The organism is Neglectibacter caecimuris, assembly GCF_034335015.1.
GTDB lineage: Bacteria > Bacillota > Clostridia > Oscillospirales > Acutalibacteraceae > Acutalibacter > Acutalibacter caecimuris_A.
The window spans coordinates 519,045-574,200 of sequence record NZ_JAWXXK010000004.1 but is presented as its reverse complement, the minus strand read 5'-3'; the positions used below and the strand labels follow the sequence as shown (position 1 = coordinate 574,200).

Here is a 55,156-nt window from a genome sequence, read left to right as displayed (position 1 = left end):
CGCCGCGGACAACAGCGGCACATCCAGCACTGCTCCCGTAAGCAGCGGCGAAAAAATCGATCCTACCGCCTGTGAGGATACGATCGATGTTTCCATCGCCATTATGACCGGCTTCACCCAGCCGGACAGCCGCGTGGAGAAAATGCTGGAAGAGAAGTACAATGTAAACATCGACCTGCGCGTTCTGCCCGGCTGGTCCGACGGCCAGTCCACCATTAACCTCTGGATGGCCGGTGATGACACCCCCAACATCATGTGGTGGTGGAGCATGGACAACGATTTCATCAAGTGGCGCGACGCCGGTAAGCTGGTGGATGTTTCCGAGTACATGAACAAGTACACCAATATCCGCGATTACTACAACAAGATGGATCCCAAAACTCTGTTCTTTGCTACAGAGGAGGACGGCGCGATCTATCGTATTCCCGGCGATGTTTCCGAGCCCTCCTGCGAGGTCACCTGGATCCGTCAGGACTGGCTGGATAACCTGAACCTGAAGGCTCCCACCAACTTTGAAGAGCTGGCTGAAGTCATGCGCGCCTTCACCGAGGACGATCCCGACGGCAACGGCCAGAAGGATACCTACGGTCTGGGCGGCGACGGTTATGATTTCCGTTCCTTCTGGCCCTGGATCCAGGGATATGATTTCACCCACTATGACCGCTGGGTAGTGGACGACAACGGCAAGGTTGGCTATGGCCCCGCTCAGGAGAACACCAAGGAGTGGATCGGTATCGTAGCCGATCTGTATAAGAAGGGTTATATCACGCCCAATATCACACAGGATACCGACCGTGATTCTGAAATGGCCAACGGCGGCTTCGGCATCACCTATAGCTGGTGCGCCTGGATGAATCCCACTTCCGGCGCCATGAAGAGCTTCTACCAGTCCAATCCTGACGCCAAGTGGGTGCCCATTGACATGGTTACCGGCCCCAACGGCAATCCTCAGGAAGATCCTGCTACTTCCAATGCTTGGGCATTCTTTGGCCTGACCAACACCTGCGGCGACAACGCGGAGCGCATTTACGCCATGTATGACGATATGTGCAGCCTGGAGAACTATGTTGAGCGCCGCTATGGCGTTGAGGGCGAGGATTACAACATCGTTGACGGTGTTTATGAGGGCATTATCACTCCCGAAGGCCAGGAGAACAACGACCAGAACATTGGTCTGAACCTGTTCAACAACCTGTTCAACCGGAAGGACGAGGGTCTCATCGATAACACCCCCGAAACCCGCGCCCTGTTTGAGAAGTCCGGCGCTGCCAGCCGCGATATGGCTAATCATCTGGTAGAGTGGAGAAATCCCGCCGACCTGACCGAATGGATGAACGTCAACACCGATATCGAGGACGAGAAGAACCGTTATCTGTGGGGCGTGATCGCCGGCACCGAGTCTGTAGATACCTGGGATACCTACGTAGCTACTCTGAACGGGCTTGGTCTGGAAGAGGCTACCGCGCAGGCTCAGGAGGTTTACGACGCTCAGAACGCTTTGCTGGAAAACTACATGAACAACAAGGTAAACCAGCAGTAAGCCTTGGAACGTTCCAAAATAAAGTAAGCTGAAAAGGCGGAGGAGGGAGCTTTCCTTCCTCCGCTCTTTTTTTGCTTTTCCAAAGCTGACTTTCTCTTACTATTGCATGAAGGAGCTATCTACTATGAAGACCGTAGATTTGTCCGGGGTCTGGAAGCTCCGGGCGGAATTTTTAGACATTGGCCCGGAACGGGTGCGGGAGGTCATGGAGCGTCCCGACGGCCCCTTCACCGTATATCACGAAAAGCTGCCCAATGCCTTTCCTTCCAAAACGGGATTTTTAACCGCTAATGTGCCCTGCGATGTGATCACGCCCCTTGTGGAAAACGGCGTTTTGGAAGAGCCTTTCTTAAAAACGAACACGAAAAACTGTCTGTGGATCAGGGATTTGTCCTGGTGGTTCCTTCGGGAATTCGAGGTATCAGAGGAGCTGCTGCAGGAGGACATTGTCCGCCTGTACATTGAAATGCTGGATTTCAAGGCCGATATCATCTTAAACGGCCGCCCGGCAGGCCGTCACACCAACGCCTTTTGTCCCTTTCAAGAGGACGTAAAGCGTTTTCTGCGGCCGGGAAAAAATACGCTGGTGATCCGTCTGACCTCCGGTATGGAGGAGCATTATCCCAAGGACAGTATTTCCTTCTACTGTGCCAGTGAAAACGCCATCTGTGACCAGCGGGTGTATACCCGTAAGCCTCAGTTTACCTATGGCTGGGATTGGTGCCAGCCGGTGCCTACCTGCGGGATCGGCCGGGCCATTCGCCTGGAGGCCTTTTCCGGCGCCCGGGTAGCGTTTTCCCGTGTGGATACCCTGTCCGCCACGGAAGACAGGGCCTGTGTGAAATTCGTATTTGAGCTGGAAAAAAGCAATATGTGCGCGTCTTCCGATACCCAGCTGGAATATGAGCTTTTGGACGGAAACGAAACGGTTTTCCGGGGGAAGCGACAGCTTTTGCTTACGGGGGGCTTGAATTTTGCGGAGGAAACCGTTACCCTGGAAAAGCCCCGTCTTTGGTGGCCCAACGGTTACGGCGATCCCCATCTTTATACTCTGCGGGCCCGGTGCGTTACCGGCGGTACAGTCAACGAGGCTCCGGAAAAGCAGGTGGGGCTCCGCACGGTGGAAATCGATCATTCGCCCCTGCCGGACGGCACGCGGAATTTCTTTTTCAAAATAAACGGCGTGCGGGTCTTTTGTAAGGGCGGCAACTGGGTGCCTACCGATTCGGTGTACCTCCGTACGCCGGAAGATTCTTACCGCACACTGGTAGAGGAGGCTGCCGAGGCAGGCTTTACCATGCTGCGCATGTGGGGCGGCGGTACCTATGAGCCCGATTGCTTCTATGAGTTCTGCTCGGAAAAGGGCATTTTGCTCATGCACGATTTCATGTATGCCTGCGGTTTTTATCCCGACCTGGATCCCGCTTTTCTCTATGAAGCGCAGCGGGAGGCGGAATTCCAGACAAAGCGGCTGGCCCATTATCCCTGTATGGCGGTGTGGACAGGAAATAACGAGATCGCGGAATCCTATACCGACTGGTTTCCGCCGCCCGTTGCCCCGGATCGCTTTTATGGGGAAAGGATCTTCAATTATATCCAGCCTGAAGCAGTGCACCGCAACAGCCCGCTGATCCCCTATATGCCTTCCTCGCCTTATTTTGGAGATCCCAGGGCCAATCAGGTGGACGACGGCGACGTTCACGCCTGGACTTACCTGGGCCGGGATCCCAACACAAAATTCAAGTTCCAGTACGAGCTGGAGGCCTTTGACCGTATGCCTGCCCGCTTTTCCAGTGAATACGGCTTTTTCGGCGCGCAGATGGAAAGCACCGTGCGCCGGTATCACGATGGGGAAGAGCCGGTGCGCGGCGGAGAGATCTGGAAGCATCATGGGGAATTTGACCGGAAGCGCGAGCCCATTGACGGCGCCATCGACCGGCATTTAACAGAGTTTTCCCAGCTTGACACAGCCGGATATCTGCTGTACAGCGGCATTATGCAGGGCTGCCTGTATGCCGAAATGGCGGAAGCCATGCGGCAGAAGCCCTATGGCGCGGGAGACCTGATCTGGATGTATAACGACTGCTGGCCTGAAACCGGCTGGACGGTCATCGATTATTACCTGACCCGGAAGGTCTCCTTCTATTTCCTGAAACGGGCCTTTGCTCCCCGTAAGCTGATCGTGCGGGCGGCGGAGGGCGGCGCATTGGTCACGGTCATCAACGAAACGCCGGAGGCTGTTTCCCTGGAGCTTTCCTATGGCTATCAAAGCTTTGACGGCGCGGTTTCCCGCAAGCTGAAAAAAACGCTGGAGGCTCCGGCCCATTCCTGGCAGCAGCTCACCCTTGAAATGGAGGACGATCTGAAGCAGGGCTTTTTCTTTGCTTCCGCCGTAGAGCAGGGCTTTGAAACCGCCGACAGCCTGCGGGCCTATTATCGGGAATACAGCTTCCCCAAGCCGGAGCTCAGGCTTGAGAGGGTGGAACAGTCCGGAGAAGATCTGCTGGTCACCGTTTCCTCCGGCTGCTATACGCCGGTGGCTTATTTGAAAACATCTGACGACCGGGTGCGGTACAGCGACAACTATTTTAAGCTTTATCCCGGCGAGAAAAAGACGGTTCGCGTGAAAAACTGTACGGAAGCTCCCACGCTGCATGCAGCGGAGATGCAGCCGAAGCAGAAAGGTAAGGAGGATCTTGTATGAGTAACAGCTATCCTTTTCAAAACCCGGCGCGCTCTCCCCGGGAGCGTGCGGAGGATCTGGTATCCCGCTTGACCCGGGAGGAAAAGATCGGCATGGTCACCTCCCATCTGGACGCCGTTCCCCGCCTGGGGATCCCGGCCACCCATATCGGCGTGGAGATCGCCCGAGGGCTGGTGCAGCGGGATCAGCGCCGGGAAACCACCATTCTGCCCCAGCCCTGGGGCATGGCCGCCATGTTTGACCCGGAGCTGATGGAAAAGCTGGGCGATATGGCGGGGGACGAGGTGCGGATCAGCAATCAGATGGACCCGCCCAGCTCGCTTTCCCTGTTTGGTCCCACGGTGGACATGGAGCGCGACCCCCGCTGGGGGCGCAACGAAGAGGCCTATGGGGAGGATCCCTGCCTGACAGGCCATATGACCGCAGCCTATACCAGGGGCCTGGCGGGCAGCGACCCCCGCTATCTCAAATGCGCGCCGCTTCTGAAGCATTTCTATGCCAATAACTACGAGGACGAGCGTCAGACCACCAACGCCAATATTTCTCCCCGGCTGAAGCGGGAGTATTATCTGAAGGCCTTTGAACCCGCCATTCGCCAGGGCGGGGCGGTAGGCCTGATGACGGCCTACAATCTGATCAACGGCGTAGAGGGCGTCAACAATCCCGACGTTTCCGAGATCTGCAAAAAAGAATGGGGCATGACCTTCGCCGTTAGCGACGGGGGAGACTTCGGCCAGAATGTGGCGGCCCATCGCAGCTATGAAGATCACGCCGCTTCCATCGCCTCTATCCTGGGAACAGGCGCCGATACCATGCTGGACAGCCGAGATATGGTGGATCCCGCTGTGGAAGAGGCCCTGGAGCGGGGCCTGCTAAAGGAGGAAAGCCTGGATAAGGCCATAGCCGATTTGTTTACCCTGCGCTTTATGCTGGGAGATTTTGATCCGGAGGAAAATCCGTATACCGGAATGGATCAAAGCAGGCTGGCCTGCTCCGATCATAAAAAGCTGGCGGTACAGGCGGCGGAGGAATCCATGATCCTTCTGGAAAACAAGGGCCTGCTGCCTCTTACGGACGATGGCAAATGCACCGTGGCTGTCGTAGGCCCCCTCGCCAATGAGAATTACACCTGCTGGTACTGCGGCTACGCGGAGCATCAAACCCCGGTGGTAGAGGGCTTCCGGCAGAGATTGGGCGAAGGCCGCGTGCTGTTTGACGAGGGCCTTGACCGCATTGTGCTGAAATCTGAAAAGACCGGAAAATATGTGCGCCTGGGCGAAAATGGAGAGCTGATCGCCGACGCCGCCAACGCCGGCTCCGCCGAAGTGTTTGAGCGCAATGACTGGGATTACGGTTCCTGGACGCTGCGTTCCTTCCGAACGGGAAAATATGTTACAGAGGGCGGCGGCTTTGCCGCCATGCAGGTTTCCGGAGGCGAGCCTGATAAAATGGCATTTGACCCCGCCATGACTTGCACGGCGGAGCAGGCCTTCGGCTGGTTTGTCATGGAGCATGTAAAGGCCCGTGAGGAAAACGGCAGCTGGTTCCTTTCCACCTGGCAGGATCGAAGTATCGCCGTGAAGGAGAACGGCTCTGTAATAGCCGCGGTGTTGTCCGGCGACGATCCCGCCGCGCGCTTCCAGCTCGAAGTGGTTTCCTGCGGCGCGGAGCGTGTCAGAAAGCTTTCGGAGCAGGCGGATCACGTGATCGTCTGCGGCGGTAACCATCCGCTGATCAATGCTAGAGAGGAATATGACCGCCCTGATATCGATCTTCCCCGTTCCCAGGGCAGGCTGCTTTCCGCGGCTTGGGAGGGAAACAGAAGCACGGTGCTTTATTTGATCACCGGATATCCCTTCTCCATTACGGAAGAGCGGGAGCAGGCGGGGGCCGTGCTGTGCTCTACCCATTTGGGGCCGTCTCTCGGGCATGTGGCGGCCAAAACCGTCTTCGGTGAAAATAACCCGGCAGGGCGCACCCCTTCCACCTGGTATCGCTCTGTCAGAGATTTGCCGGCCATTGACGATTACGATATTGCGAAAAACAAGGTCACTTACCTCTACTTTGAGGGCGAGCCCCTGTATCCCTTTGGCTACGGCCTGAGTTATACCCGTTTTGCCTATTCCGATTTTCAGGTGTCCGCCAGGAGCTTTGGCCCTGAAGATACGGTCACCGCCACAGTCACCGTAAAAAACGAAGGAGATTATGACGGCGATGAGGTAGTGCAGCTTTACGCCGTGCCGCCGCAGTCACGTGCCTATCCCAGGCCGCGCAGTATGCTGCGGGCGTTCCGGCGGGTTTCCCTGAAGAAGGGGGAAAGCAAAACGGTTTCCCTTTCCTTCCCGGTGGAGGAGCTTTCCTTCTGGTGTACGGAGGAAAACAGCTTTGTCGTGGCAAAGGGAGACTACGCGCTGTGTGTGGGCGCCTCCAGCGGAGACCTTCGCTGCCGTGAAACGGTTTTTGTAGACGGCAAAGAAGCCGATACCAGAGACGGCGGCCGCTGGATCAGCGCGATCGATACCCAGAACTACCGCCGCGCGCAGTTCCTTACCGATAAGAGAGACGGAAAAGAATATCTGGAAGCGGCGGATTTCCGCAGCTATGCCGTGTACACAGGCTTGGATATTTCCGGCTGCAACGCCTTTGAAGCGGAGCTTTCCTCACCCGCCGGCGATGTGGAGCTGATTTTGGCGGATAACGCCACCGGGAAGATCCTGGGCCGCTGCGGCGGCCGGGGAACCGGCGGCCTGACCCGGTTTGCGGCCTTCTCTTGCGATATCGTTCCCCAAAGCGAGATCCTTGATCTGCGGATCTGCTTTACCAAGCAGACCTCCCTGAAGAAATTCCATTTCTATCAGAAATAGTATTGCTATAAAAAAAGAAGCGGCTGCTGCAAAACGTCAAATTTTGCAGCAGCTGCTTTGCTTTTTGGATACTGAATGCCAGATGCTGGATCCTAGACAGCGGTAGCGCTGCTGTGCAGCGCATGATAAAGAAAAGGACAGGATAGAATGGAAAATTATAGTTTAGCGAACTAGTTGTTAATCGTAAGATGTTAGTTGTTACTCCAAAACAAATTCTCTCCTCTGTCATTCTGAGCCGCAGGCGAAGAATCTAGTCCTTCATACTTTTGAAAAAAGACCAAAGTATGACAATTTGGAGATCTTTTCCCTTTCTAACAACTAACTACTCGCGACTAACAACTTATATACTAAATTCCAGTTTGTCAGGTGTTGGCTACAGGAGACTTTTTTCTTTCTGATTGCTAACTGCTCATTTCTTCATTTAACAGAATTCTTTTACGTGTTCTGTCAAATCAGGCCGCGCAGCTTTTCCGCAATTTCTCGGGCGGCAAGCTCATGGGCCGCCTTTCCCGGGTGAGACCTGGCTCCGCGATGCTCTACCGCGTCGGTAAGCTCCCAATAAGCCGCCTTAGGATCTCCGGTTTCCTGAATGTATTCCCGCACCGCCTCTGCGATCATGGGGGAAAGCTCCCCGCCCAGCATACCATATACCCACACAAGCTGTGCGTTGGGGTTTTTCTCCCGCAAAAGGGAAAGAAAGCTCTTTACCGCTGTTTGGAAGCGCTCCCGATCCTCCGGCACAAAGCCTCCCTTTTCATCCCTGTGCTGCTGAAAGCTTTCTCCTGTCACGGGATCTGCCCAGGCGGGGGAGGAAAGGGCGCCGCAGTCGTTGGTGCCAAGGTTTACGATCACGGCGTCAGGCTGCCAGGCGGAAAAATCGTGAGGCAGTTGAGCGCCTAAAGCCTGGTTGCGCTCCCCGGAAAGCAGACCGCAGATCTGGCTGTAAAAAGCGGGCAGGGCACAGCGGGGATTGTTGTCCCAGCTGGAAACTACGCCCCAGCCGCTTTGGGAAAGGATTCGTACCTCGGCGTTTAACAGCTCGCCCGTCAGTACCGCGTAATTGTTTTTTGCGGAAAAAAGCATGGCCACCCAATCTTCCTCAGAAACAGCGCCGATGGCCCCCTCGCCGGAGGTAATGCTGTCACCGATGAATTCCAGCTTTTTTTCTTTTTCCGGGACCGGCAGGAACTCGCCGTCCGTTTTCAAGGCATGGATCTGCAGCAGATGCCGGGGATCCTCCGACATGGCCTGCATATCCTTGTACAGCCGAACCTGCTTCACCGCCAGGGGATTTCTGTTCCGAAACAAGCAGACCCAGCGCTTTCCCTGCTCCACCATCTGCCTGCCGACCCACGCCCCGTTTACCTCCAGGCTGATCCAGGGCTCCTGCTGCTCAAAATCTCCCTCCAACAGCGCCCAAAGCTCACTGCCCGTGGCCCGTACCTCAAACCCCGAAGCTGTCCAAAACAGCGTCAGGGGAGAAAGGCTTCCGTTTGTTCTGCCATGTACCTTCAAATGTTTGATCTCCGTCAGTGAAAATTCCCGCAGCATGCTTCACACTCCTGATTTTTTGCGATTTGATGTGGAAAAGGGAACTATCTTCTCTTAATTCTAATATACGCTTGATCTCATGGAAAGGCAAGGGGGAATTGGAATGGAAATAAGCGTAAAGACAGTCGGCTCTGCGCCTTGGCAGAGCCGACTGTCTTAAAAGGCCGAAAGCTTTTGCGTGGCTGAAAAAATCTCAGCACGCGAAAGATCCTTGGTTCTTCCTTTCAGAGGCGGGATTTACAGAATAAAAGCGGAAATATTGGCGCAAATTTTTTTGATATCCACCTGTGATTTGAAATCGAATTGCAGGCGGGCGCCGTTGCTGAACGCCAGCACAAGCTCGCTGTCGATATCCAGCACACCGGCGGTTTCTATGCCGTAATACTGTACTTTGGAATAGGGATAGGAAAAATAAGAGATCTTTTTTCCCGTGATCCCTTGAACGTTTACCACAAATACGCGTTTGTTCGTAAAAATGACCTGATCCCTGATGGTTAAAAAAGACTGTACAACCTCCTCACCGGACACAAAGAACCCAAATACCTCAGGCCGAACCGAAGCGGCAGGAATTTCTTTCAAATTCATCAAGTTCGCATCGAGAAGGATCCCACTGGAAATGTTTGCCACGAAAAGCACCTTCTTAAATAGTTATATCTGCTATAATAAAAAATATTTTATCATATTACTTGAAAAATGTCAACTTTTCAGGCATATGACGGAAACGAAAAGCCCGGAACCGTTTTGCGGCGGAAACTCCGCAACCCTGAGTCCTCTGAACAGCCGGGGAACAGCAGAAAAACGCCCCGGCAGTCCCGCCGCAAAACAGATGTTCCAACGCGGGCCGTCTGCTGAAAACATGGAAAAACCCCAGCGGCACGACTTGCTGACCACTAGGCCTGTGAATACGCGATAAAACAGATGCCGCCAGTTCGCGGGCAAAAAAGTTCGCGCACTCAGTAACGCCAAGTGCGCGAATTGGGTGCAGCGTCACGCTGCTGTGAATACACGATAAAACAGATGCCGCCAGTTCGCGGGCAAAAAAGTTCGCGCACTCAGTAACGCCAAGTGCGCGAATTGGGTGCAGCGTCACGCTGCTGTGAATACGCGATAAAACAGATGCCGCCAGTTCGCGGGCAAAAAAGTTCGCGCACTCAGTAGCGCCAAGTGCGCGAATTGGGTGCAGTGTCACGCTGCTGTGAATACACGATAAAACAGATGCCGCCAGTTCGCGGGCAAAAAAGTTCGCGTACTCGGTAATGCCAAGTGCGCGAATTGGGTGCAGCGTCACGCTGCTGTGAATATACGATAAAACAGATGCCGCCAGTTCGCGGGCAAAAAAAGTTCGCGCACTCAGTAACGCCAAGTGCGCGAATTGGGTGCAGCGTCACGCTGCTGGTGCCGGTGGCCGGACTCGAACCGGCACGGTATCGCTACCGGTGGATTTTGAGTCCACTACGTCTGCCAATTCCATCACACCGGCAAGTGTATGGGGGATAGCAGTAGTTATTATATCGCAGCGCAAAGAAAAAATCAAGTTTTTTCTTTGCGGCAGTGAAAAACTGAAGAGAGTAACATTAAAAGCAGAGAAAACCAGAGTGTTTTCTACTGCTTATTTTTTTATCTCGAAGGACGGCGGAAGGAGGGTAAAAGATGGACAAATACACGTATTTGACGTTCGATCAGCGCCGCGAGATCGAAAAGCTGCATAACGCGGACGTTCGAGTGGAAGAGATCGCCGCGCGGATCGGGCGCAGCGTCGCGGCTGTCTATGAAGAGTTGAAGCGCGGGTACACGGGAGAGCGGAACGCGAACAAGCGGAAAATTTACAGCGCCGACCGCGCGCAGACGGTTTTTCAAGACAATATCGCGAAGCGCGGAAACCGTCGATCCGCCGCCGCGAAATAATCCGCAGGAAGGAGAGCTATTCAACATGAAGCACGTGGCGGCTTGTTCCTTCGGAAAAGACAGTATCGCGACGGTAATTCTTGCACGGGAGCATAACGAGCCGCTGGACGAAGTGATCTATTGTGAAGTAATGTTCGATGAAGAAATAAGCGGCGAAGTGCCAGAGCATAGGCAATTTATATACGAAGTAGCAAAACCGCTATTTGAAAGCTGGGGGATCAAAGTTACGATACTTCGTTCCGAAAAAACGTACATATCAAACTTTATGCACGTAATAAAGAAAGGCAAACAGGCGGGAAAAATTCGGGCGTTTCCTCTTTGTGGACGATGCACAATTCAACGCGACTGCAAATTGCCGCCGATTGAAAGGTACAAGCGAGAGCTTGGCGACGACGTTATTCAATATTTAGGGATAGCGAAGGACGAACAAGAACGCCTTTTACGGCTGGAGGGGAAACAGAAAATTTCGTTGCTTGAAAAATACGGGATTGAAGAAAGCGAAACTTTCGATATATGCCGCGAATACGGGCTTTTGTCGCCGATATATGAATTCACAGATCGCGGTGGCTGCTGGTTTTGTCCGAATGCAAGGAAAAGAGAATTGCGGCACTTATTCGACCATCACAAAGACTTATGGCAGAAAATGCTGGAGCTTCAAGCCTTGCCGAATAAGGTTACAGAAAGGTTCGACAGAAAAAGGACGTTTGCGGAAATTGATGAAGAATTCAGAGCAGACGACGCACAAATAACCATTTTCGATCTTATGGAATGAAAGGAGCTATTCAACATGGCAGAAATACGGTACAAAATTCGCTTTTGGAATTGGGACAACGAAAACGAATGCTATTCAGTCAATACGGAAGTTTTCACAGACCGCAACGCGGCGGAACGGCGCTTCGACGGTTGCGACGTAACGGCAGCAATTCCGTTCATTCAGCTTCTTAAAGAGAAAGTCGCGAACGGGTGCATAATCGACGAAGCAACAATCAAAGAGCGGGAGCGGCAGGAAGCGACCGTCTTTGAAGCAATCACGAAGGACAAGCCAACGCTGGCGGGCTTCCTTCGTTCCCTTCCGGTTCTCGAAGCGCCGTGGGACGACGCTTTTCATAAACAGTATTGCGCAGAGTGCGCCGCCGATAATTGCGACGTTTGCCCGAACGAAGCATTCCGCAGCAATCCGGAATGGTGGCTTTCGCTTAAAGCGGCGGGCGCGAAATTATGACAGGGACAAGCCGCCGCCCGCTCCACCGGAAAGCGGTTCGGCGGCTGACCGTATCCGCCGTTATAGCGGTTCTGACAATAGCGGCTTTGCTTTCCTTCCTTATGCCGTGGAGCGGGACAGAGGAAAAGCCGCCTTCGGCAGCAGGGCAAGCAGACGCGCCGCCAGCTTCGCGCGTTCCGGCGCTTGTGCTGATTGAAGAGGACAAGCCCGCATACATACCGGACGCGGCAGAGGTTGAAGCCCTTGCGAAAATGCTTTACGGCGAAGCGCGGGGCGTTGTGTCGGACACCGAAAAGGCGGCTTGCGTGTGGTGCGTACTGAACCGCGTTGACGATCCGCGCTTCCCCGATACCGTGCTGGAGGTTGTCGCCGCGCCGTATCAGTTCGCCGGATATTCGGCGGATTATCCGGTTCTTCCGGAATTAGAGCGGATCGCGGCGGACGTGCTGACACGGTATCACGAAGAGAAAAGCGGCGGGGAAAACGTCGGGCGCGTCCTTCCGGCTGAATACTGCTTCTTCACGGGCGACGGCGAACGAAACTATTTCACGGCGGAATGGCAAGGCGCGGAAACATGGGGCTGGACGCTTTCAAGCCCTTATGACGATTGAAGGGAGCGGGACACGATGAAGCAGAGCAACGGCTGGCAATTTCCGAAGCCGCTTGAAATTATCAAGTGCAGAGAGGGCAACAAAGAATTTATGAAGGAACGCCGCGCCCGCCGCCCGTTCGGGCGAACGGTTCTAATTTGCGAATATCCGATCGAAGCGGAAGCAGCGGCAGAGCCGGACGGGAACATGATTACATGGCGGCTGGCAAAGCGCGCCGCGCGGGATTTCTTGCGCGTTTCCTTTATGCCTTCGGCGATCGTACAGGCTATCACGCGGGACGGGAAAACGACGGTTCGCGTTTACGGCAAATATTAACCACGGAAAGGGGCTGTTCAACAATGTTCAGAAAAAAGAAGGTTTGCAGCGTGTGCGGATACCGCTTCACGCCGACAAAAGAAGAGGTTTACACGGCGGAAGAGCCGCGCGCATTCGTCGAAGCGCTGACAACGCCACCGACGCGCTTTTCGGCGACGGATTGCCCACGTTGCGGTTGTCAAATCCCGCTGGCGGTTCGTGTTCCCCGCGTGACCGTTCCGGACTTGATCGAGCGGGACGGCGAAGAGGAAAGCGAGGTGGCGGAAGATGAAGATAAAGAACATTGCGGCGATCTGCAAGAAGAATAAAGCGATCGTCCTATTCGAGAAGCACAGCGAAAGCGGCGACACGGTTATTAAGTACATAGGCGACGGCGGCGCAGCTTATCCCGTCGCAGGGCTTCCGCCGCTGGATACTGAAAGCGTTTTAACGATCTTCGACGTTCCGGAAAAAGACCGCGACAAATATATCGTGCGAACGATGGGCATTCCGGAAGGAATAAATTTCGAGGATACCGACGCAGACGAAAAGCCGATCGAGGGCGCAGCGCTTTCAATCGTGTATTCCGGAAAGATTTTGAAGCCGTTGCAGACGCGGCGCGGGCTGGTATTCATCGAAAGCCGCTATCTTTCGCCCGTTTCGGACGTTCTCGAAGTGCTGGAGCTTTACGAACGGATCACGACAGGCGGAACGCCGTACATCGTCGCGAAAGCGGGCTTGCTTCTGCAAGCGGTGATAATGCCGTTCGACGTTATCAATCAGCAGTTTGTGGAGAGCTTGCAGAGGTTGACGGAGCAATGCGCCGTTTCCCTTTCCTTGCGGCAGCAGGAAGCGGAGTGGGCAGCAGCGGAAGAGCCGGAACAATATTCTTTGAACGTCGATCCGGAAACGGGCGAAGTCGTCGGCGACGGAGAGGGGGCGGAAAAATGAACGCGGCGCTTCTATCTTCAAAAAATATGTGCTGGTGTACGCCGCAAGACTTCTTCGACAAGCTGAACGCGGAATTCGCCTTCGTACTTGACGCGGCGGCGACCGACAAAACGGCAAAATGCGGCTTATACTACACGCCGGAAACGGACGGGCTTTCGCAAAGCTGGGATCGCGGCGGCGCGGTTTTCTGCAATCCACCTTACGGACGCGAAATCGGAAAGTGGGTTCAAAAGGCGCACGAAGAAGCAATCGCGGGGGGGGGTATCCCATTGTACTACTTATCCCCGCGCGGACGGATACAAGCTATTTCCACGATCACATATACGGAAAAGCGGAAATCCGCTTCGTTCGCGGGCGGCTTCGCTTCACGGACGAAGAAGGCAACGCCGCCGATCCCGCGCCCTTCCCTTCGATGGTTGTTATCTATAACGCGGAGCGGGTGAAAGCATGAAATATGTATGTACGCTGGGCTATGATCCAGAAAAGGCGGCGAAATGCAATCCGTCCGAATGCCCGTCTTGCGGCTGGGAAGCAGCAGAAGCCGAACGCCGCAGGAATTACAGACGCAAGCACGGCTTGACGCTATGCGCGGACGGCTTGCGGCGGCTGATTATCAAGGAGGAAGCAGCGATGGCGGATCGTTACAGGGTATGCCCGCATTGCGGCGCGCATTTAGACTTCGGAGAAAAGTGCGATTGCGAAGCGGCAGCAGATAGCAGCGGAAACGCTGAACCAAAAACGAAAGAGAGGGCGAAAAGCAATGATCGGAATTAACGAGCTTGCAAAGGAAATTCACGAAAACGCCGTTGAACACGGCTGGTGGGACGAAAAGCGCGGCTTCCCCGAAGTTTTAGCGCTGATCCATTCGGAGGTATCCAAAGCGCTGGAGGAATACAGAAACGGGCGCGGCGCGGCGGAGGTTTACGCGGGAAGCGGCGGGAAGCCCGAAGGTATCCCGATCGAGCTTGCAGACGTGATTATCCGCATTCTTGATTATTGCGGGTATGCGGGGATCGACATTGAAGCCGCGATCCGGCAGAAGCACGAATACAATAAAAGCCGTCCTTACAGGCACGGCGGGAAGAAGTGTTGACGATGGAAGCAGGACGGGGAGAAACAAAGCACGTCGAGCGGGACAAGCCGAAAATACCGGAATTGCAGCCTTGCCGATATTGCGGCGGGAAAGCCGAAATCGTAAAGAAGCGGTTTACATACTTCGACTTTGCCCAGCGTCCGCTGATCTTGTGCCGCGAATGCGGGCTTACGACACGGGAATTTGAAACGGTGGAAGAAGCCGTTTCATACTGGAATAACAGAAAGGAGCTTTTCAACATGACAGAGAACAAACACGGGATCACACCGAAAACAGAATTCACGATGGGCGGGATCGCTTGGACGGTTATTCAGACGGGCGAAAGCTGGGTGAAGTGCATTGCTTCGGAGTGCGTCGAGGAACGCGCCTTCGACGAAGGCAACAAAAACGACTTCGCCGCTTCTTCTCTTCGCGCCTATCTGAACGGGGAATTTCTGCAAAGGCTGATCGACGCAGGCGCGCCGGAAGCAATGTTCAAAGAATTTGTTTCCGATCTGGCCGCCGACGATGGCTTGAAGCAGTACGGGACGGACAGCGCACGGATCGGGCTTATCACGTGCGACGAATACCGTGCCTTACGCGAGAATATCCCGCCGCTTCCGGATAGCTGGTGGTGGACGGCTACACCGGACAGCCCGATAAATCATTTCGTCCGCTACGTCCACTCGGACGGCACGTTGCACTACAACAGCGCTTGCAACGGGAGCTACGGCGTTCGCCCGCTTTGTGTTCTTCAATCTGAAATCTTGAAATCTTATATTGACGGCGGAGCAAAGCAGCGCGCCGAAGCCGTCGATATGATGAAGCACATTGCAGCGGCTTGGAACGTGAAGCCGGAAGAGGTTTTCGGGAAGGACGGTGCAGGGAATGACAATGTTTGAATTCATGGCAAACGCCTTCTATATGCTTTGCGGCGTTGTGTGTATCGCGCTGGCGGTGCTGATCGTGTTTTCCGTTGTGAACGGCATTATAAAAGAACGCGGGAAAGGAAAGAGAAATGGCAGAAATCAGAATTGACGAAGAATTGCTTTTGCGCGCCGGACTTGGGATCGGGTACGCCTTCGCGCCGTTCTTTCGGGGGCTTCTGCAAGGCGTGGAGGATTACGAAGTCGAGAGCGCAGCGCGGGAAATTCAAGAGGAAAACGACGCGATCGCAGAAATGCGGAAAAAGGAACACCGACAGAAAACCGAAATTTCCGATTGCAGGAAATGCTGGTGCGATCAATGCGCGCGGCTGGAGGAATGCACACAATCCCGCGAAGGCGCAGAGCCGGACGGGATACGCCCGTTCCCCTGTATCGGTTGCGGGGACGGTATGCGCTTCAAGCCTTGCGAAGAAGCGAAATGCGAAAACTTCATGCAGAGCTTGACGCAGAACAATGGATAAATGAAAAAAGAAGCGTCCGGCGCTTCGAGCCGGACGCTTCTCCCCTTTACGTTGCCGCAAAGGAGCTATTCAACATAGTTATTTTAGCATAAAAGCGGCTTCAAGTCAAGGAAGGACGGCGCGATTATGCGGAGAGTTAAAAAAAGGACGTTTTCGGGCGTTGTGTGTGAACAGGAAGTTTTCACAATTTCCGATCGCGTACAGGATATACGCAAGGCAGAGCCGCGACAACGGTTCAAGACACCGGAAGAGAGGGAGCAGCACCGGATCAACATTTCAAGGAAAAAACACGCCCGTTATTTCAACGAAAATTTCAGCCCGCGATCCTTATATAGTACGCTGACGTTCGACGTTGAACACGAATGCCACGAATACAGGGACGTAAAGAGGATACGCGATCTATTCGTCCGGCGTTTGAAATACGCCTATCCGGACGCGGTGATCTTTATATATGTAGGGCGCGGCAAGAGTACACACCGATTTCACATTCACATGGTATCGGACGGCATACCGGAAGATTTCACCGAAAAGAAGTGGGAATTCGGCAGCGTCCTTCGGATTGAGCATTTACGGGAACACAATTATTACAACGGGATCGACCACGGGCAGGATTACACAGGGCTTGCAAATTACCTTTTCGACCATTGGACACCGGAACAGGGCGGACACAGATGGAAGCAGACGCGCAACGCGAAGAAGCCGGACGCGGAAAAGCCGACAGAGGTTAAACGCAATTATTCGGAAGCGAAGCCGCCGCGCCCGCCGAAGGGATACATATTCGTGGAAGCAAAAAGCACGAAATACGGGTATCAGTATTTCAAATATGTATTAGAGCCGCCGAAGCGAAAGCGGACAAAGCCGAAAAAAGCTGATTTCACGGATCAGCATTAAAAAGCCTTGTAAATGTGTAAAGTTTGGGAACGAAGCCCGAAGAGAAGAAGCAGACTTCCGGAACAGATCAAAAAAATATCAATTCTTCTTTCTATGAGCGCCACGCGAAAGTAAAAGGGGGGTTCGCAAGGGGGGAAAGAGGAACGCGGGCGCAAATGTTCTTCTTTCCCCCCTTGCAAGATTAGGTATAAAGCAAAGTGAAAGGCGGTGATCGCGGTTGCTTGAATTGAACAGGCTTTACAACATGGATTGCATGAAAGGCATGGCAGAATTTCCGGACGGCTTCTTCGACCTTGCGATCGTTGATCCGCCTTACGGTATCGGGGTGGACGGGCAGCGGGAACGGATATGCACGAACACAAAGCACAATCGGAAAGAGCATATCCGGAAAAGCTGGGACAGGGCTATTCCGCCGCCCGAATACTTCCGCGAATTGGAACGGGTATCGAAGGCGCAAATTATTTGGGGCGGAAATTACTTCGTGCCGTATCTGACACAAGGGCATAAAGGCTGGCTGATATGGGACAAGGGGCAAAGAGGGCTTACAATGTCCGATTGTGAGCTTGCATATACCAGCTTTGACACGCCGACGCGGATTTTCACTTTGAACCGCGTTGCATTGCAGCAGGAAGGGACGATCCATCCGACGCAAAAGCCCGTGAAGCTGTATTCGTGGGTTCTTTCCCTGTTTGCCCGAAAGGGAATGCGGATACTTGACACACACGCCGGAAGCGCAAGTTCCCTTGTCGCCTGTTATCAGCACGGCGGGCTGGATTATGTCGGCTTTGAGATCGACGCAGACTATTTCAAGGCAGCGAACAAGCGGCTTGAAGAGGAACGCGCGCAAATCCGGCTTTTTGAGCTATTGGAGCAGCAGGAACAGGCAGCGCAAAGAACGCTTTTTGACGATTGAAGGGAGGATTTACAGGAATGAAAGAAACGGTATATCTTGCGGGGAAGATTACGGGCGATCCGTTTTACCGCATGAAATTTTACGACGCGGCGCGCAAGTTGGAGGAACACGGCTTCGCGGTTGTCAATCCGGCGATGTTGCCTTCGGAGGGGTTCAGCTATGAAGCGTATATCCGCATTTCGTCCGCAATGCTTGACGAATGCGCGGCGGCTTGCTTCCTTCCGGACTGGATCGACAGCAAGGGCGCGCAATATGAGTTCGGGAGGGCGACGGCAGCGGGAAAGCGCGTGTTCTTCTTCGAGGAATGGGAGGTGGCGCAGAATGCGGAACAGTAGACTTCCAGTTCCTACGGAAGCGCAGGAACAAATAACGCTGATGAATTGGGCGGCGCTGCAAAGCGGAAAATATCCGGAATTGAAATTGCTTTACCATGTCCCGAACGGCGGCAGCAGGAACAAGGCGGAAGCGGGACGGCTTCGGGCGGAGGGCGTAAAAGCGGGCGTTCCCGATCTATGCTTGCCCGTGCCGCGCGGAGGGTATCACGGGCTTTACATAGAGCTAAAGCGGCAGCGCGGAGGGCGCGCAAGCGATAATCAAGTCGAGTGGCTGGACGCGCTTTCAAAGCAGGGCTATCAAGTCGCCTTGTGCCGTGGATGGGAAACGGCGGCGGAAATGATCTTGAAATACTTGCAGGGAGGTAAAGAACATGGCTAAAAAGACGGCGGAGCTTTCAGCGGAATTGCGGGAAGCGATTTTTGAAGCCGCCCGCGCGGGTGCGCTTGAAGCATACGCAGCGAATACGGGCGATTTCGTAAACTACTTCAAGGCGACCGAAACGCTTTTGTATAACTACAAGAAGCTGGCGGCGCTTGTCGCGGACGAAGAAGCGTATTGCGAAGTGGAGTATCACGCGGGGCGGAAAACCTTTTCGGCGAGTTCGCAGCCGAAAGGCTACTATCAGCAGAAAACCGAAGAAGATATTGTCGAGGAAATGCAGGAAGAAAAGCGGCGGCAATATCGGGAAACGAAGTACGGCTTCGAGAAATTGAAGCGGGCTGTTTCGCTGTTCGAGGGGCAAAAAGAATTCGTCGTGATCCGGTTGTACTATTTCGGGGAGGATATAAACGGCGATCCCCGCGAGGGCGGCAAGACAGCAACGTGGGAAGAGGTTGTCGCAGAGCTTGAAGAAGCGGGCATTCTCAAAGAGATAAAGACGGCGCGCCGCTGGCGGAACAAGATTGTAAACGATATGTCCGTTTGCATATTCGGGATCGCGGCGGCGGTGAGCGCCGGAACATACCGGAAGCGGGACACAGACAAATGACCAAAAGGCGACCAAAAGCCGCCCTTGTGCATACCCTCTTTGGGAGGTATAATATTTACGATGAATTTTTGCGAAACGAAATAGCGCAGACTTAAAGCCTTTTGCGGGGACGATCCGCAGAAGGCTTTTTCTTTTGCGCGGAAAGGGGGCGCAGCATGAAGCCGTGGGCAGAACGGTTTTACAACAGCGAAACGTGGCGGGCTTGCCGCGACGGGTTCTTGAAGTCGAAGGGCTACTTGTGCGAACGCTGTTCAACGCCCGCCGATCCGGTTGTCGCGAAGATCGCACATCACAAAACCTACTTGACGAAGCAGAACATAAACGATCCGGCAATCGCGCTTTCGTGGGACAATCTCGAAGCGCTTTGTCAAGATTGCCACAACAAGGAACACCACCGGAACAACGATCGGCGGCGTTACGCTTTCGACGAAGAAGGAAACCTTGTATCCCCCCCTATTCGCCGAAAGTTTAGGGAGGGTTCGACACCGAGGGCGGGAGGTTAAATTTACTCCGCAGGCGCGCGCATAACGGGTGTACGCATTGTGGGGGGTGTAGTGATCCGGAAAGGGGGCGATATTTATGGCGACAAAGAAGGACTTGACGAAAGAACAGAAAATCAAGCGGGAGATCACGCGGTTAAAGCGGGTTTTCAAAGACTTGGACAAAAACAAGTTGCAGACCGTCGAAAGCCTTATCCGGAACGCCGCGTTTATGGCGGTGAGCCTTGAAGAGTTGCAGGAAATCATAAACGAAGAGGGATACACCGTCGAATACCAAAACGGGGCAAATCAGAGCGGGACAAAGCAAAGCGACGCGGTGAAAACGCATATCGCAATGACGAAAAATCACGCCGCCATTATCAAGCAGCTTTGCGATCTTGTACCGCCCGAAAAGAAGAAAGAAAGCCGATTACAGGCATTAAGGGACGAATAAAAATGCCGTTTTCAAACTACATTTACGAATATTTCGACGGGATTTCTTCGGGGAAAATTGTTGTCGGCAAGTGGGTTCGGCTTTTGTATGAATACATCGTGCAGGGGCTTCAAGACGGGCTTTTCACCTTCGACGCGAAGAAGGCAAACAAAGCGATCCGGTTTATCGAAAACTTTTGCCACCATTGCGAGGGGCGCACAGACCTTTTGAAGCTGGAGCTATGGCAGAAAGCCGCCGTTTCAATCATGTTCGGGATCGTCGAGCCGGACGGAACGCGCGTCTTTCGCGAAGTCTTTATTGTGATCGGGCGAAAGAACGGCAAAACGCTTTTTGCGTCCGCCGTGATTGCGTACATGGCATATCTTGATGGCGAATACGGCGCGAAAATATATTGCCTTGCGCCGAAGCTGGAACAAGCAAACATCGTGTACGACAATTTCTTTCAGATGATAAAAAAAGAACCGGAGCTTTCCGAGCTATCGCAAAAGCGCCGTTCCGATATTTACGTCGAAGAGAGCAACACGGCAATAAAGCCGCTGGCGTTTAACGCGAAGAAATCAGACGGCTTCAATCCGCATTTAGTCGTAAACGATGAAGTCGCGTCGTGGCGCGGCGACGGCGGATTGAAACAGTATGAAGTTATGAAATCCGCGCTGGGCGCGCGCCGCCAGCCGATGATCCTTTCTATCAGCACGGCGGGCTATGAAAACGACGGTATCTTCGATGAATTGATGAAGCGTTCAACGGCGTTTTTGAAGGGCGGCAGCAAGGAACGCCGCCTTCTTCCCCTTCTCTACATGATCGACGACGTGGAGAAATGGAACGACCTTGAAGAGCTTAAAAAGGCAAATCCGAACATGGGCGTTTCGGTATCGCCGGAATTCTTCAAAGAAGAAATCGCCGTCGCAGAAATGAGCCTTTCAAAGCGGGCGGAATTTCTGACGAAGTATTGCAACATCAAGCAGAATTCTTCAATCGCTTGGCTTGATTATAGCGTCGTGGACGGCGCAGGAATTCACGCGAAGCTGGAGGAATTCAAAGACAGCTACGCGGTGGGAGGAATAGACCTTTCGCAAACAACGGACTTGACAGCGGCTTCAATCGTGATCGAGCGGGACGGCGTTTTGTACGCTTTCGCAAAATTCTTTATGCCAGCGAACAGGCTTGAAACCGCGCAAGCGATCGACGGCGTACCGTATGACATATTCGCGAAGCAAGGTATCTTGAAGCTGTCCGGCGAAAACCACGTCGATTATCGGGACGTTTTCGAGTGGTTCACGGAGCTTCGCGACAAGTACGGAATTTATATCTTGAAGATCGGATACGACCGTTATAGCGCGCAATATCTGATCGACGACTTGAAAGCGGCGGGCTTCCAAACGGACGACGTGTGGCAGGGTGAAAACCTTGCGCCCGTGATCCGCGAGTTTGAAGGGATTATCAAAGACGGAAACTTCAAGATCGCCGACAACAATTTGTTGAAGGCGCATTTCTTGAACGTCGCCTTAAAGCACAACATGGAAACACGGAAATTCCGTCCGGTAAAGATCGAGCAGCGGGCGCGGATCGACGGCTTCGTTTCCGTGATCGACGCGCTGACCGTGCGACAGAAATATTATAACGAAATAGGCGAAATGCTACAAAATGCGGGGTGATAACAATGGGAGTATTTGAAACGATCTTCAAAAGACCGAAAGCCGACCTAAAGGCGGAAGGATACTTCAAAATGCTAAACGGGTACACGCCCGTTTTCACGAATGCGCCGGAAAGCCTTTACGAAATGGAGCTTACGCGGGCGGCGATCCATTCCTTCGCTTCCTTCGCGTCAAAGCTGAAACCGGAAATCAGCGGCGCAGCGAAAAAGAACCTTGAACGGACTTTGCAATTCAAGCCAAATCCGTTTATGGATACATCGAAGTTCATATACCGGATCGCGACGATCCTTTCGGTAAACAACACTTGCTTTATTGTGCCGATCGAAGGCGACTTCGGGGAATTGATCGGGTATTATCCCCTTCTTCCGCAGCGGTGCGAAGTGGTAGAGTTTGGCGGCGCGCCGTTTTTGCGTTACACCTTCGCAAGCGGGCAGAAGGCGGCAATCGAATTCGAGCGCGTCGGCGTAATGACAAACTTTCAGTACAAGGACGACTTTTTCGGCGAGAGCAATGCCGCGCTTCGTCCGACCATGCAGCTAATCCACACGCAAAATCAAGGGATTATAAACGGCGTGAAGAATTCGGCTTCGGTTCGCTTCCTTGCGAAAGTCGCGAATATGTTAAAGCCGGAGGATATAACGAAAGAACGAAAGCGCTTTACGGCGGATAACCTTTCGGCGGACAATCAATCCGGCATGGTGATTTATGACGCGAAGTTCGCGGACGTGAAGCCGATCGAAAGCAAGCCGTTCACCGTGAACGCGGCGCAGATGGCGCAGATCAACGAAAATGTTTTTAACTACTTCGGGACGAACGCGGGCATTCTGCAAAACCGATATACGGAGGACGAATGGAACGCTTACTATGAAGGCAAGATCGAGCCGTTCGCGATCCAGCTTTCCCTTGTATTGTCGAACATGACGTTCAGCGATCGGGAATTGTCCTTCGGGAATGCGATCACGTTTACCGCGAACAGGCTTCAATACGCTTCAAACGCGACGAAGCTAAATATCAGTACACAGCTTTTTGACCGTGGCTTGTTAAACCGAAACGGCGTTATGGATATTTGGAACATGGCGCACGTTGAAGGCGGCGACAAGTATTATATTCGCAAAGAGTACACGGAAGTTTCAGAATTGGGAAAGGAGGTTGTACCAAATGCCGATGGTGAAGGATCGGGAATACCGAACGATGATCCAGCCGCTACTGATCCCGCAGGGGACGAAAGAAAAACGGATTGACACGGACTTTTACGTGGAAGGCTACGCCACGACGTTCGACAAGCCGTATTTGCTTTATGAGTACGACGGGCAAAAATACTTCGAGCGGATCGACAGAAACGCGCTTGTGGGCGCGGATATGTCCGACGTGATTATGCAGTACGATCACGCGGGGAAGGTGCTTGCCCGCCTTTCCAACAAGACGCTGGGCGTGGAAGTGACCGAAAGCGGGCTTTTCGTGTTTGCGGACTTGTCAAAATCCCGCGCCGCGCAGGATATGTTCGAGGAAATCAAAAACGAGCTTGTAACGAAAATGTCGTGGGCGTTCCGCGTGACGGAAGATAGCTACGATAGGGACACGCGGACGCGGACGATCCTAAAGGTTGCGAAGGTTTACGACGTTTCGGCGGTATCCATTCCGGCAAACGCCGATACCGATATTTCGGCGCGTTCCTACTTCGACGGAGTGATCGAGCGGGAGCAGCAGGAGCGGCTGGAGCGCCGGAAACAAATCCTAAAAATCAAACTTATGATGGAGGTTTAACACAATGAGAATTAAAGAAATCGAAGCCCGCCTTGCGGCTATCAAGCAGGAGATCGAAACACGCGGCGCGGAAATGACCGCCGCCGAGATCGACGCGCTGGAGCAGGAAACCACGCAGCTTACCGAAGAGCGCGCCGGACTGATTGCCGCCGCCGAGAAGCGCAACGGCATTCTGGACAATATCGCGAAGGGCGCGGGCGTTGTTTCCCGTTCCTTCGAGCAGAGAGGGCAGCAGGAAGAGAAGCCGGACGATCCCTTCGGTACGCCGGAATACCGTTCCGCGTGGTTGAAGCAGCTTCGCCGCCTTCCGCTGACCGAAGCGGAGAACCGCGCCTTCATGGAAGCGCGCGCGTATGCGAACGCCAGCGGCACGGGCGCGGAGATTATCCCCACGCAGACCGCGAACGAGATTATCAGCAAGGTAAAGACACTTGCGCCCATGCTGAACGAAGTTACCCTTCTTCACGTCAAAGGCGCGGTGAAGTTTGCCGTCGAGGGCGCGAACAACGCCGCCGCGATCCACACAGAAAACGCGGCTATCACGCCCGCCGCCGACACGCTGACCACCGTTCAGCTTTCCGGCTATGAGATCATCAAGCTGGTTCAGATTTCCGACACCGTTATGACAATGAGCATTGCGGCGTTTGAAAGCTGGATCGTCGATATGCTGGCGGAAGCGATCGCCCGCAAAGTCGAAGATTTACTTATCAACGGAACGGGCAGTTCCCAGCCGACAGGCATTGACAAGGCGAACACGTGGGGCGCGACGAACAGCGTTACCGTGACAAAAGCGGGAAGCCTTACCGCCGCGAATGTGCAAGCGCTGATCGGGCTGCTTCCTTCCGGATATGACCGGAACGGCAAGTTCGTTATGAGCAAGAAAACCTTGTTTACGGACTTTATGCCGTTGCAGGACAACAGCAAGAACCACATTGTAACCGTGCAGAACAACGCATACTTCGTTTACGGGTATCCGGTGCTTCTGTCCGATTACGTCGCGGATCACGAAGCCTTCTTGGGCGATTACAAGAAGGTTTGCGCGAACCTTGCCGAGAACATCGGAGTAAAATCCGCCTATGACATCGACACGAACAGCTACAAATACAGCGGTATCGCGATCTTTGATTGCGTCCCCGCAATCGGCGAAGCTATCGTGAAACTGGTAAAGGCGACCGCATAACGGGAGGGATCGAACAATGCTTGACAAGGTAAAGCTGGCGTTGCGTATCAGCGGAAGCGCCTTCGATGAAGAAGTAACCGACTTGATAAACGCCGCGATCGCCGATCTTCGCCTTGTCGGTATCAGCGTTCCGGAAGTAGAGAGATCGCCCAGCGAAAAGCTGGGCGATCCTCTTCTTGAACGCGCGATCGTGCTTTATGCAAAGGCGGAATTCGGCTGGAACAATGACGCGGAACGCTACCGCAAAGCATACGACTATTTGAAATGCGCGTTGTCTTTGTCCGGCGATCACATCGAAAGCGAGGGCGGAAAATGAGGTGGTGCGAACAAATAACCTTGATCGCGCTTGCCGATCCTTCGCCGCGCACGAATGAACACGGCTTCCCCGCTGACCGCGAAGAAACCGCGACAACGGTTTTCGCCGACAAAAAATCCGTGGGCTTTTCGGAGTTCTACAAGGCGCAGCAAGCAGGATATACGACGGAATTAAAATTCGACGTGTATTCTTTCGAGTACGCCGGACAGCAGATCGTGGAATATCCCGTTTCGAGCGGGAAACGGTATCGCGTCTTGCGGACGTACACGCCGCCGAACGGGGAGTTTACGGAATTAACGCTGGTTGACCTTCCGGAAGCGGAGGGCAGCAGCGGAGCGGAAGAAGGCGGCGGCGATGGCTAAATTCACCGTGGCGGGGCTTGACGACGTACAGGAAGCAATGCTTCGCAGGGACAAGGCGACGATGGAAGCCGTGCCGGAAATGCTGAAAGCGGGCGGCGAGGTTATCAAAAGCGCGTTTCAAGAGGAAACAGCAAAGCTAAACAGCACGGGGCGCGGCACGGGCGCGCTTACCGCGTCGATCAAGGTATCGGCAGTAAAGGAGCGGGACGGCGGAAAATTCGTTGAGATCGCGCCTACCGGAACGGATCGGCACGGAGTACGCAACGCCGAAAAGGGCTTTGTGCTGAATTACGGGCGTTCTAATATGCCCGCGCGCCCGTGGTTCACGGCAGCGAATGCGAAAGCGGCGGACAAGGCAACGGAAGAAATGCGCCGCGTATGGGAGGAAAAACAAAATGGACGTTGACAGCTTGCTTCACAGCACATTAAAGGGGCTGGGCGTTCCCGTCGAACGCTTGAAATACGGCGGAAGGGTGGCTTCCTATATCACATATCAGCTTGCCGCAGAACGCGACGACTTCTTCGCAGACGATGAAGAGGGCGCGACGGAATACACGTATCAAGTACACATTTTTTCAAAGAAAGATTACTTCCCGCTTGTCAAAGCCTTAAAAAAGGCGCTGAAAGCAGCGGGCTTCTACGGGGTGCAGATCGGCGCGGAAGTATTCGAGCGGGACACGGGATATTATCACATTCCCGTGGAAATCAAATTTATGGAGGTATGAGAATATGGCAACAATCGGATTGCGCGATCTTTACCGCGCGCCCATTACGACCGGAAGCGACGGCAAAGAAACCTACGGAACGCCCGTCAAGATGGCGAAGGCGATTTCGGCGGAGCTTACCGTGGAAGCCGCCGAAGCGATCCTTTACGCCGACGACGGCGCGGACGAAGTTGTTAAAGAATTCGTGAAGGGAGAAATCAAGCTGGGCGTGAACGATCTGCTTCCGGCTGACCTTGCGGCGCTTTTGGGGCAGACGCAGGACAGCGACAACGTGGTTTACGCTTCCGGCGACGACGAAGCGCCGTACTTCGCAATCGGCTTCCGCGCAAGGAAGGCGGGCGGAACGTATAAATACATTTGGCTTTACAAAGTCAAATTTTCCGTTCCGGACGAAACCTACAACACGAAGGGCGACGGGATCGAATTTTCCACGCCGGAAATCGTCGGGCAGTTCGTCAAGCGCGACGACGGCTTGTGGAAGGCGGAACACGTTTCCGAGCCGTCGAACGACGTTGCAAAGGCTTGGTTTACGGCAGTACGTGAACCGAACACGAACGCGGCATAACAAAACGGAATACAGAAAGGGGGCAAAGGCGGGAAGCAGAACGGGGCTTCCCGCCTTATTACTTTATGAGCGCAATTAAAGACGGGCGTTTCCCAATTATGCTGGACAAGGAAAGACACCTTCTTTTCAGCTTGAACGCGATCGACGAAATGCAAGACAAATTCGACGGCTTTGATCGCCTTGACGAAGTGCTTTCCGGACGGGACAGCATTAAAAATCTTCGCTGGCTTCTGACCGTGCTTTTGAACGAGGGCGCGGAAGAGGGCGAACCGGAGCTTACCGAAAAACAGGTGGGCAAGATGATCCATACAGGCAATTTCGCCGAAGTGAAGGACGCGATCTTCAAGGCGTTTTCGATGGGCAACAACGGAACGGAAGAGCCGCCCGCCCGCGACGATGAAGAGGACGGCGACGACGAAGAGGACACCGAAGAGGGAAAAAACACACAGGCGGGCGGGGTTTAATCGACCTTGCCCGCCTTCTTTATATCGGCGTAACGCTTTTACGGTGGAGCGAAGCCGAAGTATGGCGAATGACACCGTACAAAATTTTAACGATTTTCAGAATTCACCGTGAATTCAATCCGGATCGGTTCAAGCCCGATCCGAAAGAAGTTGATATTGACGACGTGTTGGGAGGGTTGTAAATGGCTAAAGAAGAGCAGATCAAAACGTCAATCGACTTGACAGGCGAAAAAGAATATCGCGCAGCTTGCAGCAGCATAAATACTTCCCTTCGCGAAATCAATTCAGAAATGAAGCTGGCGACGGCAGAGTTTGCAAACAACGCCAGCAGTTCGGAAGCGCTGACGCGAAAACAAGAGGTTTTGCAAAAGCAGCTTGCGGAACAGGCGAAGAAGGCAGAAGCGGCGGAAGCCGCCCTTCGCAAAATGCGGGAAGCGGGCATTGATCCCACCGATCCGGCGTATCAGAAAATGCAAACGAACCTAAACAACACGAAGGCGGAAATGGCGAAAACCGAACAGCAGATCAACAGCACGTCGAAAGAGCTTAAACAATCGAAAGTCGATTGGGAGAGCGTCGGCAATGTTGTGGGCAAAGTCGGAAAAGCCTTCGGAACGGCGCTTGCGGCGCTGGGTACGGCGGCGGTGGGTGCAGCTTCCGCCCTTGCGGGGCTGACCGTTTCCGCGTCGAATTACGCCGACGACATTTTGACAACATCGGCGAATACGCACATTGCAACGGACGATCTTCAAAAATATTCCTATGCCCTTAATTTCATTGACGGCGACTTGAACACGCTGACCGGAACAATGAAGAAGAATACACAGATTATGAGCAAAGCCCGCGACGGGAACAAAACCTACACGGCGGCTTATGAAAAGCTGGGTATCTCTATCACGGACACAAACGGGGAGCTTCGCAACGGGCAAGAAGTGTATTGGGAAGTGATCGACGCGCTGGGGAAGGTTGAGAACGAAACGGAGCGCGACGCGCTGGCAATGCAGCTTTTAGGCAAGAGCGGGACGGAGCTAAACACGATCATTGACGCGGGTTCGGAAGCCTTCAAAGACTTGGGCAACGAAGCCGAAGCGATGGGCTATGTTATGAGCGACGAAGCCGTTTCCGCGCTGGGTTCGTTTAACGATAAATTGCAGCAGCTTAAAGCAGGAATGACCGGATTAAAGAATTCGGCGGCTTTGATCGCCCTTCCCTTCCTTGACGATTTGGCAAGCAAGGGCGTTCCGATCCTTGCGGAATTCTCGAAGGGCATACAGGAAGCGAACGGCGACGTATCGAAGATGGGCGACGTTATCGGGCAGGGGCTGGCGGACGTTGTAAATCTGATCGTCGAGAAGTTGCCGGAGTTCGTCGAAATGGGCGTAACGCTTGTTTCTTCGCTGATCGAAGGCATTGTGCAGAACGCGCCGACGATCGCTTCGGCGGCGGTGCAGATCGTCGAAACGCTTGTAAACGGGATTGCGACGCTTCTTCCCATGCTGATTGAAGGCGCGGCGCAGTTGATCGTGGGGCTTGCGACGGGGCTGGGGCAATCCTTGCCGACGCTTATTCCGACGATTGTGGAAGTTGTCTTGCAGATCGTTCAAACGCTGATAGACAATATCCCCATGCTGATCGACGCGGCGTTGCAGCTTATCACAGGGCTGGCGCAGGGCGTAATAAACGCGATCCCCGTTCTTGTCGCAGCGCTTCCGCAGCTAATAACCAGCCTGATCGACGGTTTGCTTTCCGCGATCCCGCAAATCATTCAAGCCGGAATTGATCTGCTTGTTTCCCTTGTCGCAGCACTTCCGGAAATCATAACGGCGATCGTCGAAGCAATCCCGCAAATCATAAACGGGATCGTAACGGCGCTTATGGAGAATATACCGCTTATCATTCAAGCGGGCATTGATCTTCTTGTCGCGCTGATACAGGCTTTGCCGGAAATTATCGTTACGATCGTACAGGCGATCCCGCAGATAATCAGCGGGATTGTAAACGCGCTGATCGGGAACATCGACCAAATTATCATGGCGGGCGTTCAGCTATTCGTGGCGCTGATCGAGAATTTGCCGACGATCATTATTGAAATCGTGAAGGCAGTTCCGCAGATTGTTTCCGGTATCGTGCAAGCCTTCGCGTCGCTGGGCGGTGAGCTTATCAACGCGGGCGCAAATCTGCTTCACGGATTGTGGGAAGGCATTTCAAGCGCGGCTTCGTGGCTTTGGGACAAGGTAACGGGCTGGGCTTCTTCCCTTGTTGACGGTATCAAGGGCTTTTTCGGCATACATTCCCCGTCAACGGTTTTCGCCGAAATCGGCACGAACATGGGCGAAGGAGTGGGCGTGGGCTTCGGTGAGAGCATGGACGGCGTTTCGTCGGATATGACCGCCGCAATGGGCGGAGCGGGACAGCTTACCGCAGCCGAAGCGGTGCGTTCGGTAAACGACGGCATTATCGCGAATATTGAAGGGCTTTCCGGCGCGGTGAACGCCATTGTCGAGCGGGTTATAACGGGGCTGACCGCACAGGCGCAAAAGCTAAATCAAGCCGGACAGGACTTCGACAAGAATATCGCGTCCGGAATGATTGCGGCGATCCCGCAGATTACTTCAAAAATCCCGCAGATCGTGCAAAGTATCATTACGGCATTTACGGCGCAACATCAAAAATTTATATCCGAAGGCGAAAACTTCGACAAGAAGATCGCCGAAGGCATGGTGAAGGGCATTCCGCAGATCACGGGCAAAGTATCGCAGATCGTGCAGCCTGTTATTACGGCGCTTCGTTCTTTTATATCCGACTTCACAGCAGCGGGCGAAGATATGGTGCGCGGTATCTGGACGGGCTTTCAAAATATGTCCGGCTGGCTTGAAAGCCGCGTCCGTTCTATGATGAGAAGCATTGTGGCGGCGGTTCAATCCGAAATGCAGATCAATTCCCCGTCGAAGGTTTTTGCGGGGATCGGCGAATTCATGGCAATGGGGCTGGGTGAGGGCTTCGCCGCAGAAATGCGGAACGTCGAAAGCACGATCCGCCGCGAAACCGCGAACGCCGTTCCGGAGCGGGACACCGGAGCGGGACAGAGAACCGACCGCAGGGCAGCGCCGACCGTCGAGGTGGTACAAAACATCTATGCGAACGAAACGAGCTACGCAAAGCAGCAGCGGGAAGCGGCGCGGCAGTTTAGGCAGATCGCGCGGGAGGTTATGGCATGAGAATTCACGAAAAATTGACCTATACGAACGAGCGCGGGGAAAGCGTCGAGTTTTCCCCCGCTTCTTTATATCACGTAAACTTCAAGGACGTAAAAGGGCTTTCCGACGTGCGGAACGCGATTTACAGTACAAACAGCATGGGGCAGGACGGCGACACTTACTTGGGCTATCGGATCGAAGCCCGCGATATTGACATCGTGGGGCATATCAAAGAGCGGGACAAACAAGCGGCGCAGACCTTGCGCCGGAATATGAACAGGATACTAAATCCGCAGTACGAAGCGACGTTGACGTATGAGTTCGGCGACCTTAAACGGGTTATCGGGTGCAAAATAAACGACGCGCCGATCTTCACGCGGAAGCCGATTTTCGAGCAATTCGCCGTCAATCTGTCTTGCCTTAATCCATTTTGGCGGGAAGAAGCGGAAACGCGCGAGGATATAGCAACGTGGATCGGCGGCTTTGAATTCCCCGTTCCGGACGGGTTAGAGCTTGCGGAAGGCTGGGAAATCGGCTATCGCCAGCCGTCGCTGATCGTAAACGTGTTCAATTCCGGCGACGTGAAAAGCGGTATCCGGATCGAGTTCCGCGCGCTGGGCGTGGTGAAAAATCCGGTTCTTCTGAATGTTGACACGCAGGAATTTATAAAGCTGAACATTTCGCTTGTAGCGGGCGACGTTTTAACCGTTTCCACCGGATACGGTGAAAAAGCGGTGAAGCTGAAACGCGGCGGCGTAACGACAGACGCTTTCCGTTATCTCGACGTTGACAGTTCATACTTGCAGATCGCCGTGGGCGACAATCTCTTCCGGTATTCGGCGGATACGAACGCGGAAAATCTCGAAGTATCCATCTATCACAATAACTTGTATTTGGGGGTGTAGCATGGAATTATACGTCTATAATCGGACAATGACGCTTCAAGGGATCGTCGAAAAAATATCTTCGCTGATCTGGACGCGGCGCTATTGGAGTTGCGGCGAATTCAAATTGCTTGTCCCCTTCACCGAAGAACACGCCGCCTTACTTGTGAAGAACAATATCATCATCAAGCGCGGCGGCAAGGAAGCGGCAGAAATCAAGTATATTCACATTACGAAGAATTCGCAGGGGCTGGAGGAAATCGAGGTTCAAGGCAAATTCCTTCTTTCGTGGATCGGAAAGCGCATTTTGACAAATCAGATCATCACGAAGGACACGACGCAAAACATTTTGTATGCGATCGTGCGGCAGACTTGCACAGCGGCGGGCAGCAGCCGGAATATACCGAATTTCAGCATTGCCACAAACGACGCGGACACAGGAAGCGGGCAGATCGACTATACTTCCGAAGCGTTCATCAACGCGCAGCTTGCAGCAGAAACGGCGGCGAAGGCGGCAAAGCTGGGAATGCGCGTCGTTACCGATCCGCGCACGGGCAAGCATACGTTTTCAGTTTACAAGGGGCGCGACCTTACGGCGGACAACGCCGCAGGAAACGCGCCTTGTATCTTTTCGCAGGAATTCGACAACATCGTGGAACAGGAATACACGAACAGCGTTGAAAACCTTAAAACGACGGCTTACGTCGGCGGAGAGGAAAAAGAAGGCATTGCGCGAAAGGTTGTGGAAGTCGGCGGCGCAGCAGCAGGGCTGGAGCGTGAAGAGGTATTCATAAACGCCACCGACATTGTGCAGGAATACGAAAACGAAAGCAAAGTGAAAATCACGCTGACCGACGCGCAGTATTTGGCGCTTCTTTCGGCGCGCGGCGCGTCGGAGCTTGAACAATACGCCGAAACGCTGGCGTTCGGCTCAAAGATCAACACGAACGCAAATCTTCAATACGGCGTTGATTACGACTTGGGGGATCGTGTTACCTGTATCAATAAGCGCTGGGGGGTTCGCATTGACGTTCGGATAACGGAAATCGCGGAAACCTACGAAACCAGCGGCGAAGAAATAGATATTACCTTCGGCGAGAGTTTGCCCGCGCTATTGACGCAAATTCGGCAGATCACAAAGTAAAGGGGGCTTCACAGCATGGAAAAATCAAGTTTTTTCAATAGCGTTTCGCACGATCGGACGTACAAAGCGGAAGATTGGGCGGAATACTTCGCTTCGTTCATCGGGAACGGAATTTTCCCCGTCCCTTCGACGGGGCTTCAAGTTGTAGCCGGAAGCGGTATGAACGTAACTGTCCGAGCGGGCAAAGCGTGGATCAACGGTTATTTCTATCAGAACACGGGCGATCTTACCGTACAGCTTGCGACGGCGGACGGGCAGTTGAACCGGATTGATCGTATTGTCGTTCAATGGAATTTGACAAACCGGACAATCACGACGAAAGTTAAATCTTCGGGGTTCAGCGCTTCCCCGTCCGCGCCAGCGGTGCAGCGGGACGCGGACATTTTCGAGCTTGTGCTGGCGGACGTATTTGTGGCGGCGGGCGTTACCGCAATCACGCAAAGCAGGATCACGGATCAGCGGCTGAATACTTCGCTTTGCGGGGTTGTCGCCGCCGTCGTGGATCAGATCGACACGGCAGCTTTCAACGCGCAGCTTCAAGCGTGGTTCGCGGAGTATGAAAGCCTTTCCGAAGAACAGTACAATTCCCTTGCGTCGTATATGGCTTCCTTGAAGCTGCAAGGAAACGTACAGTACGACGCATTCGAGCAGCACATGGCGGATTTTGAAACACAGGCGGAAGCAGACTTCAACACGTGGTTTGACGGACTGCAAGCCGTGCTTGACGAAAACGCCGTCACGAACCTAACAAACATCACGAACGCGCTTGACGCGCGCGTGGACTTACTCGAAGCCGTGCTTTTCAACGATATTACCGAAAATCCGTTTTTGATCCTGTTTGCCGATCTTGACGGTATCACGGCGACGGGCGTATGGAACGCCGCGTTACAGCGGATCGAATGTTGACGCGGTACGCTTGCACGGCGGCGGAATTGTCGTGCATTATCGGGAATATCTTTGCGGAGCTTTCCCCGCCGTGCGAAGAATGCGGCGCGGAGCGGGTAACGATCACGGGAACAACGGTAACAGGCAACGCGGCGACGCTGACTATTACCGACGCGGGCTTCGATTTTGAAGGGTGCGCCGCTGATACCGACGCGATCGCGGAAATGCGGAAAGGACGGTGCATTTATGCAAAGACCGGAGCGGGAACGCAAAGAGCCGTCCGAATTCAATGTGATTGTGAAGGCGAAAGACCTTGTAAAGCACACTTTCACGATAACGAATTCGACAGAACGCTTCCCGAAGAAATACCGCTTCACGCTTGTAAACAGGATACAGGATAAAGCGGTTCAAATTTACGAATGCGTGATCGAAGCGAACGAATTAGACCTTCGCGACGCGCAGGAATTCAGAGAGCGGCAGAAGCTGCAAGCAAAGGCGCTGACCTATTGCAAGGAGCTTCTATTTTTCATAGAGCTTTCGCAGGAAATGGGCTTTATATCAATGAACAGTTGCGAATATTGGAGCAAATTTGTTCTTGACGTGAAGTACATGACGACCGCGTGGAAGAAGCGGGACAAAACGAGGGCTTGAAAACCGTTTCGGGGTACATCTTGTTACGCCTAATTCGTCGAACGCCTACAACGTCCGCAACGTCAACACGGACGGCACGTTGAACAACAACAACGCTTACAACGGGAACAACGGCGTTCGCCCGCTTCGATGGATAACGCGATCGAGTAGCCGAAAGGCGAAAGCAGAATACCATCATCAAAGGAAGGTGTATCCCGTCGCCGCTATCCACGGCGGGGACAAATACAGGATCGCCGATACCGGAGCATACCGCGAAAGCGGCTGGCAAAGGTTACGAAACAGCGAGGATATTTTTATTATGACAGAGTTTGAAAAGATATACAGTTTTGAAAGCCTGTACAATGCCTACCGAAAGGCGCGGCAGGGCAAGAGGTGGAAGGGAGCGGCGGCAAAGTTTGAAGTAAACCTTCTTGAAGCGCTGAACCTATTAAGCTATCAGCTACGAACAAAACGCTATACCATGTCCCCGTACAACACGTTCGAGGTTTACGAGCCGAAGAAGCGCGTCGTTATGTCGAACAGCTACAAGGATAAAGTGGTTCAACACGCGCTTTGCGACAATGTGCTTGAACCGATCTTGACGCGATCGTTCATACGCGACAATTACGCTTCACAGGTGGGGAAAGGTACGCACGACGGGCTGGGGCGGCTTCAAGAGTTCTTGCGGAGGTTTTACCGGAAGAACGGTGTTGACGGCTGGATTTTGAAGGGCGATATATCAAAATACTTCTATTCGATCCGGCACGACGTTTTGAAAACCTTAATCCGCGAGAAGATAACCGATCCGGACGTTTTGTGGCTTGTCGATCTTATCATCGACAGCACGGAAGGAAACGTCGGAATACCGATCGGAAATCAGACTTCACAGCTTTTCGCCCTTCTCTACCTTGACGGGCTGGATCATTTCGTCAAAGAAAAGCTGGGTATCAAGTATTACGGGCGCTATATGGACGACTTCTTCTTGATCCATGAGGATAAAGAATACTTGCGGCATTGCCGGAAGGAAATTGAAGCGTTCGTCGCAGCGCGCGGGCTTTCGCTGAATGCGAAAACGAACATCTACCCATTGAAGAACGGCATTGATTTTCTTGGCTTTCACACGTACTTGACGGACACGGGAAAAGTGATCCGGAAAGTGCGCCGCCGCAGCAAAAATAACATGAAGCGGAAGTTGAAGAAGTTTGCCGGACTGAAAGCGGCGGGAAAGATCGACCAGCAGACGATCGAACAATCCTATCAAAGCTGGAGGGGACACGCTTCAAAGGGGAATTGCTATCACTTGATCCGGAGAACAGACCAGTATTATAAAAGCCTGTTCGGGATCGAGGAAAAAGGCGACGCAGCGCCGCCGATCTTGCCTTGCGGCGAAATACCGTGCAGGGAATGCCCGTACTACCACGAAAGCTATTTTTGCGGGTACATATCGGAGTATTGCGACGTATTCGGCAGTTTTGAAAATCTCTAAAAACCGAAGGAGGAAAAGAAATGTCAAAAGCATTAAGCAGCTTGTCGGTGGGCGACAAGATCGAAGTTCCGGTTCTGTCCGCGTATCAATCGCGGTTCGGGGCGAAGATCGTTTTCAAGGTTGCCGACAAGAACCACAGCGGCTACCCTTCCGGATCGGTAACGCTGATCGCTGAAAAGATCATTCAGCTAATGGCTTCGGACGCGAAAGAGCCGAGCAACAGCGACAGTAACCGGAAGAATTACGGCAATAACAGGCACATTTATTCAAACATCTTGCAATGGCTGAACAGCAATGCGGCAGCGGGAAAGTGGTACAGCGCGAAGCACAGCGCCGATCAAGCGCCGACGACAAAATCGACGCACGTTTCCTATAATCCATACACGTCGTGGGCTGGCTTCCTTGCTATGCTTGATCCGAAGTTCGTTGCGGAGCTTTTAACCACAACGCTGACCGTCGTTAAATCATCGACGGACGGCGGCAGTTACGAAACCTTCAACGCGAAAATGTTTCTTGCGTCCACCACCGAAGTGGGGCTTGCAAACGAAAACAGTATCGCCGAAGGTTCGCGGCTGGCGCTGTTCAGCAATGACGCTTCCCGCGTCGCCTATCCTACGGCGGAATGTGTGAGCAATGCGGACGGCTACACAAACAGCAGCTTCGCAACATCGAAGGGCTGGTATTGGTGGCTTAGAACGCCTAATTCGTCGAACGCCTGCCTCGTCCGCATTGTCAACACGTCCGGCGCGTTGTACTACAACTACGCCAACAGCGGGAACATCGGCGTTCGCCCGCTTTGTAATCTCAAATCTTCTATCTTGGTATCTGATACCACGAACAGCGCGGGAAATTATACAATAATCTACAATGCCGCGCCCACAGCGCCGCCCAGCATTACCGCGCCCGCAACGGCGTTCAGCGGGCAGAACATCAACATTTCTTGCGCGGCGGCGACCGATCCGGACGGCGACGCGCTGACGTACATTTTCGAGCGTTCCTACAACGGCGGATCATGGACAGCGGTTCAAACGTCCGCGTCGCGGAGCTTCACGGAAGCAGTACCGAAAACGTGGAATACGTTAAAATACCGCGTCCGCGCGAAAGACAGCTACGGCAATTATTCCGCGTACACCACCAGCGGCGATATTGCCGTAATTCACAATCAGCCGCCCGCGATTTCCGGCAGCAATGCAAATCTTGGGACGAAGCGCGCGGGCTTCACGCATTCTTACAGCGTCACCGATCCGGATAATGACGTTGTGAACGTCGTTGAAAAGGTGGACAACAAAACGATCGCGACGAAGAACAACGTCACGCTGGGCGCGACGCAGGGGGCAGCAGTTACAGGAAACGACTTCACGGCGCTTTCAAACGGGGCGCATACGCTGACAATCACGGCAGCAGACAGCGCCGGAAACAGCGCCACGCGGACACTGACGTTCACGAAGTCGATTTCCGGCTTTGTGATCGTGCTTTCCGAACCGTTACAGGCGGACACGCAGCCGACGCGCTGCAACGTGAGCGTAAACAGGGAAATCCCCGCTGGCGGCGAATTCAAAGTCGAGGTTTGCAACAATCCTTTTGACGTTACGCCCGTTTGGGAGGATTGCACGAACGCCGTTATACAGGGCGTGGCGCACGTGTTCACAAATAAAACGAATACTTCGGCACAATGCGGCTTGAATATCCGCGTAACCGTGCAGCGCGGCGACGCGCTGACTTCGTGCTGGGTATCGGGGATTGGGGGTTCGTTTGAATGATTATCACAGGAAAGAACGGCAATACACAGATGAAAAGGGACGTTCAGCAATTAAGGACAGCGGAAGAAAAATCCGCCGCCCTTCTTGCTTTGTCCTTCAAGGCGCAGATCGTGCAGGATCGCGCAGCAGGAACGAAGATCATTGACGACGGCATGATCCTTCAATCGGCGGAGCTTATCGAATACGACAGCTTCAAGGACAATCACGCATACAACACGATCGGCGAAATCTTCAAGTACGGCGACCGTTATTTCGAGGTTGTCGCGCCGCATACATCGAACGCGGCAGCGTATCCCGTCGAAACGACCTTCGCTTATTACAGGCTGGTGGAGCTTGCAGCTTCCGGCACGATTGACGATCCGATCCCCTATCCGGAAACGACGGGGATCGTCGTAAACGTCGCTTCAGGCTTGTATTACAGTTACAAAGGCGGCGTGTATCTTGCAAAAGCAGATATGCCCGATTGCGTATATCCGCCCGACACGCCAACTTTGTGGCAATGGGAAAAAGTCGAAGGGAGGTAAAACCGCATGAACGAAACATTTATGACCGTGCTTTCGATTGTATCCGCCGTTTGCGCCATCGTGTTCGGGTATCTTGCTTTCGTCCGGAACAGGGACAAGGATAAGGAAGGCGACGCGAAGGCGGACGCGACCGTTTTAACGGAAATCGGCTATATCAAGGGCGGGATCGACGATATTAAAGCCGAACAGCGGGAGCAGCGAAAGACGAATACGGAATTCGTTTCCCGTCTGACCGCCGTGGAGGAAAGCGCGAAACAGGCACACAAACGAATTGACCGGATCGAAGAGGTACAGGAGCGGGAGCGGCACGAATGAGCCGTTCCCGCTTCGCATTTCAAGGGAGGTTTTCAAAATGAGCAATAGCAATCTTGTTTCATACACAAAGATTTCGCCGAATAAATCAAGCCCGCGAAATCACGCGATCGACACAATTACAATTCATTGCGTCGTCGGGCAATGTTCCGTCGAAACGCTGGGAAACATCTTCGCGCCGACTTCGCGGGAAGCGTCCAGCAATTACGGGATCGGGAACGACGGGCGGATCGGAATGTACGTCGAAGAAAAGGATCGTTCGTGGTGCAGTTCAAACGCCGCGAACGATAACAGGGCAATCACGATCGAAGTTGCCAGCGACACAAAACACCCTTACTCCGTCAATGAAAAGGCATACGCCGTGCTTCTTGATCTTGTGACCGATATTTGCAAGCGGAACGGGATCAAAAAGCTGGTATGGAGCGAAAACAAAAGCGACCGCGTGAACCACAAAAACGGTTGCAACATGACCGTTCACAGGGACTACGCGAACAAATCTTGCCCCGGCGATTACCTGTATAACCGCCACGGGGAGATCGCGGCAGAGGTAAACAGGCGGCTGGGCGCAGCAGAGCCGCCGAAGCCGGATACAGCGCCAACCGGAACGCTTTACAAGGTGCAGATCGGCGCATTCTCAAAGAAGGCGAACGCGGCGGCGCTTGAAAAGAAAGTCAAAGCGGCGGGCTTCGATACCTTCGTCACGAAGGAAGGGACGCTTTACAAGGTGCAAGTGGGCGCGTTCAGCGTCAAGGCGAACGCCGAAGCAATACAAAAGAAGCTATCAGCCGCGGGATATTCCGACGCATTTATCACGGCTTCGAGCGGGACGGCAGCAAAGCCCAGCGCGCCCGCAGCGGCGAAGATCACAGAGGGAAGCCGCGTCCGCTTGAAGCAGGGCGCGCCCACCTACACGGGCGGAAGCCTTGCTTCCTACGTGTACGACCGCGTACACGTTGTAAAGGAAATCAGCGGCAAGCGCGCCGTTATTACCTTCGGAAACATCGTCGTGGCGGCGGTGAACGTGGACGATCTGACGCTTGCATAATAACACGCTGATTACACGCATAATCACACGCGCGCGATCCGTCGCGCCTTCCGTGTGAATATCCGTGCGATTGAAAGAGGGTACACAAACAAACACAGAACAGGAAAGCGAGGTTTTCAACATGACTTTTGACATTACCACCATTATTGAAGCGCTGGCGGCGCTGATTGCCGCCGTCATTTCGGCTTTTGTGATCCCGTGGATCAAAAGCAAAACTTCCGTCGCGCAGTTTGAGAAAATCAAATTGTGGGCGGAAGCCGCCGTCGAAGCCGCCGAACAGATTTACACCGGAAGCGGCAGGGGCGAAGAGAAGAAGCGCTTTGTTATTGAGTTTTTGGCAAACAAGGGCTTCAAGATCGACGCGGACAGCTTGGACAAGCTGATCGAAGCCGCCGTTTTCAATCTTCCGTCGTACATCGGCATTCTTGACACGACCACGCCGGAAGCAGACTGACAACACCGATCGCGCCGCCTTGCGCTTTTCCTCTTTCAGCAAGGCAGCTTGACGGCGGCGGGCATTCCACCCGCTGATATGAGAAATCCCCCGCAGGGCTTCGCGCCTTGCGGGGGATTTTTTTGTTTGGTTCAGTTTTTCCGAAAGCGAATTGTTATTTCCGCGCCGTAAATATCTTCTTTTCCGCAATGTGCTTCGATATGCGTTACACCGTCGCAGCGTTCGTAATTGTCCGCAATGAATTGCGTATGTTCGGCGGGGACGTATCCGGCTTTTTCGCCGTTGAGCATAACGGCAAAAGCGGGCTTCCCTTCCCATTCTTCGCGAACAAGGGTTACTTCCGCTTCGTCGTGATCGAAGGGCGCGTCCTTCCAGTACAGGCGGCGCAGGATTGTTTGTCGGCTTTTCCGCCCGTCCTTAAATGTAACGCCCGCAATGTTCATTTTGAGGAATTCAAACGGAAGTTCCGGTTCGACTGCTGGCGTACTCTTTACAGAAGCGCCGCGAACGGCGGGGGCTTCAACGTGCTTTTCCGTCGAAGCGGCGGGCGCGCTGTCCTTCGCCTTCTTGTTTTTGACGAAACCGAAGGCGGCAAGAGCGGCAGCGATCACAATACCGGACACACCCGCGCCGACGTTCCCTTCGGCAAACATCGGGAAAGCAGAAACAAGGAACAGCGCCGCGACGCTCCACATTACAATAACGGGCTTTTTCATTTTGTACCGTCCTTTCAAGGCAGAAAAATTTAACGCGCAAGCGCCGTTCTGACCTTTAACACAATTATAGCCGATCGGCGGGGTAAAATCAAGAATAAAGCGGAATATTAACACACCGTTCAGAAATCTTCCGCATGAAAGGGGGCGGCGGCAAAGTGAAGATATACGATTATGACGGGAAGAAGAACATTTCCGGCGACCGCATACGGCAAGCGCGCGTTGTCCAGCGTATGCGGCAAGAGGATTTAGCCGCGAAGCTGCAAATTGCGGGCGTGAACATGGAGCGGGACAGCATTTCAAGAATTGAGATCGGAACGCGCTTCGTTTCTGACTTTGAATTGAAAGTGTTTGCGAAGGTGCTGGGCGTTTCGGTGCTTTGGCTTTTGGATATGGAGGAATGAAAAAGCGGCGGGGTTGTCCCGCCGCAAATTTTTTTGATTTTTTCCGGTTTTTTCTCGAAAAGGGCTTGACATTATACGGCAAATGCAGTATAATATAATCACAGGCAAGGGGAAGCCGAGTAAACGAAGAAAGGAGAACACACCACCGGAAAGGGGGTGCAAGAATGACCGAAGAGCAAATAAAAGAATTGCTTGAACTTCTCAAAAAGGCTTTAGAGAGTGAAACGGTGGAGCGTATCACAATCAGCATTAAGCCGAACAAGAAGAACAAGCAATCCTAACAGTTAGACGGCGGGTTTCCCCACCCGTTGTCTTTATTATAACCGATAAAACAAGAATTTGTCAAGGGGGCGGGCGCAAATGGAAATCAGCGTAAAAGTGGCGTACAGGAACGAAAAGCTACAAGCGGCACGAAAAGCGGCGGGAATGTCACAATCACAGCTTGCAAACGCGGCGGGAATTTCCGTCCGCATTCTGCAAGACTACGAACGCGGCGGGCGCGATCTGAACGGCGCGAAACTGGCAACAATGCTTAAACTATGTAACGCGCTGGGCTGTTCATTGCGGGACATTATAACCGATCCGGATACAATCGAACAGTTAGACGCATACGAAAATAAACATTGATTTCACGGAGGGCGGCAGGATATGCCGCCCTTTTTCTTTTTGGTATAGGAGGAACGACAATGCATAAACACTTGACGTGGACAGACCGCCTAAAAATAGAAAAGGCGCTGAAACAGGGCTTGAAGCCCTTGCAGATCGCCGATCGGCTGCACGTGTGCAACACGACCATTTACAGGGAATTGAAGCGGGGCGAATATATGCACTTGAATTCCGACTTAACCACCGAAAAGAGGTATTCGCCGGAGATTGCCCAGCAGAAATACGACGAACAGTTGAAAGCGAAAGGCGGCGACCTAAAAATCGGCGACGATCACGAATTGGCGGCGTTCATCGAAAAGAAGATCGCCGACGAAGGCTATTCCCCCGCCGCCGTCGTGGGAGAAATCAAGCGGCTGGGGCTGACCTTCCGAACAGAGATCAGCGAAAAGACGATTTACAATTATATCGACAAGGGCGTTTTCCTTCGGCTGGAGCGGGCAAACCTTCCGCAGAAGGGCAAGCGCAAGCGGAAGTATGACAAGGTGAAATCGAAGCCCGCCCGCGCGCCGAAGGGCGAAAGCATAGAGAACCGCCCGCAGGAAATAAACGATCGGGAAACCTTCGGACATTGGGAAATGGATTGCGTCGAAGGAAAGAAGAAAACGAAGGAAGCCTTGCTTGTGCTTTCGGAGCGGTTGACGCGGCAGGAAATTATAATCAAAATGCCGGACAAGACCGCCGCCAGCGTCGTAAAGGCGTTGAACAGGCTTGAACGGAAGTACGGGCGGCGCTTCCCGCAGGTATTCAAAAGCATTACCGTGGACAACGGTTCAGAATTTGCCGATTGCGCCGGAATAGAAAAATCAATCTTCGGCAGGGGCAAGCGGCAGCGCACGACGGTTTATTATTGCCATCCGTATAGCGCATACGAACGCGGCACGAACGAAAATATAAACAAAATGATCCGGCGCTTCCTTCCAAAAGGAACGGACTTCCGGCAAGTATCCGTTGAGTACGTCGAACGGGTTGAAGCGTGGATCAATAACTATCCCCGCGAAATTTTGGGCTTTGAAACGTCTGGTGCGCTGTTTGAAAAATACCTTGCGGAAGCGGCTTGACTTACCTTCAAAAAATTTTTCTGATTTTTTCTGCATTTACTCTTGACTTTTTCAGCGGCAGTGAAAAACCTCCTTGGCCGGGAATTTTTCAGCTGGGGCGGTTTTAAATCAGCGGGGAAGAACCGTAAAACGCAGGAACAGTGCTACAAAAGCCTTGTGTTATTGATCACCAGTTCAAATTGCAGTCCCAGAGTCTGGGCGGCTTTGCGGCAGAGCACCATGCGGTCCAGAAAGATCTCAAAGTACTCCATCACAGGGCATATCTCTGTGGCGATCGTAATATTAAATAGACAGACCTTCTTTTCCGGGTCGATCTTCAGACTGGTATGCTCCACGGCGTAATTGACGCGGTCGTGAATATCGGCGGTCAAAACAGCGTTTTTGCGCACTCTGGTGCGCCGCACATCGCTTTTATCTGAAAGGATCAGCGCCGCCGCCACAGGGTTGACCGGATAGGCGGTCTTTTCATCGTGGTGCCCAATGGCGGAGCAGACCAGGGCGATTTCCTCTGGCGGCATGGAAAGTTTATTCAATAGGGTAAAGGCCATCAAGGCGCCGCTGTGGGCGTGATCCGCCCGGTTTACGGTGTTGCCGATATCGTGAAGATAGCCCGCAATTGCCGCCAGCTCACAGGTGCGCGCCGGATACTGGAGAGCGGAAAGAATGTCTCTGGCATAATTGCTGCTGCGCTTGGCATGGGCCAGGCCATGCTCTGTAAAGCCGATGGCCTCCAGGCAGTTGTTTCCCTGCTCAATGTAGCAGCGAACCTCCTGATTGGAAAAAATGTCCTCCGGGGTAATGTGCGAATATTCCGCCATGGAACTGCCCTCCTGTTTCTTTATTGAGATCATTCTGCGGTCAGCATGCGGTACATGGCTTCCAGGCAGATCTTAGCGTGAAGCTTAAACTGCTCCAAATCGATGCGCTCGTTTACATCGTGAGCGTGGCTGTCCTCTTCGCTGGCAAATCCGGGGCCGAAGGCCACGCCCTTCCCGTGCATCTGCCGGGCATAGGTGCCGCCGCCCATGGAATAGATGCTGCATTCCTCGCCGGTAATATCCTTGTAAGCGCCGGAAAGCAGGGTGACCAGCGGGCTTTCCTTTGGCAGATATAAGGGAGCGGCATCGGAAAGCAGGGTGTAGGTAAGTCCATAGGCTTCCGCCGCCTTTTGAATGGGCTCGGAAACCGCGTCACCTTTCTTGGTGGCAGGGTAGCGAATATCCACCACCAGGCTGCACTCCTGAGGATCCGCGTGCAAAAGCCCCAGATTGAAGGTCAAAGGGCCGCTGGGCTCATCGCTCATAGCCACTCCCAGCAAGCTGCCGTCATAGGTAAGTCCGATTTTTTCGTGAACAAACCGGAAGAAGGAGCCCAACCGGTCTTCGCCGAATACCTCCGCCAAAAGCTCTACCAGATAGGAGGCGGCGTTGCGGCCGTTTTCGGGGCCCGCGGCGTGAGCTGCCTTTCCCTTTGCCAAAAGGGAAGCCCCATCCCCGGTGCGGGTGATCACGAATTCGGCAGGGGAATTCTCCGCCGCCTTCCGCAGTGCTTCGTATTCTTCCTGAGAGCAGAAAATTTCGCAGACAGCCTTGGCGGGAACGGCGTTGCTCACCGTGCCGGAGGCAAAGCTTTTGATAAGATCGGAATCATTTTTGCTGGAAATTTTCAAGTTGATAATGCCTTTTTCACAGTGGCAGATGCCATAACCGGAATCGGGGGTAAAGCCCATGTCGGGCAGCTGCTCCTGTTCAAAATAGTGGGGGATATCGGCCATGCCCACTTCCTCGCCGGAGCCGAAGATCACCCGGAGCTTCCGGTTTCCCTTGACTCCTGCGTCCTTTAAAGCCCGCAGGCAGTGCAGGGCTACAATGGCCGCGCCCTTATCGTCGGATACGCCTCGCCCGAAAGCACGGTATCCATCGATCACCAGGGTAAAGGGGTCGGTATCCCAGCCCTCTCCGGCGGGTACCACGTCCACATGTGCCATGACAACGGCGTTTCCCTCTCCTTCGCCGTATTCGGCATGGGCGGCATAGTAGTCCGCGTTTTTCGTTTTCAGGCCATAGCCCTTAGCCATTTCCAGTACCGTGTCGATGGCCTTCGCACAGGCATCGCCGAAGGGGTGTCCGTTTTCCGCCTTGCCCGCCACAGAGGGAACGGCGATCAGCGTTCCCAGATCCTTCAAGATATCGTCCCAATAGTCCAGAATTTTTTCTCCAAACAGCATAAGCTGCGCCTCCGTTTCAAAAAAGACTCTGAAAGTATACTATTCTTTTTCCCCTGCAAAGTCAAGGAAAAGCAGGGGAGGAAAGCGGGGATTTTTATGTTAAACGCCATCTGGTTCGGTATGATTTTGTCAAGTGTTGTCTGTGCGCTGGCCACCGGCAGGATCGGCGACCTTTCCACCGCCATTATGAACGGGGCAAAGGACGCGGTAGAGCTTTCCATATTTCTTTTGGGAAGCATGTGCGCCTGGCTGGGTTTTTTGAAGATCGCTGAAAAAAGCGGGCTGACAGAGCTTTTGGCCTCCGCCTTTTCTCCGGTGATCGACAGGCTTTTTCCGGAATACCGGGAGGACCGGGAGATCAAAGGGAAGATGTGCATGAATTTTTCAGCAAATTTTCTGGGCCTGGGAAACGCCGCTACGCCCCTTGGCTTGGCGGCGGTCAGCGCCATGGCGAAGAAAAACAAAGGAACCGCCCCTACCAAGGGAATGATCCTGTTTGTGGTGTTCAACACAGCTTCCATTCAGCTTTTGCCGGTGAACATGGCGGCCATGCGCAGCTCCTGCGGCAGCGCCGAGCCCTTTGCCGTTTTGCCGGAGATCTGGATCACCTCCTTTGCCGCGCTGGTTACCTGCGTACTGTGCTGCAAGCTGGCGGAGCGGGGAAGCCTGAGGGGCTCCTGAAAACCGGCCTTAAGGTGATAGACCTGAATTTTGCGGTGTTGCCTTAAGTTTCACAAAGAAGAAAGGCGGGAAAAACCATGGGGCAGATCGGGGCGGCGGCAATGCCGCTGATCGTCGGCGGGATCGTGCTGTTTGGCTTTTTGAAAAACGTAGAGGTGTTCGATACCTTTTTAGAGGGGGCAAAGGAGGGGATCAGTGCTTCTATGCGTATCCTTCCCACCTTGATCGGCCTGATCGTGGCGGTGTCCATGGTACGGGCCTCCGGGCTGCTGGAGCTTCTCTGTTCTCTGGCGGAGCCCTTGGCGGAAGCGGTGGGCATTTCCCCGGAAATTTTACCGCTTGCTCTGCTGCGGCCTGTTTCCGGCAGCGGCTCCTCCGCCTATACGCTTTCCCTTTTACAGCAGTTCGGCCCGGAGAGCGAAACGGGAAAGATCGCCTCTGTGCTGGCATCTTCCACAGAGACGACCTTTTATGCCATTGCCGTATATTTTGGGGCCTGCGGATATAAAAGGCTGCGGTATACCGTTCCTGCCGCCCTGCTGGGGGATTGCGCCGCCCTGGTGTTTGCCGTGCTCACGGTAAAGCTGCTTGGCTAAAGCTCCAACCGGTAGCTTGCACCGGTTTCTGTCTTTTTCGTTTCCCGAAAGCCGCAGGAGAGAAACAGCCTTTGAGAGGCGGTATTGTAGCTGTAGATATTCTGTACGCTGAGATGATCCCAATGAAGTGATCTGGCCCGCGCGATCAGTGCCTGAAGCACCGACTTTCCGATGCCCCGCCCTCTGACGGCGGAAGAGCCCAGGGCGATGGGCAGATCCTCCTGCCATATGGTCACGTCTCCGATAGGGACAAACCCGGTTCCCTGATCCTCCTCGATCCAGTACAGCTCCCCATGAGCGTCGAGATAAGCATACATTACCTTGAGATTTTCCAGAGTATAGGGCTTGGTACCCTCGCCCTCGGACATGCGAAGAACCACCGGGTCCTGGTACCAGGGCAGGGCAAAGTCGAAAACGCCGTCATACCTTTTCAGCCGCAGGGTAGGGGAAATCTCAATAAATTCCGGTTGTTCTATCGCTTCGATCGGCATAAGCGCCCTCCTTTATAAAACCGTAAGATTTCATGGTTTGCATTATACTACAAACCGTGATAGAATAGCAACGGCAAGAGCCATTGCTGTTTTGGAAGAGAAAATCGCAATAACGGCAAGAACCGCCGCTGCTTTTGAAAAATCTGCGAAACAGCTTGATATTATACAGATGGAGCGATGCGCTTTGACGGAATATGAAACGATAGGGGAAGGCTCCTCTTCCGCAATGGAGCCGCAAAAGAAAAAACGGAAAATTCCCTGGGGAATGCTTTATATTTTAGCCACCATGATCGCCCTTGTGGCGTTTGGGATCTGTAACCGGGAATTCGGAAATGTATTTCGCACCATAGCGAACCTGACTCCCGGTTTCCTTGCTCTGGCAGTACTGGTCACAGTGGTCTATTTCCTGTTTGAAGGCGGGATCATTTGCCTTCTGATGCGCAGCCAGAAGATCCCGATGAAAATGGGAAGCGCCATGAAGATCGGCCTTCTTGGCATCTATTATTCCTATATCACCCCCAGTTCTACCGGAGGCCAGCCCATGCAGGCCGCGTACCTCCGCCGGGATAAGATCCCCGTGGGGGTTTCCACCGCTGTATTGATCGTAAAATTTTTCTGCTTTCAGTGCGCTTTTTTCCTTTGCTCACTTTTGAGCTTCTTCTTTATGTATGGAAAGCTGAGCCTGGAAAACCCCGGCATTATCCCGCTGATCATTCTGGGCCTGGCCATAAACGGCGGCTCTATTATCTTTTTCCCCTGTCTCTTTATCAGGCCAGTGCTGCACGGTATCTGCCGTTTTGCCAAATGGCTGGTGAGAAAGCTCAGGTTTTTGCAGGGGCATTTTCACCTGCTGGAGTCCATCGATAAATTTGAAGCGGATTTCGGCAGCTACCGGGAAACCTTTCGGAAAAATAAGCGCAGTGTCCTGTGGGGAATTTTGCTTTCCATTCCGCAATTCATTTTGCAGATGAGCGTGATCTATTTCGTGTTTCGCGCCTTTGGCTATCACACCATCAGCTATTGGGAGGTTTTTGCCGTACAGAGCCTTTTGCAGGTGTCTGTGTCCTTTATGCCCATGCCCGGCGCCTCTGGCGCCCAGGAGCTTGGATTTTCCGCCTTTTTCCGAAACTATTTTGTCAAGGATGACCTGTATTCCGCCGTCATGGTCTGGCGGTTTTTTACCTACTACCTGGTGGTGATCGCCGGCGCGCTGCTGGTAGTGGCGGACCAGTTCTTTTACGGCAGAAAAAAGAAAAGAGAAACCGCGGAGCAGAGCAATGCGGCAGAAGAATGAGGAATTGGCAATGAATAATGAGCAATTATTTTAAGATCAGGAGCCCAGTCTGCTAAATTGGAATTTAGCGGTTATCTGCACACCATCCTCTTGTCATTCTGAGCGAAGCGAAGAATCTCATCCTTCGCCCTTTTCCCGGAATCAAGGGCGAGATTCTTCGTCACTTCGTTCCTCAGAATGACAATAGTGATAGCGGAATCAGGACGCTAAACTATAATTTACCACTCTACCCCTGCCCTTCCTTGCTAATTGCTCATTATATGCCCTTGCTTTTATTGCGCTGCGAAGCAGTGCCACCACCGTCTAGTATCCAGCATCCAGCATCTAGTATCTAAAAAACCGAAGCTGCTGCAAAACCGCTAAGTTTTACAACAGCTTCTCTTTCTTTTACCTGGCGCTGTTTTTCAACGGCTGATATCCGCTCCCAGCTCGTCGATCTTTTCTCTCAGCTTCAAAAAATCCTCAAAGGCGGCGGGCTTTTGGGCGGGATTGCGCAGCAGCGCGGCAGGGTGCAGAGTTGGCATCATCAGCACGCCGCCCTTTTCGAAGAAAATGCCGTGCTCCTTAGTGATCTTCAGATCTGGCTTGATCATTTTCATGCCGGCAACACGCCCCAAACACACAATGATCTTCGGGCGCAGCAGCGCAAACTGATTCCGCAGCCAGCCAATGCAGGCGTCCTGCTCCTCCGGCAGCGGATCCCGGTTTTTCGGCGGACGGCATTTCACGATATTGGCAATGTAGATATTGGTTTTCCGGTCCAGATCCACGGCGGTGAGAAACTTATCCAAAAGCTGGCCGCCCCGGCCCACAAAGGGCTCTCCCTGCAGATCTTCATTTTCTCCGGGCCCTTCGCCTACAAACAGCACCTTGGCTTTTGGGTTTCCCACGCCGAACACTACGTTGTGCCGTGTTTCGCACAGCCCGCATTTGCGGCATTGCAGGCAGCTTTCCCGAAGCGCTTCCCAGTTATCGATCATTTTGCTCCCTCCCATAGCCTTCTGAAATCCAGTATAGCAAATTCCTTTGAGAAACACAAGGAAAGGCAGTTGAAATTTTTCCCGTTCGGTAGTAGAATAAAAATGCAAAAGCCGAAGAATTTTGAAGGAGGAATACACAATGAAGGTTATGGTAGAAACTTCCGCTCATCATGTCCACGTTTCCAATGAGGATTTGGAAACCCTGTTCGGCAAGGGCGCCGCTCTTACCAATAAGAAGGATCTTTCTCAGCCCGGCCAGTATGCCTGCGCGGAAAAGGTGGAGGTAGTAGGTCCCAAGGGCTCCATGTCCATGTCGATCCTGGGGCCCACCCGGAAAGAGACCCAGGTGGAAATTTCCCTTACTGATGCTCGCAAGCTGGGCGTGACCGCGCCGATCCGGGAATCCGGCGATCTGGAGGGAACTCCCGGCTGCACGCTGAAGGGGCCTGCCGGAGAAGTGGTTCTGGAAAAAGGTGTGATCGCGGCGAAGCGTCATATCCACTTTAATCCCGAAGAGGCAAAGGAAGCTGGTGTTACCGATAAGCAGATCGTTTCCGTAAAGGTGGAATACAACGGCCGCAGCCTGGTTTACGGCGATGTGGTATGCCGCGTCAGCCCCGCCTACGCGTTAGCCATGCATGTGGACACCGATGAATCCAATGCGGCCGCGCTGCCTGGAACCGTAGACGGCGAGATCCTTCTGTGACCGGCTTTTCCGGCCGCGGCGTAAAACGCTGCGTGGGATTATTATATTGATTTTGTAAAGGAGCGCTGTCTGCCAAGTGTATTTCCTCTTCGGCAGGCGGCGTTTTTATATGAGCGGCAGCTTCGATTAACAAGAATTTCTGAAAGAAGAGGAGGAACCGCAAAATGGAACACTTTGGTTTTTCTATGCTGTGGTATTGGGGAGCCTATCTGATCGTAACGCTGATCGGAATACTGCACACAGTTTTTAACATCACGGTGCTGCATATGAAATCTATGAAAGAAGGCCCGGGTATGGGCGAGGGGTACGAAAAGACAAAGCCCTGGCACCCCCTGTATAATCTTCTGATTTTTCCGGTGTTCGCGTTTCTCTATTTTCAAGGCCTGGAAACCGTCACCTTTTCCAATGTGGTCGCTACCTCGCTGATTTGGGGAACCCTCACGGCAGCCTTCGATGTGATCGGCTGGGTGCTGATCAAGCACCCATGGTCTTTGTCCTTCCGGGAATTTTACATCGATTATCAGCCCTGGATCACGCTGATCTATCTCACCATATACGCCAGTCCTTTTCTTGCTTATTGGCTGATAAGCTTATAGAGGCGGACAAAAAATACTGAAAAAAGACAGGACAAAAATTCTTTATGAGATTATCCTGATAGGGAAGAGGCAATGAGCGATTAGGAATGGGCAATGAGCAACGAGGAATTGAAGGGCAAGGGTAGCCGCTAGACTTTAATTTATCATGTTAGTTGCTGGAAAAGGAAAGGGCTCCCTCTCTGTCATTCTGAACGAAGTGAAGAATCTCGTCCTTTGGGTCTTTTCGAAGGGCTTTAAGAGCGAGATCCTTCGTCGCTATGCTCCTCAGGATGACAGAGGAAGGGGAATGCCCTGAAAACTTAATTTCCATAACTTGACAGAAAAGAAAAATGGGAGGTGAGCCTGTGGAGTGGACGGAAACCCTGCGCTCCGCCATCGACTATATGGAACAGCATATCCGCGAGCCGATCACGGCGGAGGAGGTGGCGGCCCATGTGTACATGTCTCCCTTTTATCTGCAAAAGGGCTTTGAGATCGTGACGGGGTATTCCATTTCCAGGTATCTACGCTGCCGCCGTCTGTATCTGGCGGCGCTGGATCTGGTGCTGGATCGGGGCAGGGTCATCGATATTGCCTATCGGTACGGCTTTGAAACGCCGGAAAGCTTTACAAAGGCCTTTGTGCGTTTCCACGGAGCCACCCCCACGCAGATCAAAAAAGAGCACAAAAGGCTCAAGCCCTTTTTTCCGTTGAAGGTCATGATTTCTGTACAAGGAGGAGAAAGCTTGGAGTACACGGTGGAACACAAAGAAAAATTTACGGTGATCGGCTTCGGGAGAGATGTTCCCTTTGAAAGCGGCTACCGGGAGATCCCCGAATTTTGGGAGGAATTCGACCGGCAATATTGTACGCCGATTTTTTCCGGAAAAGAACCGCAAACTCCGGAGGAAAAGGCCTTTTTGGCCCATGGTATCGGCGAGTTTGGCGTGTGCGTGGACGAGGAGCGCACCCCCGGCATGTTCCGCTATCTCATTGCGGGAAGCTACCGGGGCGGGCCGATCCCGGAGGGAATGGAGCTGTTTGAGTTTCCCGCGATGGATTGGGCGGTTTTCCCTTGCCGTGGGCCGCTTCCCGGTACGCTTCAGGCCATCAATACCAAGGTGTTTCAGGAATGGCTTCCCGGCAATACGGAGTACCGCATCGCCATGGGCGCCAATATTGAGTGGTATTCCGACGAGGGAAAAACCGACAGCGACGGATATCGGGCAGCCATTTGGGTGCCGGTGGAAAAGCTTTGAAAGCTGTTGTCAAGCGAAGAGAAAAGTTTGTTTGGGAAAGGAGTCTGCCGCAAATTCCGCGGCAGGCTCCTTTCAGGCTGTCGATAAACCCTCTAACTGAAAGAAACGGAAGGGGGAAGAGTGTGAAAAAGCTGCTTTGCAGCTTCTAGGGACCATCAGGGGCGCTGGTCTCCGGTGGAGACCGCCAAGCGCCGTTCTCGTTTGTCAACTCGGTCGGTGCTGGACGTGCCCCACTGGGGCACAGCACCCAAGCCGACAGGCGAGAACCCTCTCTCGCATTTCAATCAGAACTTCTTGAGGAAATCAAAGATTTCCTCAAGAAGTTTGAGCGTGGCGAAAAGCTTTTTCGACACGCTCAAAGGAACCTGCCGCAAATTCCGTGGCAGGTTCCTTTTGCCGTTTTCAGCAAAAACCGCCATTCATATTTAATTTACAAATTACGTTCTTGACTTTTGCTGACCAAAGTGGTAAATTATAGTCATGGTTAGCACTCGAACATCAAGAGTGCTAACAGGAACTCCGGGAAAGGAGCGGCACGGTATGGAAATGACTCCGCGGAAAGAAAAAATCCTTTCCTCCGTAGTGCGAGACTTTGTAAAAAGCGGCGAGCCTGTGGGGTCAAAAGCCATTGCGGAGGAGATCGGCGTTTCCTCCGCCACCGTCCGAAATGAAATGGCGGAGCTCATTGAGCTGGGGCTTCTGGAACAGCCTCATACCTCGGCTGGCAGGATCCCTTCACAAAGGGGCTATCGGGAATATGTGGACCACCTGATGCGGGTGCCTGTTCTGCGGGAGGAAGAAGAGCGCTGGTTTACCTCCATGCTGGCGGGAAGCGCCTATGAGCCGGAACGCCTTTTGCTTTCCGTGTGCAGGCTGCTTTCCAGCGTGACCCGGTATGCGGCGGCGGTCACTACTCCCAGCGGAATGACGGCGCGGGTGAAGGCAGTACAGTTTGTGCAAACCAGTCGCCGTACCGCCATGCTTTTGCTGATGAGTTCTGCGGGAACAATGAAAACCAGAGTGTTCCACTGCGATTTCGATTTGTCGGGCGAGATCCTGCGGGTGCTTTTCCGCCTCTTCAATGAAAAGGTGACCGGCAAGGAGGTACTGGAGATCACACCGGCTTTTTTACAGTCCATGGGCGCTTCACTCGGAGAAATGATGGTGCTGGCGGGCTCCGCTTTACAAGCGCTTCTAGAAGCGGCACGGGACACAGCGAAAACGGAAGTGTTGACCAGCGGGCAGATGGATCTGCTGCTTTATCCCGAATTGGAACACCGGCAGATCATGGATTTTCTGGAAAGAAAGGAAGATGTGGTTTCCCTGCTCCGCCAAAAGCCCGGTCGTGTTTCCATTTTGATCGGCAGCGAGAGTCAAAGGCCGGAGTTGAAGAACGCGTCTTTTTTGATTTCCCGCTATGCTGTGGAAGAGCAGGACGTTGGCGCCCTGGCACTGCTTGGCCCCACCCGCATGGACTACGCCAGATTGACGGCGATCCTTCAATATCTCACGAAAGAGGTGGGCCAAATGCTTACCGTACTGACGCGGGAAGAATAAAATATATATTTTTGAAAAGTGACAGGCGATAAAAAGGAGATGGCATACAGATGGAGAAGGAAAAGGAGCAGGAGGTTCAGGAAGCTGTAGTGGAACCGGAAAAAGCTGTTTCCGCAAAGGAAGAAAAGAAGGAAAAGAAGAAAAAGCCTTCCGCGGAGCAGGAAAAGCTCCAAAAGCTGCAGGAGGAATTTGAAGCCCATAAGCAGCAGCACCTGCGGGTGCTTGCCGAGTACGATAATTTCCGAAAGCGCAGCCAAAATGAAAAAAATGCTGTGTACAACAACGCCGTGTCCGATACGGTGCAGAGCATTTTGCCCATCGCGGATAACATTGAGCGGGCTCTGGCCCAGGAAAACGCTTCCGCAGAGGATATGCGCAAGGGTGTGGAAATGATCGAGGCTCAAATTGCCGCGGCTTTTGAAAAGCTGGGTATTACCGCCACCGGCGCGGTAGGGGAGGCCTTTGATCCAAACCTTCACAACGCGGTGGCCCACATTGATAATGAAGGCTTGGGTGAAAATGTGATCGCCGCCGTCTATCAGAAGGGCTATCTGCTGGGAGATAAGGTGGTGCGCCACGCCATGGTGCAGGTGGCCAATTAGGTGATGAGAGCTTCTTTTCAGAATTTCAACTGACGATTTTGAAACACTTTTTCTATAAGAAACAAATAAAAAATTTTGTAAAGGTAGGTAATCTAGCATGGCAAAAACAATAGGTATTGATCTGGGTACAACAAACTCCTGCGTGGCAGTGATCGAAGGCGGTGAGCCCGTGGTGATCGCCAACGCCGAAGGCGCCCGTACCACTCCTTCCGTAGTGGCCTTTTCCAAAACCGGCGAGCGTATGGTAGGTCAGGTGGCAAAGCGCCAGGCCGTTACAAACCCCGAGCGCACGATCTCCTCCATCAAGCGGGAGATGGGCTCCAATTACAAGGTGACCATCGACGACAAGAGCTACACGCCGCAGGAGGTTTCCGCAATGATCCTGCAAAAGCTGAAGGCCGATGCGGAGGCATATCTGGGAGAAGCCGTCAGCAGTGCGGTCATCACCGTACCCGCATATTTTACTGATGCCCAGCGCCAGGCAACCAAGGACGCCGGTAAGATCGCGGGCCTGGACGTAAAGCGCATCATCAACGAGCCCACCGCCGCGGCCCTTTCCTATGGCGTGGATAAGGACAACGACCAGAAGGTCATGGTATACGACTTGGGCGGCGGTACCTTCGATGTTTCCATCATCGAAATGGGAGACGGCGTGCAGGAGGTGCTTGCTACCGCCGGTAATAACCGCCTGGGCGGCGATGATTTCGACCAGCGTGTGATCGATTGGATCGTACAGGGCTTCAAGGCTGAGCAGGGAGTGGATCTGTCCGCTGACAAAATGGCCATGCAGCGCATCAAGGAAGCGGCGGAAAAAGCCAAGATCGAGCTTTCCGGTGTGACCAGCGCCGCCATCAACCTTCCCTTTATCACCGCCGACGCCTCCGGTCCGAAGCATTTGGATATGACCCTGACGAGAGCCAAGTTCAACGAGCTGACCGCCGACCTGGTGGAAAAGACCATGGGTCCGGTGCGGCAGGCTCTTCAGGACAGCGGCCTTTCTATCAATGATATCAGCAAGGTTCTTCTGGTAGGCGGTTCCTCCCGTATTCCCGCGGTACAGGACGCGGTGAAGAACTTCATCGGCAAGGAGCCCTTTAAAGGCATCAACCCCGATGAATGCGTTGCCATCGGCGCGGCCATTCAGGCCGGCGTGCTGGGCGGCGAGGTCCAGGGCCTGCTGCTTTTGGACGTGACGCCCCTGTCCCTGGGTGTGGAAACCATGGGCGGCGTTATGACTAAGATCATTGAGCGCAATACCACCATTCCCACCAAGAAAAGTCAGATCTTCTCCACCGCGGCGGACGGTCAGACTCAGGTAGAGGTCAATGTTCTTCAGGGCGAACGGGAATTTGCCCGGGATAATAAGCAGCTGGGCCTCTTTAAGCTGGACGGCATCGCGCCCGCGCCCCGGGGCATTCCGCAGATCGAGGTCACCTTTGATATTGACGCTAACGGCATTGTAAATGTATCCGCGAAGGATCTTGGCACCGGCAAAGAGCAGCATATCACCATTTCCTCCAGCTCCAACATGAGCAAGGAGGATATCGACAAGGCTGTAAAGGCGGCGGAGCAGTTTGCCGAAGAAGATAAGAAGCGCAGGGAAGAGGTAGACACCAAGAACAATGCCGAAAACCTTTGCTATACCGCCGAAAAGCTGGTAAATGACAGCGGCGATAAGCTTCAGGAGGCAGATAAAACCGAAATCAGCAGCAAGGTGGCAGCCCTTCGGGAAACCATGCAGAACGGCACGGTAGACGCCATCAAGGCCGGCATGGAGGAGCTGCAGAAGGTGGTGTACTCCGTCAGTGAAAA

At 53.3% G+C, this 55,156-nt stretch carries 64 protein-coding genes, 1 tRNA gene and 1 pseudogene (2 of these 66 only partly in view); 57 read left to right on the top strand and 9 right to left on the bottom strand.

The window, feature by feature from the left end:
- The 3 genes from U8T64_RS09110 to U8T64_RS09100 all read left to right on the top strand — a co-directional run.
- Positions 1-1,540, top strand: the 3' portion of a protein-coding gene (locus tag U8T64_RS09110; RefSeq protein ID WP_322183021.1) for a type 2 periplasmic-binding domain-containing protein. The gene continues 119 nt to the left of window position 1, outside the view; only the last 1,540 of its 1,659 coding nucleotides appear in the window; its start codon lies off the left edge, out of view; it ends in the stop codon at positions 1,538-1,540.
- A gap of 124 nt (positions 1,541-1,664) precedes the next feature.
- Positions 1,665-4,244, top strand: a complete 2,580-nt coding sequence (locus U8T64_RS09105; protein ID WP_322183020.1) for a beta-mannosidase — start codon at positions 1,665-1,667, stop codon at positions 4,242-4,244.
- The gene (locus tag U8T64_RS09100; RefSeq protein WP_322183018.1) at positions 4,241-7,108 is read left to right on the top strand and encodes a glycoside hydrolase family 3 C-terminal domain-containing protein; all 2,868 of its coding nucleotides are present in this window, start codon (positions 4,241-4,243) and stop codon (positions 7,106-7,108) included. The genes U8T64_RS09105 and U8T64_RS09100 overlap by 4 nt, the downstream gene beginning before the upstream one ends.
- 447 nt (positions 7,109-7,555) lie before the next feature.
- Here the strand turns inward: U8T64_RS09100 and U8T64_RS09095 are convergent, their stop codons facing one another.
- From U8T64_RS09095 to U8T64_RS09080, 4 genes are all read right to left on the bottom strand, one after another.
- Positions 7,556-8,659, bottom strand: coding sequence for an SGNH/GDSL hydrolase family protein (locus U8T64_RS09095; RefSeq protein ID WP_322183016.1), 1,104 nt, complete (start codon positions 8,657-8,659; stop codon positions 7,556-7,558).
- Between the two features lie 237 nt (positions 8,660-8,896).
- Positions 8,897-9,286 (bottom strand): PH domain-containing protein, encoded by a 390-nt coding sequence (locus U8T64_RS09090; protein WP_322183014.1) that lies wholly within the window; start codon positions 9,284-9,286, stop codon positions 8,897-8,899.
- A 55-nt stretch (positions 9,287-9,341) separates the two neighbouring features.
- The gene (locus tag U8T64_RS09085; protein ID WP_322183013.1) at positions 9,342-10,022 is read right to left on the bottom strand and encodes a hypothetical protein; all 681 of its coding nucleotides are present in this window, start codon (positions 10,020-10,022) and stop codon (positions 9,342-9,344) included.
- 30 nt (positions 10,023-10,052) lie between these two features.
- Positions 10,053-10,139, bottom strand: a tRNA-Leu gene (locus tag U8T64_RS09080).
- Positions 10,140-10,309: 170 nt separating this feature from the next.
- Between U8T64_RS09080 and U8T64_RS09075 the strand changes: the two genes are divergently transcribed.
- From U8T64_RS09075 to U8T64_RS08870, 42 genes and pseudogenes are all read left to right on the top strand, one after another.
- The gene (locus tag U8T64_RS09075) at positions 10,310-10,564 is read left to right on the top strand and encodes a helix-turn-helix domain-containing protein (protein ID WP_322183011.1); all 255 of its coding nucleotides are present in this window, start codon (positions 10,310-10,312) and stop codon (positions 10,562-10,564) included.
- Between the two features lie 25 nt (positions 10,565-10,589).
- On the top strand, positions 10,590-11,336 hold the full coding sequence (locus U8T64_RS09070) for an adenine nucleotide alpha hydrolase family protein (RefSeq protein WP_322183009.1): 747 nt from the start codon (positions 10,590-10,592) through the stop codon (positions 11,334-11,336).
- A gap of 15 nt (positions 11,337-11,351) precedes the next feature.
- A complete protein-coding gene (locus U8T64_RS09065; RefSeq protein WP_322183007.1) occupies positions 11,352-11,786 on the top strand; it encodes a hypothetical protein in 435 nt (144 codons plus the stop codon).
- Positions 11,783-12,397, top strand: a complete 615-nt coding sequence (locus tag U8T64_RS09060) for a cell wall hydrolase (protein ID WP_322183006.1) — start codon at positions 11,783-11,785, stop codon at positions 12,395-12,397. The genes U8T64_RS09065 and U8T64_RS09060 overlap by 4 nt, the downstream gene beginning before the upstream one ends.
- A gap of 15 nt (positions 12,398-12,412) precedes the next feature.
- A complete protein-coding gene (locus U8T64_RS09055; RefSeq protein ID WP_322183004.1) occupies positions 12,413-12,712 on the top strand; it encodes a hypothetical protein in 300 nt (99 codons plus the stop codon).
- A gap of 23 nt (positions 12,713-12,735) precedes the next feature.
- Complete coding sequence (locus tag U8T64_RS09050; RefSeq protein ID WP_322183003.1) at positions 12,736-13,020, top strand: hypothetical protein; 285 nt, start codon at positions 12,736-12,738, stop codon at positions 13,018-13,020.
- A complete protein-coding gene (locus tag U8T64_RS09045) occupies positions 12,980-13,642 on the top strand; it encodes a hypothetical protein (RefSeq protein WP_322183001.1) in 663 nt (220 codons plus the stop codon). Before U8T64_RS09050 ends, U8T64_RS09045 begins: the two co-directional genes overlap by 41 nt.
- A complete protein-coding gene (locus U8T64_RS09040; RefSeq protein ID WP_322182999.1) occupies positions 13,639-14,085 on the top strand; it encodes a DNA N-6-adenine-methyltransferase in 447 nt (148 codons plus the stop codon). Before U8T64_RS09045 ends, U8T64_RS09040 begins: the two co-directional genes overlap by 4 nt.
- Positions 14,086-14,089: 4 nt before the next feature.
- Positions 14,090-14,416: a hypothetical protein gene (locus U8T64_RS09035; protein ID WP_322182997.1), complete on the top strand. Its 327-nt coding sequence runs from the start codon at positions 14,090-14,092 to the stop codon at positions 14,414-14,416.
- On the top strand, positions 14,403-14,735 hold the full coding sequence (locus U8T64_RS09030; protein ID WP_322182996.1) for a nucleoside triphosphate pyrophosphohydrolase family protein: 333 nt from the start codon (positions 14,403-14,405) through the stop codon (positions 14,733-14,735). Before U8T64_RS09035 ends, U8T64_RS09030 begins: the two co-directional genes overlap by 14 nt.
- 2 nt (positions 14,736-14,737) lie before the next feature.
- Positions 14,738-15,616, top strand: a complete 879-nt coding sequence (locus U8T64_RS09025) for a DUF6273 domain-containing protein (protein WP_322182994.1) — start codon at positions 14,738-14,740, stop codon at positions 15,614-15,616.
- A complete protein-coding gene (locus U8T64_RS09020; protein WP_322182992.1) occupies positions 15,603-15,752 on the top strand; it encodes a hypothetical protein in 150 nt (49 codons plus the stop codon). Before U8T64_RS09025 ends, U8T64_RS09020 begins: the two co-directional genes overlap by 14 nt.
- On the top strand, positions 15,733-16,122 hold the full coding sequence (locus U8T64_RS09015; RefSeq protein WP_322182991.1) for a hypothetical protein: 390 nt from the start codon (positions 15,733-15,735) through the stop codon (positions 16,120-16,122). The genes U8T64_RS09020 and U8T64_RS09015 overlap by 20 nt, the downstream gene beginning before the upstream one ends.
- 162 nt (positions 16,123-16,284) lie before the next feature.
- Positions 16,285-17,013 carry a hypothetical protein gene (locus tag U8T64_RS09010; protein WP_322182989.1) on the top strand — a complete coding sequence of 243 codons (729 nt, stop codon included), beginning with the start codon at positions 16,285-16,287 and terminating at the stop codon, positions 17,011-17,013.
- 244 nt (positions 17,014-17,257) lie between these two features.
- A complete protein-coding gene (locus U8T64_RS09005) occupies positions 17,258-17,926 on the top strand; it encodes a DNA methyltransferase (RefSeq protein ID WP_322182987.1) in 669 nt (222 codons plus the stop codon).
- A 17-nt stretch (positions 17,927-17,943) separates the two neighbouring features.
- Positions 17,944-18,261, top strand: coding sequence for a DUF4406 domain-containing protein (locus U8T64_RS09000; protein WP_322182985.1), 318 nt, complete (start codon positions 17,944-17,946; stop codon positions 18,259-18,261).
- Positions 18,248-18,640 carry a VRR-NUC domain-containing protein gene (locus U8T64_RS08995; RefSeq protein WP_322182983.1) on the top strand — a complete coding sequence of 131 codons (393 nt, stop codon included), beginning with the start codon at positions 18,248-18,250 and terminating at the stop codon, positions 18,638-18,640. Before U8T64_RS09000 ends, U8T64_RS08995 begins: the two co-directional genes overlap by 14 nt.
- Complete coding sequence (locus tag U8T64_RS08990; RefSeq protein WP_322182981.1) at positions 18,633-19,250, top strand: hypothetical protein; 618 nt, start codon at positions 18,633-18,635, stop codon at positions 19,248-19,250. The genes U8T64_RS08995 and U8T64_RS08990 overlap by 8 nt, the downstream gene beginning before the upstream one ends.
- Positions 19,251-19,405: 155 nt before the next feature.
- Positions 19,406-19,753 (top strand): HNH endonuclease signature motif containing protein, encoded by a 348-nt coding sequence (locus tag U8T64_RS08985; RefSeq protein WP_322182979.1) that lies wholly within the window; start codon positions 19,406-19,408, stop codon positions 19,751-19,753.
- Between the two features lie 76 nt (positions 19,754-19,829).
- A complete protein-coding gene (locus U8T64_RS08980) occupies positions 19,830-20,183 on the top strand; it encodes a hypothetical protein (protein ID WP_322182977.1) in 354 nt (117 codons plus the stop codon).
- An 83-nt stretch (positions 20,184-20,266) separates the two neighbouring features.
- Entirely contained in the window at positions 20,267-21,838 is a 1,572-nt protein-coding gene (locus U8T64_RS08975) for a terminase large subunit (protein ID WP_367575412.1), read from the top strand.
- Between the two features lie 5 nt (positions 21,839-21,843).
- Positions 21,844-23,079 carry a phage portal protein gene (locus U8T64_RS08970; RefSeq protein WP_322182973.1) on the top strand — a complete coding sequence of 412 codons (1,236 nt, stop codon included), beginning with the start codon at positions 21,844-21,846 and terminating at the stop codon, positions 23,077-23,079.
- Positions 22,997-23,602 carry an HK97 family phage prohead protease gene (locus U8T64_RS08965; RefSeq protein ID WP_322182972.1) on the top strand — a complete coding sequence of 202 codons (606 nt, stop codon included), beginning with the start codon at positions 22,997-22,999 and terminating at the stop codon, positions 23,600-23,602. The genes U8T64_RS08970 and U8T64_RS08965 overlap by 83 nt, the downstream gene beginning before the upstream one ends.
- Before the next feature lie 4 nt (positions 23,603-23,606).
- Positions 23,607-24,782 (top strand): phage major capsid protein, encoded by a 1,176-nt coding sequence (locus tag U8T64_RS08960; RefSeq protein WP_322182970.1) that lies wholly within the window; start codon positions 23,607-23,609, stop codon positions 24,780-24,782.
- A 16-nt stretch (positions 24,783-24,798) separates the two neighbouring features.
- Positions 24,799-25,098 carry a phage head-tail connector protein gene (locus tag U8T64_RS08955; RefSeq protein ID WP_322182968.1) on the top strand — a complete coding sequence of 100 codons (300 nt, stop codon included), beginning with the start codon at positions 24,799-24,801 and terminating at the stop codon, positions 25,096-25,098.
- Complete coding sequence (locus tag U8T64_RS08950; RefSeq protein ID WP_322182966.1) at positions 25,095-25,460, top strand: hypothetical protein; 366 nt, start codon at positions 25,095-25,097, stop codon at positions 25,458-25,460. The genes U8T64_RS08955 and U8T64_RS08950 overlap by 4 nt, the downstream gene beginning before the upstream one ends.
- Positions 25,453-25,866, top strand: a complete 414-nt coding sequence (locus tag U8T64_RS08945; protein WP_322182964.1) for an HK97-gp10 family putative phage morphogenesis protein — start codon at positions 25,453-25,455, stop codon at positions 25,864-25,866. The genes U8T64_RS08950 and U8T64_RS08945 overlap by 8 nt, the downstream gene beginning before the upstream one ends.
- Positions 25,856-26,185, top strand: coding sequence for a hypothetical protein (locus U8T64_RS08940; protein WP_322182962.1), 330 nt, complete (start codon positions 25,856-25,858; stop codon positions 26,183-26,185). Before U8T64_RS08945 ends, U8T64_RS08940 begins: the two co-directional genes overlap by 11 nt.
- A gap of 4 nt (positions 26,186-26,189) precedes the next feature.
- On the top strand, positions 26,190-26,750 hold the full coding sequence (locus U8T64_RS08935; RefSeq protein WP_322182960.1) for a major tail protein: 561 nt from the start codon (positions 26,190-26,192) through the stop codon (positions 26,748-26,750).
- A 98-nt stretch (positions 26,751-26,848) separates the two neighbouring features.
- Positions 26,849-27,214, top strand: a complete 366-nt coding sequence (locus U8T64_RS08930) for a hypothetical protein (protein ID WP_322182958.1) — start codon at positions 26,849-26,851, stop codon at positions 27,212-27,214.
- Positions 27,215-27,396: 182 nt separating this feature from the next.
- Positions 27,397-30,432: a phage tail protein gene (locus tag U8T64_RS08925; RefSeq protein ID WP_322182956.1), complete on the top strand. Its 3,036-nt coding sequence runs from the start codon at positions 27,397-27,399 to the stop codon at positions 30,430-30,432.
- Positions 30,429-31,316: a phage tail family protein gene (locus U8T64_RS08920; RefSeq protein WP_322182954.1), complete on the top strand. Its 888-nt coding sequence runs from the start codon at positions 30,429-30,431 to the stop codon at positions 31,314-31,316. Before U8T64_RS08925 ends, U8T64_RS08920 begins: the two co-directional genes overlap by 4 nt.
- Position 31,317: 1 nt before the next feature.
- Entirely contained in the window at positions 31,318-32,439 is a 1,122-nt protein-coding gene (locus U8T64_RS08915; protein ID WP_322182952.1) for a siphovirus ReqiPepy6 Gp37-like family protein, read from the top strand.
- Between the two features lie 15 nt (positions 32,440-32,454).
- Complete coding sequence (locus tag U8T64_RS08910) at positions 32,455-33,345, top strand: hypothetical protein (protein WP_322182950.1); 891 nt, start codon at positions 32,455-32,457, stop codon at positions 33,343-33,345.
- Between the two features lie 165 nt (positions 33,346-33,510).
- Positions 33,511-33,975: a four helix bundle protein gene (locus tag U8T64_RS08905; protein WP_322182948.1), complete on the top strand. Its 465-nt coding sequence runs from the start codon at positions 33,511-33,513 to the stop codon at positions 33,973-33,975.
- Between the two features lie 31 nt (positions 33,976-34,006).
- Positions 34,007-34,099, top strand: a pseudogene (locus U8T64_RS08900) (DUF6273 domain-containing protein); the annotation flags it as partial.
- 174 nt (positions 34,100-34,273) lie between these two features.
- The gene (locus U8T64_RS08895) at positions 34,274-35,440 is read left to right on the top strand and encodes a reverse transcriptase domain-containing protein (RefSeq protein WP_322183051.1); all 1,167 of its coding nucleotides are present in this window, start codon (positions 34,274-34,276) and stop codon (positions 35,438-35,440) included.
- A 20-nt stretch (positions 35,441-35,460) separates the two neighbouring features.
- Positions 35,461-37,200 (top strand): DUF6273 domain-containing protein, encoded by a 1,740-nt coding sequence (locus U8T64_RS08890; RefSeq protein WP_322182946.1) that lies wholly within the window; start codon positions 35,461-35,463, stop codon positions 37,198-37,200.
- Positions 37,197-37,724 (top strand): hypothetical protein, encoded by a 528-nt coding sequence (locus tag U8T64_RS08885; RefSeq protein ID WP_322182945.1) that lies wholly within the window; start codon positions 37,197-37,199, stop codon positions 37,722-37,724. The genes U8T64_RS08890 and U8T64_RS08885 overlap by 4 nt, the downstream gene beginning before the upstream one ends.
- A 6-nt stretch (positions 37,725-37,730) precedes the next feature.
- A complete protein-coding gene (locus tag U8T64_RS08880; RefSeq protein ID WP_322182943.1) occupies positions 37,731-38,039 on the top strand; it encodes a hypothetical protein in 309 nt (102 codons plus the stop codon).
- Positions 38,040-38,076: 37 nt separating this feature from the next.
- Positions 38,077-39,081, top strand: a complete 1,005-nt coding sequence (locus U8T64_RS08875; protein WP_322182941.1) for an SPOR domain-containing protein — start codon at positions 38,077-38,079, stop codon at positions 39,079-39,081.
- Between the two features lie 121 nt (positions 39,082-39,202).
- On the top strand, positions 39,203-39,535 hold the full coding sequence (locus tag U8T64_RS08870) for a phage holin (RefSeq protein ID WP_322182939.1): 333 nt from the start codon (positions 39,203-39,205) through the stop codon (positions 39,533-39,535).
- 131 nt (positions 39,536-39,666) lie between these two features.
- On the opposite strand, the gene U8T64_RS08865 is transcribed toward U8T64_RS08870, so the two are convergent.
- Entirely contained in the window at positions 39,667-40,251 is a 585-nt protein-coding gene (locus U8T64_RS08865; protein ID WP_322182937.1) for a hypothetical protein, read from the bottom strand.
- A gap of 155 nt (positions 40,252-40,406) precedes the next feature.
- On the opposite strand from U8T64_RS08865, the gene U8T64_RS08860 reads away from it, so the two are divergent.
- From U8T64_RS08860 to U8T64_RS08850, 3 genes are all read left to right on the top strand, one after another.
- On the top strand, positions 40,407-40,652 hold the full coding sequence (locus U8T64_RS08860; RefSeq protein WP_322182935.1) for a helix-turn-helix domain-containing protein: 246 nt from the start codon (positions 40,407-40,409) through the stop codon (positions 40,650-40,652).
- 360 nt (positions 40,653-41,012) lie between these two features.
- Positions 41,013-41,279 (top strand): helix-turn-helix domain-containing protein, encoded by a 267-nt coding sequence (locus U8T64_RS08855; protein WP_322182933.1) that lies wholly within the window; start codon positions 41,013-41,015, stop codon positions 41,277-41,279.
- A 59-nt stretch (positions 41,280-41,338) separates the two neighbouring features.
- On the top strand, positions 41,339-42,376 hold the full coding sequence (locus U8T64_RS08850; RefSeq protein WP_322182931.1) for an IS30 family transposase: 1,038 nt from the start codon (positions 41,339-41,341) through the stop codon (positions 42,374-42,376).
- Positions 42,377-42,519: 143 nt separating this feature from the next.
- Here U8T64_RS08850 and U8T64_RS08845 read toward each other — a convergent pair whose 3' ends face one another.
- Both U8T64_RS08845 and U8T64_RS08840 read right to left on the bottom strand, forming a co-directional pair.
- The gene (locus U8T64_RS08845) at positions 42,520-43,194 is read right to left on the bottom strand and encodes an HD domain-containing protein (protein WP_322182929.1); all 675 of its coding nucleotides are present in this window, start codon (positions 43,192-43,194) and stop codon (positions 42,520-42,522) included.
- 29 nt (positions 43,195-43,223) lie between these two features.
- The gene (locus U8T64_RS08840; protein WP_322182927.1) at positions 43,224-44,603 is read right to left on the bottom strand and encodes a Sapep family Mn(2+)-dependent dipeptidase; all 1,380 of its coding nucleotides are present in this window, start codon (positions 44,601-44,603) and stop codon (positions 43,224-43,226) included.
- A gap of 96 nt (positions 44,604-44,699) precedes the next feature.
- Between U8T64_RS08840 and U8T64_RS08835 the strand changes: the two genes are divergently transcribed.
- Together U8T64_RS08835 and U8T64_RS08830 are read left to right on the top strand one after the other, a co-directional pair.
- Positions 44,700-45,284, top strand: a complete 585-nt coding sequence (locus tag U8T64_RS08835; RefSeq protein ID WP_322182925.1) for a nucleoside recognition domain-containing protein — start codon at positions 44,700-44,702, stop codon at positions 45,282-45,284.
- 77 nt (positions 45,285-45,361) lie between these two features.
- Complete coding sequence (locus tag U8T64_RS08830) at positions 45,362-45,880, top strand: spore maturation protein (protein ID WP_322182923.1); 519 nt, start codon at positions 45,362-45,364, stop codon at positions 45,878-45,880.
- On the opposite strand, the gene U8T64_RS08825 is transcribed toward U8T64_RS08830, so the two are convergent.
- Complete coding sequence (locus tag U8T64_RS08825; RefSeq protein ID WP_322182921.1) at positions 45,877-46,371, bottom strand: GNAT family N-acetyltransferase; 495 nt, start codon at positions 46,369-46,371, stop codon at positions 45,877-45,879. The genes U8T64_RS08830 and U8T64_RS08825 overlap by 4 nt on opposite strands.
- A 91-nt stretch (positions 46,372-46,462) precedes the next feature.
- On the opposite strand from U8T64_RS08825, the gene U8T64_RS08820 reads away from it, so the two are divergent.
- Entirely contained in the window at positions 46,463-47,665 is a 1,203-nt protein-coding gene (locus U8T64_RS08820) for a lysylphosphatidylglycerol synthase transmembrane domain-containing protein (protein ID WP_322182919.1), read from the top strand.
- Between the two features lie 404 nt (positions 47,666-48,069).
- Here the strand turns inward: U8T64_RS08820 and U8T64_RS08815 are convergent, their stop codons facing one another.
- Positions 48,070-48,645, bottom strand: coding sequence for a uracil-DNA glycosylase (locus U8T64_RS08815; protein ID WP_322182918.1), 576 nt, complete (start codon positions 48,643-48,645; stop codon positions 48,070-48,072).
- 139 nt (positions 48,646-48,784) lie between these two features.
- Here U8T64_RS08815 and pduL point away from each other — a divergent pair, with 139 nt between their 5' ends.
- The 6 genes from pduL to dnaK form a co-directional block, all read left to right on the top strand.
- Positions 48,785-49,351, top strand: coding sequence for a phosphate propanoyltransferase (pduL, locus tag U8T64_RS08810; RefSeq protein ID WP_322182917.1), 567 nt, complete (start codon positions 48,785-48,787; stop codon positions 49,349-49,351).
- Between the two features lie 164 nt (positions 49,352-49,515).
- Positions 49,516-49,947 carry a hypothetical protein gene (locus tag U8T64_RS08805; protein ID WP_322182915.1) on the top strand — a complete coding sequence of 144 codons (432 nt, stop codon included), beginning with the start codon at positions 49,516-49,518 and terminating at the stop codon, positions 49,945-49,947.
- Between the two features lie 344 nt (positions 49,948-50,291).
- On the top strand, positions 50,292-51,185 hold the full coding sequence (locus tag U8T64_RS08800) for an AraC family transcriptional regulator (protein WP_322182914.1): 894 nt from the start codon (positions 50,292-50,294) through the stop codon (positions 51,183-51,185).
- Positions 51,186-51,725: 540 nt separating this feature from the next.
- Positions 51,726-52,742 carry a heat-inducible transcriptional repressor HrcA gene (gene hrcA / locus U8T64_RS08795; protein ID WP_322182912.1) on the top strand — a complete coding sequence of 339 codons (1,017 nt, stop codon included), beginning with the start codon at positions 51,726-51,728 and terminating at the stop codon, positions 52,740-52,742.
- A 50-nt stretch (positions 52,743-52,792) separates the two neighbouring features.
- Positions 52,793-53,344 carry a nucleotide exchange factor GrpE gene (grpE, locus tag U8T64_RS08790; protein WP_322182910.1) on the top strand — a complete coding sequence of 184 codons (552 nt, stop codon included), beginning with the start codon at positions 52,793-52,795 and terminating at the stop codon, positions 53,342-53,344.
- A gap of 97 nt (positions 53,345-53,441) precedes the next feature.
- On the top strand, positions 53,442-55,156 hold the 5' portion of the coding sequence (gene dnaK, locus U8T64_RS08785; RefSeq protein WP_322182908.1) for a molecular chaperone DnaK. It continues 136 nt past the right edge of the window; 1,715 of the gene's 1,851 nt are visible here — the first part of the coding sequence; it begins with the start codon at positions 53,442-53,444; its stop codon lies off the right edge, out of view.

Excerpts from the sequence above, each read along its gene's own strand:
- U8T64_RS09105 (WP_322183020.1), top strand. The coding sequence starts at position 1,665 with ATGAAGACCGTAGATTTGTCCGGGGTCTGGAAGCTCCGGGCGGAATTT.
- U8T64_RS09100 (WP_322183018.1), top strand. The coding sequence starts at position 4,241 with ATGAGTAACAGCTATCCTTTTCAAAACCCGGCGCGCTCTCCCCGGGAG.
- U8T64_RS09095 (WP_322183016.1), bottom strand. The coding sequence starts at position 8,659 with ATGCTGCGGGAATTTTCACTGACGGAGATCAAACATTTGAAGGTACAT.
- U8T64_RS09075 (WP_322183011.1), top strand. The coding sequence starts at position 10,310 with ATGGACAAATACACGTATTTGACGTTCGATCAGCGCCGCGAGATCGAA.
- U8T64_RS09070 (WP_322183009.1), top strand. The coding sequence starts at position 10,590 with ATGAAGCACGTGGCGGCTTGTTCCTTCGGAAAAGACAGTATCGCGACG.
- U8T64_RS09065 (WP_322183007.1), top strand. The coding sequence starts at position 11,352 with ATGGCAGAAATACGGTACAAAATTCGCTTTTGGAATTGGGACAACGAA.
- U8T64_RS09060 (WP_322183006.1), top strand. The coding sequence starts at position 11,783 with ATGACAGGGACAAGCCGCCGCCCGCTCCACCGGAAAGCGGTTCGGCGG.
- U8T64_RS09055 (WP_322183004.1), top strand. The coding sequence starts at position 12,413 with ATGAAGCAGAGCAACGGCTGGCAATTTCCGAAGCCGCTTGAAATTATC.
- U8T64_RS09050 (WP_322183003.1), top strand. The coding sequence starts at position 12,736 with ATGTTCAGAAAAAAGAAGGTTTGCAGCGTGTGCGGATACCGCTTCACG.
- U8T64_RS09045 (WP_322183001.1), top strand. The coding sequence starts at position 12,980 with ATGAAGATAAAGAACATTGCGGCGATCTGCAAGAAGAATAAAGCGATC.
- U8T64_RS09040 (WP_322182999.1), top strand. The coding sequence starts at position 13,639 with ATGAACGCGGCGCTTCTATCTTCAAAAAATATGTGCTGGTGTACGCCG.
- U8T64_RS09035 (WP_322182997.1), top strand. The coding sequence starts at position 14,090 with ATGAAATATGTATGTACGCTGGGCTATGATCCAGAAAAGGCGGCGAAA.
- U8T64_RS09030 (WP_322182996.1), top strand. The coding sequence starts at position 14,403 with ATGATCGGAATTAACGAGCTTGCAAAGGAAATTCACGAAAACGCCGTT.
- U8T64_RS09025 (WP_322182994.1), top strand. The coding sequence starts at position 14,738 with ATGGAAGCAGGACGGGGAGAAACAAAGCACGTCGAGCGGGACAAGCCG.
- U8T64_RS09020 (WP_322182992.1), top strand. The coding sequence starts at position 15,603 with ATGACAATGTTTGAATTCATGGCAAACGCCTTCTATATGCTTTGCGGC.
- U8T64_RS09015 (WP_322182991.1), top strand. The coding sequence starts at position 15,733 with ATGGCAGAAATCAGAATTGACGAAGAATTGCTTTTGCGCGCCGGACTT.
- U8T64_RS09005 (WP_322182987.1), top strand. The coding sequence starts at position 17,258 with ATGGATTGCATGAAAGGCATGGCAGAATTTCCGGACGGCTTCTTCGAC.
- U8T64_RS09000 (WP_322182985.1), top strand. The coding sequence starts at position 17,944 with ATGAAAGAAACGGTATATCTTGCGGGGAAGATTACGGGCGATCCGTTT.
- U8T64_RS08995 (WP_322182983.1), top strand. The coding sequence starts at position 18,248 with ATGCGGAACAGTAGACTTCCAGTTCCTACGGAAGCGCAGGAACAAATA.
- U8T64_RS08990 (WP_322182981.1), top strand. The coding sequence starts at position 18,633 with ATGGCTAAAAAGACGGCGGAGCTTTCAGCGGAATTGCGGGAAGCGATT.
- U8T64_RS08985 (WP_322182979.1), top strand. The coding sequence starts at position 19,406 with ATGAAGCCGTGGGCAGAACGGTTTTACAACAGCGAAACGTGGCGGGCT.
- U8T64_RS08980 (WP_322182977.1), top strand. The coding sequence starts at position 19,830 with ATGGCGACAAAGAAGGACTTGACGAAAGAACAGAAAATCAAGCGGGAG.
- U8T64_RS08970 (WP_322182973.1), top strand. The coding sequence starts at position 21,844 with ATGGGAGTATTTGAAACGATCTTCAAAAGACCGAAAGCCGACCTAAAG.
- U8T64_RS08965 (WP_322182972.1), top strand. The coding sequence starts at position 22,997 with ATGCCGATGGTGAAGGATCGGGAATACCGAACGATGATCCAGCCGCTA.
- U8T64_RS08960 (WP_322182970.1), top strand. The coding sequence starts at position 23,607 with ATGAGAATTAAAGAAATCGAAGCCCGCCTTGCGGCTATCAAGCAGGAG.
- U8T64_RS08955 (WP_322182968.1), top strand. The coding sequence starts at position 24,799 with ATGCTTGACAAGGTAAAGCTGGCGTTGCGTATCAGCGGAAGCGCCTTC.
- U8T64_RS08950 (WP_322182966.1), top strand. The coding sequence starts at position 25,095 with ATGAGGTGGTGCGAACAAATAACCTTGATCGCGCTTGCCGATCCTTCG.
- U8T64_RS08945 (WP_322182964.1), top strand. The coding sequence starts at position 25,453 with ATGGCTAAATTCACCGTGGCGGGGCTTGACGACGTACAGGAAGCAATG.
- U8T64_RS08940 (WP_322182962.1), top strand. The coding sequence starts at position 25,856 with ATGGACGTTGACAGCTTGCTTCACAGCACATTAAAGGGGCTGGGCGTT.
- U8T64_RS08935 (WP_322182960.1), top strand. The coding sequence starts at position 26,190 with ATGGCAACAATCGGATTGCGCGATCTTTACCGCGCGCCCATTACGACC.
- U8T64_RS08930 (WP_322182958.1), top strand. The coding sequence starts at position 26,849 with ATGCTGGACAAGGAAAGACACCTTCTTTTCAGCTTGAACGCGATCGAC.
- U8T64_RS08925 (WP_322182956.1), top strand. The coding sequence starts at position 27,397 with ATGGCTAAAGAAGAGCAGATCAAAACGTCAATCGACTTGACAGGCGAA.
- U8T64_RS08920 (WP_322182954.1), top strand. The coding sequence starts at position 30,429 with ATGAGAATTCACGAAAAATTGACCTATACGAACGAGCGCGGGGAAAGC.
- U8T64_RS08915 (WP_322182952.1), top strand. The coding sequence starts at position 31,318 with ATGGAATTATACGTCTATAATCGGACAATGACGCTTCAAGGGATCGTC.
- U8T64_RS08910 (WP_322182950.1), top strand. The coding sequence starts at position 32,455 with ATGGAAAAATCAAGTTTTTTCAATAGCGTTTCGCACGATCGGACGTAC.
- U8T64_RS08895 (WP_322183051.1), top strand. The coding sequence starts at position 34,274 with ATGACAGAGTTTGAAAAGATATACAGTTTTGAAAGCCTGTACAATGCC.
- U8T64_RS08890 (WP_322182946.1), top strand. The coding sequence starts at position 35,461 with ATGTCAAAAGCATTAAGCAGCTTGTCGGTGGGCGACAAGATCGAAGTT.
- U8T64_RS08885 (WP_322182945.1), top strand. The coding sequence starts at position 37,197 with ATGATTATCACAGGAAAGAACGGCAATACACAGATGAAAAGGGACGTT.
- U8T64_RS08880 (WP_322182943.1), top strand. The coding sequence starts at position 37,731 with ATGAACGAAACATTTATGACCGTGCTTTCGATTGTATCCGCCGTTTGC.
- U8T64_RS08875 (WP_322182941.1), top strand. The coding sequence starts at position 38,077 with ATGAGCAATAGCAATCTTGTTTCATACACAAAGATTTCGCCGAATAAA.
- U8T64_RS08870 (WP_322182939.1), top strand. The coding sequence starts at position 39,203 with ATGACTTTTGACATTACCACCATTATTGAAGCGCTGGCGGCGCTGATT.
- U8T64_RS08865 (WP_322182937.1), bottom strand. The coding sequence starts at position 40,251 with ATGAAAAAGCCCGTTATTGTAATGTGGAGCGTCGCGGCGCTGTTCCTT.
- U8T64_RS08855 (WP_322182933.1), top strand. The coding sequence starts at position 41,013 with ATGGAAATCAGCGTAAAAGTGGCGTACAGGAACGAAAAGCTACAAGCG.
- U8T64_RS08850 (WP_322182931.1), top strand. The coding sequence starts at position 41,339 with ATGCATAAACACTTGACGTGGACAGACCGCCTAAAAATAGAAAAGGCG.
- U8T64_RS08845 (WP_322182929.1), bottom strand. The coding sequence starts at position 43,194 with ATGGCGGAATATTCGCACATTACCCCGGAGGACATTTTTTCCAATCAG.
- U8T64_RS08840 (WP_322182927.1), bottom strand. The coding sequence starts at position 44,603 with ATGCTGTTTGGAGAAAAAATTCTGGACTATTGGGACGATATCTTGAAG.
- U8T64_RS08835 (WP_322182925.1), top strand. The coding sequence starts at position 44,700 with ATGTTAAACGCCATCTGGTTCGGTATGATTTTGTCAAGTGTTGTCTGT.
- U8T64_RS08830 (WP_322182923.1), top strand. The coding sequence starts at position 45,362 with ATGGGGCAGATCGGGGCGGCGGCAATGCCGCTGATCGTCGGCGGGATC.
- U8T64_RS08825 (WP_322182921.1), bottom strand. The coding sequence starts at position 46,371 with ATGCCGATCGAAGCGATAGAACAACCGGAATTTATTGAGATTTCCCCT.
- U8T64_RS08815 (WP_322182918.1), bottom strand. The coding sequence starts at position 48,645 with ATGATCGATAACTGGGAAGCGCTTCGGGAAAGCTGCCTGCAATGCCGC.
- pduL (WP_322182917.1), top strand. The coding sequence starts at position 48,785 with ATGAAGGTTATGGTAGAAACTTCCGCTCATCATGTCCACGTTTCCAAT.
- U8T64_RS08805 (WP_322182915.1), top strand. The coding sequence starts at position 49,516 with ATGGAACACTTTGGTTTTTCTATGCTGTGGTATTGGGGAGCCTATCTG.
- hrcA (WP_322182912.1), top strand. The coding sequence starts at position 51,726 with ATGGAAATGACTCCGCGGAAAGAAAAAATCCTTTCCTCCGTAGTGCGA.
- grpE (WP_322182910.1), top strand. The coding sequence starts at position 52,793 with ATGGAGAAGGAAAAGGAGCAGGAGGTTCAGGAAGCTGTAGTGGAACCG.